The 56,554-nt window shown below is 71.6% G+C and carries 50 protein-coding genes and 2 pseudogenes (2 of these 52 running past the window's edge); 34 read left to right on the plus strand and 18 right to left on the minus strand.

What is annotated here, in order from left to right; translation table 11 throughout:
- Both ACIBJC_RS05075 and ACIBJC_RS05080 read right to left on the minus strand, forming a co-directional pair.
- Positions 1-238 carry the beginning of a carbohydrate ABC transporter permease gene (locus tag ACIBJC_RS05075; RefSeq protein ID WP_399288163.1) on the minus strand. Its footprint begins 773 nt before the window's first position, so the window shows 238 of its 1,011 coding nt (coding positions 1-238); the start codon lies at positions 236-238; the stop codon falls past the left edge of the window.
- 10 nt (positions 239-248) lie between these two features.
- Positions 249-1,535: an ABC transporter substrate-binding protein gene (locus ACIBJC_RS05080; RefSeq protein WP_399287884.1), complete on the minus strand. Its 1,287-nt coding sequence runs from the start codon at positions 1,533-1,535 to the stop codon at positions 249-251.
- Positions 1,536-2,708: 1,173 nt separating this feature from the next.
- Here ACIBJC_RS05080 and ACIBJC_RS05085 point away from each other — a divergent pair.
- Genes ACIBJC_RS05085 through ACIBJC_RS05105 form a run of 5 tightly spaced genes read left to right on the plus strand, consistent with a single transcriptional unit; the run spans position 2,709 to position 6,627 of the window.
- On the plus strand, positions 2,709-3,899 hold the full coding sequence (locus ACIBJC_RS05085) for an ATP-binding protein (protein ID WP_329828070.1): 1,191 nt from the start codon (positions 2,709-2,711) through the stop codon (positions 3,897-3,899).
- On the plus strand, positions 3,896-4,306 hold the full coding sequence (locus tag ACIBJC_RS05090; RefSeq protein ID WP_329828071.1) for a roadblock/LC7 domain-containing protein: 411 nt from the start codon (positions 3,896-3,898) through the stop codon (positions 4,304-4,306). The genes ACIBJC_RS05085 and ACIBJC_RS05090 overlap by 4 nt, the downstream gene beginning before the upstream one ends.
- Positions 4,303-4,683: a DUF742 domain-containing protein gene (locus ACIBJC_RS05095; RefSeq protein WP_329828072.1), complete on the plus strand. Its 381-nt coding sequence runs from the start codon at positions 4,303-4,305 to the stop codon at positions 4,681-4,683. Before ACIBJC_RS05090 ends, ACIBJC_RS05095 begins: the two co-directional genes overlap by 4 nt.
- Complete coding sequence (locus ACIBJC_RS05100) at positions 4,658-5,248, plus strand: ATP/GTP-binding protein (RefSeq protein WP_329828073.1); 591 nt, start codon at positions 4,658-4,660, stop codon at positions 5,246-5,248. The genes ACIBJC_RS05095 and ACIBJC_RS05100 overlap by 26 nt, the downstream gene beginning before the upstream one ends.
- A gap of 11 nt (positions 5,249-5,259) precedes the next feature.
- Positions 5,260-6,627 (plus strand): cytochrome P450, encoded by a 1,368-nt coding sequence (locus tag ACIBJC_RS05105; protein ID WP_399287888.1) that lies wholly within the window; start codon positions 5,260-5,262, stop codon positions 6,625-6,627.
- A gap of 24 nt (positions 6,628-6,651) precedes the next feature.
- Here the strand turns inward: ACIBJC_RS05105 and ACIBJC_RS05110 are convergent, their stop codons facing one another.
- Together ACIBJC_RS05110 and ACIBJC_RS05115 are read right to left on the minus strand one after the other, a co-directional pair.
- Positions 6,652-8,559: an acyl-CoA dehydrogenase gene (locus ACIBJC_RS05110; RefSeq protein WP_399287891.1), complete on the minus strand. Its 1,908-nt coding sequence runs from the start codon at positions 8,557-8,559 to the stop codon at positions 6,652-6,654.
- A 425-nt stretch (positions 8,560-8,984) separates the two neighbouring features.
- Positions 8,985-9,851: a GntR family transcriptional regulator gene (locus tag ACIBJC_RS05115; RefSeq protein ID WP_399287893.1), complete on the minus strand. Its 867-nt coding sequence runs from the start codon at positions 9,849-9,851 to the stop codon at positions 8,985-8,987.
- Between the two features lie 152 nt (positions 9,852-10,003).
- On the opposite strand from ACIBJC_RS05115, the gene ACIBJC_RS05120 reads away from it, so the two are divergent.
- Both ACIBJC_RS05120 and ACIBJC_RS05125 read left to right on the plus strand, forming a co-directional pair.
- On the plus strand, positions 10,004-10,852 hold the full coding sequence (locus ACIBJC_RS05120) for a (2Fe-2S)-binding protein (protein ID WP_399287896.1): 849 nt from the start codon (positions 10,004-10,006) through the stop codon (positions 10,850-10,852).
- Between the two features lie 211 nt (positions 10,853-11,063).
- Positions 11,064-12,119 (plus strand): DUF2637 domain-containing protein, encoded by a 1,056-nt coding sequence (locus ACIBJC_RS05125; protein WP_329828078.1) that lies wholly within the window; start codon positions 11,064-11,066, stop codon positions 12,117-12,119.
- Between the two features lie 252 nt (positions 12,120-12,371).
- On the opposite strand, the gene ACIBJC_RS05130 is transcribed toward ACIBJC_RS05125, so the two are convergent.
- Complete coding sequence (locus ACIBJC_RS05130; RefSeq protein ID WP_399287900.1) at positions 12,372-12,764, minus strand: ATP-binding protein; 393 nt, start codon at positions 12,762-12,764, stop codon at positions 12,372-12,374.
- A 221-nt stretch (positions 12,765-12,985) separates the two neighbouring features.
- Here ACIBJC_RS05130 and ACIBJC_RS05135 point away from each other — a divergent pair, with 221 nt between their 5' ends.
- Positions 12,986-16,096: an alpha-mannosidase gene (locus tag ACIBJC_RS05135; protein ID WP_399287903.1), complete on the plus strand. Its 3,111-nt coding sequence runs from the start codon at positions 12,986-12,988 to the stop codon at positions 16,094-16,096.
- Positions 16,097-16,138: 42 nt separating this feature from the next.
- On the opposite strand, the gene ACIBJC_RS05140 is transcribed toward ACIBJC_RS05135, so the two are convergent.
- Together ACIBJC_RS05140 and ACIBJC_RS05145 are read right to left on the minus strand one after the other, a co-directional pair.
- A complete protein-coding gene (locus tag ACIBJC_RS05140; protein WP_399287906.1) occupies positions 16,139-17,881 on the minus strand; it encodes a pyruvate dehydrogenase in 1,743 nt (580 codons plus the stop codon).
- Positions 17,882-18,030: 149 nt separating this feature from the next.
- Positions 18,031-19,305 (minus strand): protein phosphatase 2C domain-containing protein, encoded by a 1,275-nt coding sequence (locus tag ACIBJC_RS05145; RefSeq protein WP_399287909.1) that lies wholly within the window; start codon positions 19,303-19,305, stop codon positions 18,031-18,033.
- A 395-nt stretch (positions 19,306-19,700) separates the two neighbouring features.
- Between ACIBJC_RS05145 and ACIBJC_RS05150 the strand changes: the two genes are divergently transcribed.
- The 3 genes from ACIBJC_RS05150 (at position 19,701) to ACIBJC_RS05160 (ending at position 21,712) form a co-directional block, all read left to right on the plus strand.
- On the plus strand, positions 19,701-20,693 hold the full coding sequence (locus tag ACIBJC_RS05150; RefSeq protein ID WP_399287911.1) for a helix-turn-helix domain-containing protein: 993 nt from the start codon (positions 19,701-19,703) through the stop codon (positions 20,691-20,693).
- A 61-nt stretch (positions 20,694-20,754) separates the two neighbouring features.
- On the plus strand, positions 20,755-21,240 hold the full coding sequence (locus ACIBJC_RS05155) for a DUF456 domain-containing protein (protein ID WP_399287914.1): 486 nt from the start codon (positions 20,755-20,757) through the stop codon (positions 21,238-21,240).
- 106 nt (positions 21,241-21,346) lie between these two features.
- On the plus strand, positions 21,347-21,712 hold the full coding sequence (locus ACIBJC_RS05160) for a PPOX class F420-dependent oxidoreductase (protein ID WP_399287916.1): 366 nt from the start codon (positions 21,347-21,349) through the stop codon (positions 21,710-21,712).
- Here the strand turns inward: ACIBJC_RS05160 and ACIBJC_RS05165 are convergent.
- The 3 genes from ACIBJC_RS05165 to ACIBJC_RS05175 form a co-directional block, all read right to left on the minus strand.
- Complete coding sequence (locus ACIBJC_RS05165) at positions 21,654-23,165, minus strand: bifunctional transcriptional activator/DNA repair enzyme AdaA (RefSeq protein ID WP_399288167.1); 1,512 nt, start codon at positions 23,163-23,165, stop codon at positions 21,654-21,656. The two genes, ACIBJC_RS05160 and ACIBJC_RS05165, sit on opposite strands and share 59 nt — an antisense overlap.
- A 169-nt stretch (positions 23,166-23,334) precedes the next feature.
- Positions 23,335-24,417, minus strand: coding sequence for a ribosome small subunit-dependent GTPase A (rsgA, locus tag ACIBJC_RS05170; RefSeq protein ID WP_399288170.1), 1,083 nt, complete (start codon positions 24,415-24,417; stop codon positions 23,335-23,337).
- Positions 24,418-24,766: 349 nt separating this feature from the next.
- Positions 24,767-24,988 carry a hypothetical protein gene (locus ACIBJC_RS05175; RefSeq protein ID WP_399287919.1) on the minus strand — a complete coding sequence of 74 codons (222 nt, stop codon included), beginning with the start codon at positions 24,986-24,988 and terminating at the stop codon, positions 24,767-24,769.
- A 188-nt stretch (positions 24,989-25,176) separates the two neighbouring features.
- Between ACIBJC_RS05175 and ACIBJC_RS05180 the strand changes: the two genes are divergently transcribed.
- Positions 25,177-26,232: a zinc-dependent alcohol dehydrogenase family protein gene (locus ACIBJC_RS05180; protein WP_399287921.1), complete on the plus strand. Its 1,056-nt coding sequence runs from the start codon at positions 25,177-25,179 to the stop codon at positions 26,230-26,232.
- Between the two features lie 10 nt (positions 26,233-26,242).
- Here ACIBJC_RS05180 and ACIBJC_RS05185 read toward each other — a convergent pair whose 3' ends face one another.
- On the minus strand, positions 26,243-26,950 hold the full coding sequence (locus ACIBJC_RS05185; RefSeq protein WP_399287924.1) for a MerR family transcriptional regulator: 708 nt from the start codon (positions 26,948-26,950) through the stop codon (positions 26,243-26,245).
- A gap of 113 nt (positions 26,951-27,063) precedes the next feature.
- Between ACIBJC_RS05185 and ACIBJC_RS05190 the strand changes: the two genes are divergently transcribed.
- The 5 genes and pseudogenes from ACIBJC_RS05190 (at position 27,064) to ACIBJC_RS05210 (ending at position 32,837) form a co-directional block, all read left to right on the plus strand.
- On the plus strand, positions 27,064-28,299 hold the full coding sequence (locus tag ACIBJC_RS05190; protein ID WP_399287927.1) for an erythromycin esterase family protein: 1,236 nt from the start codon (positions 27,064-27,066) through the stop codon (positions 28,297-28,299).
- 136 nt (positions 28,300-28,435) lie between these two features.
- On the plus strand, positions 28,436-29,341 hold the full coding sequence (locus ACIBJC_RS05195; RefSeq protein ID WP_399287930.1) for a hypothetical protein: 906 nt from the start codon (positions 28,436-28,438) through the stop codon (positions 29,339-29,341).
- A 171-nt stretch (positions 29,342-29,512) separates the two neighbouring features.
- Positions 29,513-30,613 (plus strand): annotated as a pseudogene (locus tag ACIBJC_RS05200) (family 43 glycosylhydrolase); the annotation flags it as partial.
- 57 nt (positions 30,614-30,670) lie between these two features.
- Entirely contained in the window at positions 30,671-31,414 is a 744-nt protein-coding gene (locus ACIBJC_RS05205) for a glycoside hydrolase family 43 protein (RefSeq protein ID WP_399288173.1), read from the plus strand.
- 1 nt (position 31,415) lies between these two features.
- Positions 31,416-32,837: an RICIN domain-containing protein gene (locus ACIBJC_RS05210; RefSeq protein WP_399287932.1), complete on the plus strand. Its 1,422-nt coding sequence runs from the start codon at positions 31,416-31,418 to the stop codon at positions 32,835-32,837.
- Between the two features lie 7 nt (positions 32,838-32,844).
- Here ACIBJC_RS05210 and ACIBJC_RS05215 read toward each other — a convergent pair whose 3' ends face one another.
- Positions 32,845-33,483 carry a TetR/AcrR family transcriptional regulator gene (locus ACIBJC_RS05215; RefSeq protein ID WP_399287934.1) on the minus strand — a complete coding sequence of 213 codons (639 nt, stop codon included), beginning with the start codon at positions 33,481-33,483 and terminating at the stop codon, positions 32,845-32,847.
- A gap of 123 nt (positions 33,484-33,606) precedes the next feature.
- Here ACIBJC_RS05215 and ACIBJC_RS05220 point away from each other — a divergent pair, with 123 nt between their 5' ends.
- Positions 33,607-34,587 (plus strand): NAD(P)-dependent alcohol dehydrogenase, encoded by a 981-nt coding sequence (locus ACIBJC_RS05220; RefSeq protein WP_399288175.1) that lies wholly within the window; start codon positions 33,607-33,609, stop codon positions 34,585-34,587.
- Between the two features lie 32 nt (positions 34,588-34,619).
- Here the strand turns inward: ACIBJC_RS05220 and ACIBJC_RS05225 are convergent, their stop codons facing one another.
- The 3 genes from ACIBJC_RS05225 to ACIBJC_RS05235 all read right to left on the minus strand — a co-directional run bounded on the left by ACIBJC_RS05225 (position 34,620) and on the right by ACIBJC_RS05235 (position 37,152).
- Positions 34,620-36,227 (minus strand): glycoside hydrolase family 13 protein, encoded by a 1,608-nt coding sequence (locus ACIBJC_RS05225; RefSeq protein WP_399288177.1) that lies wholly within the window; start codon positions 36,225-36,227, stop codon positions 34,620-34,622.
- A 220-nt stretch (positions 36,228-36,447) separates the two neighbouring features.
- Positions 36,448-36,744, minus strand: coding sequence for a YkvA family protein (locus ACIBJC_RS05230; protein ID WP_399287938.1), 297 nt, complete (start codon positions 36,742-36,744; stop codon positions 36,448-36,450).
- 75 nt (positions 36,745-36,819) lie between these two features.
- On the minus strand, positions 36,820-37,152 hold the full coding sequence (locus tag ACIBJC_RS05235) for a hypothetical protein (protein WP_399287941.1): 333 nt from the start codon (positions 37,150-37,152) through the stop codon (positions 36,820-36,822).
- A gap of 61 nt (positions 37,153-37,213) precedes the next feature.
- On the opposite strand from ACIBJC_RS05235, the gene ACIBJC_RS05240 reads away from it, so the two are divergent.
- The 3 genes from ACIBJC_RS05240 to ACIBJC_RS05250 all read left to right on the plus strand — a co-directional run bounded on the left by ACIBJC_RS05240 (position 37,214) and on the right by ACIBJC_RS05250 (position 40,003).
- Entirely contained in the window at positions 37,214-37,747 is a 534-nt protein-coding gene (locus ACIBJC_RS05240) for a CGNR zinc finger domain-containing protein (RefSeq protein ID WP_399287944.1), read from the plus strand.
- 642 nt (positions 37,748-38,389) lie between these two features.
- Positions 38,390-39,307: a S1 family peptidase gene (locus ACIBJC_RS05245; RefSeq protein ID WP_399287947.1), complete on the plus strand. Its 918-nt coding sequence runs from the start codon at positions 38,390-38,392 to the stop codon at positions 39,305-39,307.
- 291 nt (positions 39,308-39,598) lie between these two features.
- Positions 39,599-40,003, plus strand: a complete 405-nt coding sequence (locus ACIBJC_RS05250) for a VOC family protein (protein WP_399287950.1) — start codon at positions 39,599-39,601, stop codon at positions 40,001-40,003.
- Here ACIBJC_RS05250 and ACIBJC_RS05255 read toward each other — a convergent pair.
- Together ACIBJC_RS05255 and ACIBJC_RS05260 are read right to left on the minus strand one after the other, a co-directional pair.
- Entirely contained in the window at positions 39,943-40,722 is a 780-nt protein-coding gene (locus ACIBJC_RS05255; protein WP_399287952.1) for a helix-turn-helix domain-containing protein, read from the minus strand. The two genes, ACIBJC_RS05250 and ACIBJC_RS05255, sit on opposite strands and share 61 nt — an antisense overlap.
- A gap of 32 nt (positions 40,723-40,754) precedes the next feature.
- Positions 40,755-42,017, minus strand: coding sequence for a YihY/virulence factor BrkB family protein (locus tag ACIBJC_RS05260; protein ID WP_399287954.1), 1,263 nt, complete (start codon positions 42,015-42,017; stop codon positions 40,755-40,757).
- A gap of 17 nt (positions 42,018-42,034) precedes the next feature.
- On the opposite strand from ACIBJC_RS05260, the gene ACIBJC_RS05265 reads away from it, so the two are divergent.
- The 13 genes and pseudogenes from ACIBJC_RS05265 to ACIBJC_RS05325 all read left to right on the plus strand — a co-directional run bounded on the left by ACIBJC_RS05265 (position 42,035) and on the right by ACIBJC_RS05325 (position 55,732).
- Positions 42,035-43,669 (plus strand): acyl-CoA dehydrogenase family protein, encoded by a 1,635-nt coding sequence (locus tag ACIBJC_RS05265; protein ID WP_399287957.1) that lies wholly within the window; start codon positions 42,035-42,037, stop codon positions 43,667-43,669.
- Between the two features lie 297 nt (positions 43,670-43,966).
- The gene (locus ACIBJC_RS05270) at positions 43,967-45,226 is read left to right on the plus strand and encodes a GAF domain-containing protein (protein WP_399288180.1); all 1,260 of its coding nucleotides are present in this window, start codon (positions 43,967-43,969) and stop codon (positions 45,224-45,226) included.
- A 115-nt stretch (positions 45,227-45,341) separates the two neighbouring features.
- The gene (locus ACIBJC_RS05275) at positions 45,342-45,914 is read left to right on the plus strand and encodes a GNAT family N-acetyltransferase (RefSeq protein ID WP_399287959.1); all 573 of its coding nucleotides are present in this window, start codon (positions 45,342-45,344) and stop codon (positions 45,912-45,914) included.
- A 160-nt stretch (positions 45,915-46,074) separates the two neighbouring features.
- A pseudogene (locus ACIBJC_RS05280) lies at positions 46,075-46,146 on the plus strand (putative leader peptide); the annotation flags it as partial.
- Between the two features lie 120 nt (positions 46,147-46,266).
- Positions 46,267-47,964, plus strand: a complete 1,698-nt coding sequence (locus tag ACIBJC_RS05285) for a nitrite/sulfite reductase (RefSeq protein WP_399287961.1) — start codon at positions 46,267-46,269, stop codon at positions 47,962-47,964.
- A gap of 169 nt (positions 47,965-48,133) precedes the next feature.
- Entirely contained in the window at positions 48,134-48,832 is a 699-nt protein-coding gene (locus tag ACIBJC_RS05290; protein WP_399287964.1) for a phosphoadenylyl-sulfate reductase, read from the plus strand.
- 71 nt (positions 48,833-48,903) lie between these two features.
- Positions 48,904-49,449 (plus strand): adenylyl-sulfate kinase, encoded by a 546-nt coding sequence (gene cysC, locus ACIBJC_RS05295; protein WP_399287966.1) that lies wholly within the window; start codon positions 48,904-48,906, stop codon positions 49,447-49,449.
- On the plus strand, positions 49,446-50,384 hold the full coding sequence (gene cysD, locus ACIBJC_RS05300) for a sulfate adenylyltransferase subunit CysD (protein WP_399287969.1): 939 nt from the start codon (positions 49,446-49,448) through the stop codon (positions 50,382-50,384). The genes cysC and cysD overlap by 4 nt, the downstream gene beginning before the upstream one ends.
- 2 nt (positions 50,385-50,386) lie before the next feature.
- Positions 50,387-51,763 carry a sulfate adenylyltransferase subunit 1 gene (locus tag ACIBJC_RS05305; RefSeq protein ID WP_399287972.1) on the plus strand — a complete coding sequence of 459 codons (1,377 nt, stop codon included), beginning with the start codon at positions 50,387-50,389 and terminating at the stop codon, positions 51,761-51,763.
- Positions 51,764-52,015: 252 nt separating this feature from the next.
- A complete protein-coding gene (locus ACIBJC_RS05310) occupies positions 52,016-53,128 on the plus strand; it encodes an aliphatic sulfonate ABC transporter substrate-binding protein (RefSeq protein ID WP_399287975.1) in 1,113 nt (370 codons plus the stop codon).
- A 45-nt stretch (positions 53,129-53,173) separates the two neighbouring features.
- Positions 53,174-53,974 (plus strand): ABC transporter ATP-binding protein, encoded by an 801-nt coding sequence (locus ACIBJC_RS05315; RefSeq protein ID WP_399287978.1) that lies wholly within the window; start codon positions 53,174-53,176, stop codon positions 53,972-53,974.
- Positions 53,961-54,902, plus strand: coding sequence for an ABC transporter permease (locus tag ACIBJC_RS05320; RefSeq protein WP_399287981.1), 942 nt, complete (start codon positions 53,961-53,963; stop codon positions 54,900-54,902). Before ACIBJC_RS05315 ends, ACIBJC_RS05320 begins: the two co-directional genes overlap by 14 nt.
- Before the next feature lie 5 nt (positions 54,903-54,907).
- A complete protein-coding gene (locus tag ACIBJC_RS05325; RefSeq protein WP_399287984.1) occupies positions 54,908-55,732 on the plus strand; it encodes a sirohydrochlorin chelatase in 825 nt (274 codons plus the stop codon).
- A 32-nt stretch (positions 55,733-55,764) separates the two neighbouring features.
- Here ACIBJC_RS05325 and ACIBJC_RS05330 read toward each other — a convergent pair whose 3' ends face one another.
- Positions 55,765-56,554, minus strand: the 3' portion of a protein-coding gene (locus ACIBJC_RS05330) for a ketopantoate reductase family protein (protein ID WP_399288182.1). It continues 218 nt past the right edge of the window; 790 of the gene's 1,008 nt are visible here — the last part of the coding sequence; its start codon lies beyond the right edge, outside the window; the stop codon is at positions 55,765-55,767.

Below are 56,554 nucleotides of genomic sequence, written 5' to 3' on the forward strand. Positions count from 1 at the left end.
ACTGCTGGAGCCCCACGAAGCGCATGTCCCCGATGCCGTCCCAGTCCTGGAAGGAGAGGTAGAGCGAGAAGAAGACGGGGAAGGCGCCGAACGCGGCGAAGAGCAGGTAGTACGGGGAGATGGCGAGGTACGACGGCAGATGGCGCCGCCACCGTGCGCGCGGCCCTCCGGTGCCGGTACGGCGGTTGCCCGCCCCCTTGCCGCTGTCGGCCGCGGGGGCCTTGGCCGCTTCCGTCATGCTCGCCATGTCAGCTCACCCCCCGCTGGGTCAGGGCGGTTTCGGCGGCGTTCATGGCGTCCCGCCAGGCCTTGTCGGGGTTCTTGCCGAGCGTTTCCACGTTGGTCAGCTCCTGGAAGACGGGGGTGTTGGCGGTCGCCTCGTAGGGGCTGGAGTAGATGACCGGGGCCTTCTCGGCGGCCGGGCCGAAGACGTCGACGGGGATCTGGCCGCCGAAGAAGGGGTCGGGCTTGCGCATCTCGGACGTGGTGTAGACGGCCGGGGTGGTGGGGAAGAGCGCCATCTCCTGGTAGCTCTTCAACTGGTTCTCGGGGCCGAGCATCCACTTCAGGAAGGCGAACGCCCCTTCCGGGTCCCGGCAGTAGCGGGTGATGCCCACGTAGGAGCCGCCGTAGTTGGTCGGCCCGGCCGGCATCGCGGTCAGCCGCCAGGACCCGGAGGTCTTCGGCGCCACGTTCTTGAGGCCGTTGATGCCCCACACCGCGTTGAGCAGGGAGGCGACCCTGCCGCCGCTCACGGCCGCGTTGTAGTCGGGCTGGTTGTCCAGGAACCCGGCGCTGAGCCCCTGCCGGTGTGCCTCCACGGCCACGTCCCAGGCGTGTTTGACGTGCTCCTGGTCGCCGATGAAGCGGTCGTCGGCGTCGACGAACTGTCGCGGGCTCTGGTACAGGACCATCCGGAAGATGTAGCTGATCTGGGAGACCAGGAAGGGCTTGCCGGGCGCCTTGGCCTTGAGGGTCCGGCCGGCCGAGAGGTACTTCTCCCAGGTGGAGGTGGCCTCGGCGACCTCTCCCGGCTCGGTGGGCAGTCCGGCTTTCGCGAAGAGGTCCGGACGGTAGTAGAGGGCGGTGGGGCCCGCGTCGAGCGGGAAGCCGATCAGCCGGCCGGACGGGCTGATGCCGCTCTTCCACTTCCATTCCAGGTACTGGTCCTCGATGGCCCCCGCGCCGAGGTCCCGCAGGTCCAGGAACTCCTGTTCGTCCGGGAAGAACTCCGAGATGCCGGAGTTCACGCAGGCCAGGTCCGGTACGTACGCCTGGGCGGCCATGCTGGTCCGCAGCTTCGACTTGTAGTCGCCGGCGATCGGCGAACCCTTCACCTTCAGTCCGGCCACCCCGGGCACGGACCGCGCTGAGGCGGCGAGCAGCTTCTCGCTCAGTGCTCCGTTCCAGTACCAGATGCTCAGATGGTCGGTGCCCGCTGAGGCCGAGCCGTTGCCCGCCCCGCATCCCGACAGGCCCAGCAGGGCGGCGCCCGCGCCCCCCAGGGAGGCGCCCAGCAGACGCCTGCGGGACATCGTTCGGTGTTCCATGGGCTCGCACTCGCTTTCCGGACACGGCTCGGCCAGGGCATGGCGCCGATCCGGCCCGCTGACGGGGTGAGGAAGTATGTGACGACTCGGCTCTGACAACGATGTCGGCGGTGATTCCTGGGCTCTGGCCAACAGCGTCTCGGGGTCCGTGAACGTTCACGTGAACGTTGCCGTTGAGTATCGGCGCGGCCGAAAACCAGTGTCAAGAGACGTGCAACGCCTATGTGGCCGTCATGTCGTCGGCTATGCGGTCGGCTGTGCCGTCGTCACCGCGGACCACCCGGCACGACCCCGCCGCCCCGCCTCCACCACGGCGGATCCCCGTGCCACGAGCGCCACAGGGCCGCGTACGCGCCGCCCCGAGCCCACCAGCTCGTCGTGCGTGCCCAGCTCGGCGAGACGGCCGCGCCCGTTCCGCGAGGCGCGCGGTCGCCGGGTCGAGGAGGGCGGTGGCCTCGGAGGCGGCGACGACAGCCGCGCATACCTCCGCGTCCGTGGCCCCGGTGCGGCGATCGGCGGATTGTCCCGGTCGGCGCCGCCGCCGTGCCGGTGTGTTCGGGTTCCAGCTCCAGCGTCACCGCCCCGACCACGAACAGCGCCCCGTCGGTCAGGGGTGCCGGGGCCTGTACACGTCGCCTAATCCCCGCACCCCGACGACACCTCCGTCACACACGCCCACACGCATCCGCACGACCTCCCCACGTCCTCGTCACGGCCCCCTCACGAACATGCCTCTGGCACGTGACCGACTCCGGAGCACAAGGGAGATTCCACTACAAAGGCAGGCAACACCCCCGCACCGGAGGGGATCACGACGCGCGCGTAACGATGCCCAACGGCCACAAAAGGGAAACGCTGCTGAATTCCCGTCAGATGTCAGAAACAGAACAGAACGACCTGGCCGGAGGCACATGCCCTGGTGATAAGATCACCAGGCTTGCCAAGTGGCGCCAAACCCGCTATGGCATAAAGGAAAGTCAGCGCATCGGCCCAGAAATCCGCCACCCCGGGGAGAACTATGCCATTAGCCGGGCCTTTCAAGGCAGTCCGGCAGGCGAGCGTGCGCGGCCTATTCCGTTTGTCTGTGACCGCGAGCCCTTTTCAACGCACACTCCAGACATTCAGTACCCGGTGGCCCACTCGCCCGAAGAGAGCCTTATGACGCAATACTTTCAGGATCCAGCGATTTGGGGTTTGATCGCCGGCACTCCTGTCGCCGCAACCGCGATCATTCGCGGCAGAAGGTCGATTGCCGAGCTGAGAAAGGAGAAACAGGAACTCAAGGCGCACTACGCGAACCTCGAAGAGCATTACACCGAGGCCGTCGAAGAGGCCAAGGACAGGGCGGAAGAGGACACCAAGACCGCGCTGAAGTCGGCGATGCGAACGCTTCAGGGGCTGGCGAGCGAACAGCAACTCGCGATCACCAAGCTTCAGGACAAGTACGGAGAACTCCAGATTCTCCAGGACCTCCTCGACATCGACCACATGAACTCGCAGTTCGCACGGCGCGCGCAGTCCATCGCCGTTCTCTGCGACGGCTGGCTGGGCCGGCAGCGGTCCGCCGCGTCGCTCTACGACGTGGTGCGCAGCGCCAAGGGTCGCATTCGCCACTTCACCCGTGTGGAGATCCGGGCCCAGAGTAACTTCGCCATCGTCAGCCGGGCCGTGGAGCCCGTCGCGCTCACGCTCGCCGAACTCCTCGACAACGCCACCAGTTACTCCGCGCCGGAAACGATCATCGAGATCAATATCCGGCCCGTGCCCAAGGGCGTCTGCATCGTCGTCGACGACGCCGGTGTCGGTATGAACGAGGAGGAGAAGAGCAGGGCGGCGAAGCTTCTGTCGAGTGAGCGTTCGCCCGGTGTCTCCGGTCTCGGCAATCCGCCGCAGTTCGGTTTCACCGTGATCGGCGTGCTCGCCGCTCGGTACGGCTTCACCGTGTCCGTGGATTCCACCTCGCCCTACGGCGGGGTGCGCGCGGTCGTGCTCCTCCCCGACGAGTTGCTCACCGCCATGCCGGATCCCGAGTCCAGGCCCGCTCCCCAGCCCGAGCTCAAGCCCGCGCCCCGTCCCGCGCCCCAGCCCGAGCCCAAGGAGTTCCCCACCGTGGCCGCGTCCTCCCCGATGCCGCCCGAAGAGACTCCGGCGGCCCCTTCGACCACCTTCGGCGGGCTCCCGAAACGCCGTCGCAGAGGCGCGATATCGATCGTTCCGTCAGCCGAGAGCGAAGAGGTGCCGGCTCGTGACAGCGAGCAGGCGGCTTCCGTGATGGGCGCGTTCCAGCGCGGAACGCAATCAGGCCGTCGTTTCAACAACGCAAGCAGTGAAGGGCATGAGAATCAGTGAATTACGATCTGTCATGGATGCTTGACAGTGCTCTGGAAGTGCCCGAAGCGCGTCACGCGATTCTCGTCTCCGCCGATGGTCTCCTCATGGCGCGGTCCAAGGAGGTCGGCAAGGACCACGCCGACACCGTCGCCGCCGCGATGAGCGGTATGCAGTCGCTGAGCCGCACACTGGCGGAATTCTGTGGCACCCCGCCGAACAACCGGGCGCAATGGCGTCAGACGGTGGTCGAGTTCGACCACGGCTGGGCGTTCCTCATCTCGGCCGGCGAGGGCGCCTACCTCGGTGTCTCGGCGACTCCGGAGGTGGACATGGCCGAGATCACCTTCCGCATGCAGCAGCTTGTCGGCCAACTCGGCAAGGCCTTGACCAGTCCCCCTCGCGAGATTGCTGACACGAAAGCATGACCACACCGGAAGAGCCGGATCAGGAACCAGAAGCCCCGCAATTAGTACGTCCGTATGTCATCACCAACGGCCGCAGTCTGCTCGATGACCACGAGTTCTCACTGATCACGCTGGTCACGACGGCTCAGGACGCCCCCAGAGCGGGACATCTCGATCCTGAGAAGCGCGATCTTCTGGAGTTGTGCGCGGGCGGCCACCTCTCCGTCGCCGAGATAGTCGGACACACCCAGCTTCCCGTCGGGGTCGTGAAAATCCTGCTGTCCGATCTCACGCAGGAGGGGTATCTCGTCACGCGTGCCCCCATACCTCCCGCGAAGCTGGTCGAGCGGCACATACTTGAGGAGGTGCTGAATGGCCTTCAAGCCCGTTTTGGATGACGGTGTCTATCTACGTGAGTCGGTGCAGACCGCGGCGAAGATTCTTGTCGTCGGGCATTTCGCCGTCGGCAAGACGACATTCATCGGGACCATGTCCGAGATCCCTCCGCTGCGCACCGAAGAGGTGATGACGCAGGCGGGCGAGGGGGTCGACGACCTCAAGGGCACCCCCGGCAAGACCACCACGACGGTGGCGATGGACTTCGGCCGCCTCACCCTCAGCGACCGGCTGGTCCTCTACCTGTTCGGCACGCCGGGACAGCAGCGCTTCGTCCAGGTGTGGGAGGACATGACCCGTGGCGCCCTCGGGGCCCTGGTCCTGGTCGACCCGGAGCGTCTGGAGGAGTCCTTCCCCGTGATGGACCTCGTCGAGCACTACGGGATCCCGTACGCGATCGCGGTGAACCGATTCGACGACCGCCCGAACCACGCGGACCAGGAGATACGGGAAGCCCTCGATCTGCTCCCCGAGACACCCCTGGTCAACTGTGACGCGCGTGACCAGCGTTCCTCGGCGAACGCCCTCATCAGTCTCGTCCGTTACCTTCAGTCACGTCTCAACTAGGAGTCCGGCAGATGCAATCCCCTTCGGAGTTCCCCGCACCGCCACCGGGTTGCCCAGCGCACAACAGCGGCCGGGGAGTCCCCCTGTACACGCCGGAGTTCGTGAAGGACCCGGCCACGCACTACTCGTACATGCGGAACTTCGGCCCCGCGGCGCCCGTGGAACTGGCCCCCGGCGTCGAGGCGTCACTGGTCACGGACTACGCCGCCGCGCTCCATGTGCTCCAGAACCCCGACATGTTCGTCCGGGACTCGCGGCGCTGGCGCGCCCTCAACGAGGGCCGGGTGCCACTGGACAGCCCTGTCCTGCCGATGATGGCGTACATGCCGGGCCCCCTCCTCACCGACGGAGCCCAGCACCTGAGGCTCCGTCAGGCGGCGACCGACAGTCTGGCGCGGATCGACACCCACCGGCTGACCCGCATGGTGGAGCGCACCGCCACCTATCTGATCAGCCAGTTCAGCGGCCGTGGCAAGGTCGACCTGGTCAGCGAGTACGCGCAGGTGCTGCCCCTGCTCGTCTTCAACGATCTCTTCGGCTGCCCCGGTGAGCTGGGCGACCGTATGGTGTTCGGCATCTCCGGCATCTTCGACGGGGTCGACGCGGCGAAGGCGAACGAGGTCCTCCAGGAGGCCCTGATCGAGCTGGTGATGCTGAAGCGGTCACAGCCGGGCGACGACATCACCTCGTGGCTGATGCAGCATCCGGTCAAGCTGACCGACGAGGAGATGATCCCGCAGATCCTCCAACTCATCGGCGGTGGCACGGAGCCGCTGTCGAATCTCATCTCCAACTCGCTGCGGGTCCTGCTCTCCGACGACAAGTACGCGGACGGGGAGCACTCCGGCAGTCTGCTGGTCGAGGACGCGATCAACGACATCCTGTGGAACAGCGCACCCATCGCCAACTGGGCCACGCACTTCCCCGTACAGGACGTCGATCTGTCCGGGGTCAAGCTCGACGCCTGGGACCCGGTGCTCATCAGCTTCGCGGCCGCCAACACGGACCCGAATCTCTCCATGGGCCGGCAGACGCTGAGCAAGCGCGCGCATCTCGCCTGGGGCGCCGGGCCGCACGCCTGCCCCGCCAAGGATCCCGCGCTGCTGATATCGGTGCAGGCCATCGAGAGGCTGCTCAACGGCCTGCCCGACATCGAACTGTCGGTCTCCCCGGACGACCTGGTCTACCGGCCCGGTCCGTTCCACCGGGCGCTGAGCTCGCTGCCGGCCCGCTTCACCCCCGAGCGGAAGGCGCAGTCGCGCCCCGGACCCGCCGCCCCCGCGGCCCGTATGGTCGGCGGCCCCCAGGCCCCGGTGCCGTACACCTCGCCGCAGAAGGGCAAGTTCTGGAGCGGCTTCCTGGCCTGGTGGAAGGGGTAGCACCCCGACCGGGCTGGGCGATCGTCACCGTACCGCGGCCTCGTGCCGGTCCGAGGTGCGCAGGCTCCAGGTGGACCAGGTGTCCTCTTCGTCACCGATCCCGCCACCACGGGCGATCGGGACGGCGGAGAGGAATTCCGCGGGCAGATCGAACGCGTCCACCAGCGTCATCATATGCGGCGCCAGACCGGCCACCAGGGCGTCGCCGGTCTCGTGGAACGCCCGGACATGATCGGCGGTCAGCTCGCCTTCGGCGAGCAACGTCCCTGTGTGCGGGGCGAGTTGACGGACCAGGAACAGCAGGCACACATCCTCCAGCAGATTGCGTGCCATCGGGTCGGCGGTCCGGGCCGCAGCGGCGACAAAGGCGTCGGCGGCCTGGAGGCAGGCATGCGCCGAGACCATCTCCAGAGCCGGGGTGGACGCCTCGTTCCAGCGGCCGAGCGGGTCCCCCGACGGCCCCCTGCGCAGGGCCTCGCGCGCCCGCGTCTGCGCGGCGGCCTCGACCCGGGCGAGGAGATCGCGCAGGAAGGCGAGATCGTTCAGCGATCTCTCGGCCAGCGGCGTCGCGGAGTCCTGGCGGCGCTCCGCCTGGTGGTTGAAGACCATCTCGGAGGCGGCCTTCACCCAGATGACAAGGTTGTCACCTTCCGCGGTGATGCTGCCCTCTATGTTCAGGGGCAGGTCCGACAGGCCGTTGACCGGAAAGAAGCCCTGCGCCCCACACCGTTCCCGGCACTCGATGGCGATCGCGCGGGCCTGCCAGGTGATCCACCCCTTGGCGATTGCGACCAGGCGTTCGGTGTCCGCCCGGTTCTCCGGGGTGTGCGTGATCCAGCGGTTCACCACCTCCCGGTGGAGGAAGGTCATGGCGTACGCCGTCGCGATCGCGTCCAGCAGCCTTCCGTGATGGCTGCGGTGCGCCACCAGCGGGACCCGTTCACCGAGCTTCGGCCCGCTGATGTGCCGGGAGTGGGCGTGCCGTACGGCGATGGCCAGCGCCGCCCGCGACACACCGACACTGCCTCCGCTCATGCAGAGCTTTCCGCTGGTGACGCGCCCTATCGAGTGCAGGAACCGTTTGCGGGCGCTGCCCAGGGTGCTGCGCAGGTTCCCCTCCCGGTCGAGCCGGCCGTGCTCGCCTTCGAGCAGCGCCTCACGCGGCAGCCGTACCCGGTCGAAGGAGGTGAGGCAGTGGTCGACGGGGGTGCCGGTACGGTCGGGGAGCCGCCGGACGTGTACGCCGGGCAGATGGCCGCGGTGATCGCTCAGCGAGGTCAGGAACAGGAAGATTCCCTGGTCCTCGCCGTTGACCAGCAGCCGCGCCGCCACGACGGCGCTCTTGGGGCCGCCGGTCAGGCTGGTGTTCGGCATGAACTTCTGCGCGCCCGGCGTGGGCGTGTGGAGGATGAACTCCCCGGTCTCCCGGTCGAATACGGCGGTCGTCCGGAGCGCCGAGGCGTCGTTGCCGTGGTCCACCTCGGTGCAGAGGAACGTTCCCGTACGCCGCATCGAGGTGAAGTCGGAGAGGTCGCGAGGGTCGGCGCCGCCGTCCTGTTCGAGGAGGCTGCCGAGGAACAGGTTGTAGTGGATGCCCGCCAGAGTGCCCAGACCGCTGTCCACGACACCGGTCCACTCGTGCAGCGCCGCGAGCCGGCGCGGGTCGAGGGCCAGCCCCCGGGCGTCGCCCGCGGCGTCGTTGACCAGGGCGAGCCGGGAGTAGGAGAGCTGGACGCGCTCGGCGGTGGACAGCGTGGAACAGTGCCGGAAGTCGTCCCGGGCGATCAGTTCACGCCAGGCACCGTGTACCTGAGCGCGGTCCTCTCCGTCGAAGAGGAGGTAGGTCAGCTCGCGGCTCAGCTCAGGGACGCGGCGCGCACGCTCCGGCTCAGCTCCAGGGAGGTCCTTGTCACGGAATGGCAGCATGGTCATGAATTGCTCCGCATGGACGCCTTACACCGATGGACGGAAAGTTGAAACAATTGAATACCGGCCAACGCGTCCTGTTCCAGAGCTGACATGATCTTTTTTTGAGCCGAAGATCACCGGCCGGTGGGCTTGAGAAAACACCGGGGCTCCATTACCCTCGGCTCTCACCCGACTCCACGGCGTAAACATCCGAATCGGCGGAAAACCGAGGTTACACCCCATCCGGCCTGGGAAGCCATTAGGACATTTGCCTGCCCTCAGAGCCCTGCGGGGGTGCGCCCGGTCCGGCCGACCGGACGCGAACGCCCCGGAAAGACGGAAAGAACATTCGCCCCTGATGGGAAATCACGGATATAGGGAAGACTTTTTCGCGGTGCCGGACAGTCCATCGCGGAATTACCCACATTTCCGTCCGGACAGAGTTCCGTTCAGGCGGAGTTCCGCTCCCCCGTGAAATGCGCGCGTACCAGCGACTGCACCAACGGCAGATCCCCCGCGCCCAACGCGTCCAGCAGCGCCAGATGTTCGGCCGCGTGCGCGATCAGGTCGGCGCGGCGTACGGCGGGGGCCCCGGCCGGCGGCCACTGCGAGCGCCGGTGTACGTCGTCGGCGACGGCGACCAGGTGCTGATTGCCGGAGAGGGAGAGCAGCGCGCGGTGGAAGGCGCGGTCGCACTCCGCGTAGGCCGCGCGGTCGCCGAGGGCGGCGGACGCGTGCGTCGCCTCCGCCAACGGGCGGATCTCCGCCCAGCGTTCGGCGGGGACGGTACGGGCGAGCCGCAGCATCACCGGCACTTCGAGCAGGGCCCGCACCTCGGCCAGTTCGGCGATCTCCCCGGGGGTGCGCCGGGTCACCCGGAACCCTCTGTTCGGGACGGTCTCCACCGCTCCCTCCAGCGCGAGTTGCTGCATGGCCTCGCGTACGGGGGTGGCGGAGACCCCGAAGCGTTCGGCGAGCACGGGGGCCGAGTAGACCTCGCCCGGCACCAGCTCGCCGCCGACCAGCGCGTCCCGCAGGGCGGCGAGGATCTGGCCGCGTACCGAGTGCCGCCGTACGGAGTGACCGGGGTCCCCCGTCCGGCCCCCCGCCGCGGAGCCGGAACCGGAGCCCGGGCCGGAGCCCGTCCCGGTCCGGGTCCGTCCCCGCGGCGGCGCCGGACGCTCACCGTGCGTGTGCTCCCCGCGCACCGGCTCGCACGCGTCCGTACGCGCCTGCTCCGGCACCCGAACGCCTTCGGACGCCTGCGGCGCGGGCGCCACCGGCGCGGTGGTCTCACGCGCTCTGCCCTGCTCCACCCGGGTCCTCCTCGGCCGTCCCGTCAGCCCGGCCCGCGGGAGGGCCGGGTCCTCCCTGTGCACGATAAGCCGACAGGGGCGCAGTTCAAACCTCGATCACATCGGGTAAGGTAAGGCTTACCTGCAAACGATCCCGATTCGGTGGTCCCTGCATGACCGTGCCCACTGTGCTGCCCGGCCTTCTCGCCTCTCCCGTGACGGGCGCGTACGCCCGTCTGACCGAGGTGTTTCCCGCGCTGAGCATCGATCAGCTCACGGACAGTGAGCAGCCGCCCGTGGGTGGCGGCTGGGTCGGCGCGACCGAGCTGGCGGCCGGCGGCCCTGCCCTGGACACGTTCCTCGCCTGGGACGAGGCGCAGGTGCTGCGCGACTACGGACAGCGGGCCCGGCCCGATGTGATCGCCAGCTTCGCGCTGCACCGCTACGCCTGGCCGGCCTGTCTGCTGATGACCGTGCCGTGGTTCCTGCACCGCCGGGTGCCCCGGATCCCGGTCGGGTCCGTCTCCTTCCAGCGGGCGCTGGGCCGGATGACCGTCCGTGTCCACGAGTTCGCCTGTCTGCCGGACGACCCCGCCGCCGCCCTGCCCGGCGCCCGTGTCGTACCGGACGAGGAGGCGCTGCGCGACGAGGTGCGGACGGCCGTCGCCGAGCATCTCGGGCCGGTCCTGGAGGGGTTCGCCCCGCGCATGCGGCGGGGCAGGCGGGCGCTGTGGGGCATGGCGACCGACGAGATCGTCGAGGGGCTCTGGTACGTCGCGCATCTGCTCGGCGAGGAGCGGCGTGCGATGGCGGAGCTGGAGCTGCTGCTGCCGGGGGCGACCAAGCCGTACGTCGGGGCCGCGGGCTTCCGCGAGCTGACGGGTCCCGGCGGCGAATCTTTGCCGACCCGTGACCGGGCGAGTTGCTGCCTTTTCTACACGTTGCGCCCCGCGGACACCTGCGTCACGTGTCCGCGTACCTGCGACGACGACCGGGTCAGGAAGCTCAGCGCCACCGTCTGACCCTCCGTCACCCGTGGATTCCACGCCACCCTCAGTAGTGATATTAATCGAACATGACAGCCACCTGCCGAACGGCAGCTCTAGCCGATCGTGCATATTTGTGTGCCACACCGCCTCGTTGGTGTTCTCTTGTCCCGAAACCCTCTGAGGGGCACCGCACTTCCGCCAAAATGGCGTCTCAAACGCCCTACTGCGATGCAAGGAACACCGCATGCGACTGACAGACATATCGCTGAACTGGCTGATTCCCGGCGTCGTGCTGATCGTCGGAGCCCTGGTGGCGGTGGCGGTGCTCGCCGGTGGCAAGCGCGCCAGGGAGAAGCCGGCCGTCGAGGACTCCTGGGAGCGGAGCGAGGAGCGCCGCAGGCGCAAGGAAGCCATCTACGGCATCGCGTCCTACGCGCTGCTCTTCTGCTGTGCCGCCGTGGCCGCGGCGCTCTCGTTCCACGGTCTGGTCGGCTTCGGCCAGGAGAACCTGAACCTCTCGGGCGGCTGGGAGTACCTCGTCCCGTTCGGTCTCGACGGCGCGGCGATGTTCTGCTCGGTCCTCGCGGTGCGCGAGGCCAGCCACGGTGACGCGGCCCTCGGTTCGCGTCTGCTCGTGTGGACGTTCGCCGGTGCCGCCGCCTGGTTCAACTGGGTGCACGCGCCCACGGGCCTCGGTCACGAGGGCGCCCCGCACTTCTTCGCCGGCATGTCCCTCTCGGCCGCGGTGCTCTTCGACCGCGCGCTGAAGCAGACCCGCCGGGCGGCACTGCGCGAGCAGGGGCTCGTCCCCCGTCCGCTGCCGCAGATCCGGATCGTACGGTGGCTCCGGGCACCGCGCGAGACCTTCGGTGCCTGGTCGCTGATGCTTCTCGAGAACGTGCGCACGCTGGACGAGGCCGTCGACGAGGTGCGCGAGGACCGGCGCCAGAAGGAACAGAGCCGTCACCGCAGGCGCGAGCAGGGGAAGTTGGACCGGGCGCAGATCAAGGCGCTCAACCGGCAGCACCGCGCCTCCTGGGGTCGGGGCCGCGGCGGCCGTCAGGTCGCCCTGCCCTCGGCCGGCTCGGGATCGGGTTCGCCGCCGGCCGTCGAGGCCGCAGCGGAGCCTGCTATAGGAGAGCAGCCGCAACTTCCCCAGCGTTCCCGGCTCTCCCTTCAGCCCGTGAAGGGTACTGAGCCCCGTACGGTCGACCTCACCGCCGAGGACGACACCCAGGCACTGCCGAGGCTCGACTCCCTGGAGCGCAAGCTCAAGGAGATGGAGCGGCAGTTCGGCTGAGTCCGGACGGCTCGGCGGATCGCCACCGGCGCCACCCACATCACCACGTGGACCAGCGCCATCCGTAGGGCCCGTAGTACAGGAAGTACACGCAGTACCGGCAGTACCGGTAACGCGAGCACCATGGGCAAGACCCGGGCAAGGCTGTGCAGCGGCATCCTTCGGACCGGCGTGACGGACGACCGTCGCGCCGGTCCGCTGCCGTTGTCCCCTCATCACCCGCCGTGACGGGCTCCGTTCACGCTCCACCCGCTACGCGGCCTCACCGTCCAGCTCGAACCAGACCACCTTGCCCACCGGCCTCGCCCGTATCCCCCAGTCGTCCGCGAGGCTCCTCACCAGCGCCAGCCCCCTGCCGTTCGTGGCGTCGTCGGGAACCGGCCGGTGCGGCTCCGGCGGCGCTGGCAGCGCGGCGACGAAGTCCCGTACCTCCACGCGCAGTCGCGAGTCGGCGACGGTCGCCGTGACCACCGCTCCCGTCTCCGTGTGCACCAGCGCGTTCGTCACCAGTTCGCTCATCAGCAGCTCGGCCACCGCGGCGGAGTCCCGCTCCCGCCAGTGGCCCAGCATCTCCCGTAAGGCGTGCCGCACCTCGGGGACGGCCGCCAGATCGGCGCCCCCCACTCTGCGCCGTAGCCCTCTCATCACTCGGTCCCCCCGCTCGTCACTTCCGACCCCCGTCCGGCCCCCGCCTGAAATGGCTCGTGCGCATGCGTACAAGAGGTGTATTCCCCTTGCCGGAATGGGCCACTCATGGTGTTCGTCACTGTTGGCCTCCCGTCGGCCGTACGCCACGGCCGGGTGGGTGCGCACGGCGGCTGCGGGGAAGTCCTGGGGAGAGCGATTCCGAGGAGCGAGGAGCCCCGATGCACGACGACCGCACTCAGGTGGAAGGGCGGCTGGAGCGCGCGCTGCGCCAGTTCATCCGCCCCGCGCAGTACGCGGCGCGGCAGCCGCTCACGCTCGCCGTCTGGCACGCGCCGGGCGAACCGGTACCGGTGGAGCGGGCGCTGCGCGGGGCCTACGAGCCCTTCGCGACGGGTACGGAGTGGGGTTCGCCGTGGTCGACGAGTTGGTTCCGGCTGACGGGCACCGTGCCGGAGGGCTGGGCGGGGCGCCGGGTGGAGGCGGTGATCGACCCCGGGTTCACCGGTGAGGGGCCCGGGTTCCAGGCCGAGGGGCTGGTGTACGACGCGTCGGGGGTGCCGCTCAAGGGCATCCATCCGCGCAACCGGCACATCCCGGTGGCCGCCCCTGCGGAGGGCGGCGAGTCCGTGGACCTGCTGCTGGAGGCGGCGGCCAACCCGGCCGTGCTGCGCTCCTTCGAGCCGACGCTCCTCGGCGACGTGCTGACGGCGGGCGACCGCCCCCTCTACCGGTTCGCCTCGGCCGAACTCGCCGTCCTGGACGAGGAGGTGTGGCATCTCGTCCTGGACATCGAGGTGCTCTCCGAGCTGATGGCCGAGCTGCCCACCGACCGGTCGAGGCGTCACGAGATCCTGCGCGCCCTGGAGTCGGCGCTGGACGCGCTGGACCTGCACGACGTGGCGGGCACGGCGGCCGGGGCGCGCCGGGAGCTGGCGGAGGCGCTGTCCCGGCCCGCGTCGGCGAGCGCGCACCGCGTCTCGGCGGCGGGCCACGCCCATATCGACTCGGCGTGGCTCTGGCCGCTGCGCGAGACGGTGCGGAAGGCGTCGCGGACGTTCGCCAATGTCACGGCGCTCGCGGCCGACTATCCGGAGCTGGTCTTCGCCTGTTCGCAGGCGCAGCAGTACGCGTGGGTGCGGGACCACCAGCCGCATATCTGGCAGCGCATCAAACAGGCGGTGAAGGACGGCACATGGGCGCCGGTGGGCTCGATGTGGGTGGAGTCCGACGCCAACATGCCCGGCGGTGAGGCGCTGGCCCGGCAGATCGTGCACGGCAAGCGCTTCTTCCAGGAGGAGCTGGGGGTGGAGACGGAGGAGATCTGGCTGCCGGACTCCTTCGGATACACGGCGGCGTTCCCGCAGTTGGCGCAGTTGGCGGGGGTGAAGTGGTTCCTCACGCAGAAGCTGTCCTGGAACCAGTCGAACCGGATGCCGCACCACACCTTCTGGTGGGAGGGCATCGACGGCACGCGGGTCTTCACGCACTTCCCGCCGGTGGACACGTACAACGCGCAGTTCCATGGTTCCGAACTGGCGCACGCGGAGCGGAACTTCACGGAGAAGGGCCGGGCGTCGAGCTCCCTGGTGCCGTTCGGCTGGGGGGACGGCGGGGGCGGACCCACCCGGGAGATGCTGGAGAAGGCGCGGCGGCTGAAGTCCCTGGAGGGCTCGCCCCGTGTGGAGATCGAGCACCCGGCGGCGTTCTTCGCGGCGGCGCGGGAGGAGTACGGGGAGCGGGCGCCGGTCTGGTCGGGCGAGCTGTACCTGGAGCTGCACCGGGCGACGTACACCACCCAGGCCAAGACCAAGCAGGGCAACCGGCGCAGTGAACACCTTTTGCGGGAGGCCGAGTTGTGGGCGACGGCGGCGGCGCTGCACGCGCGCGGGGGGCCGGGGGCGCGGCCGTACGCGTATCCGTACGAGGCGCTGGACCGGATCTGGAAGACGGTGCTGCTGCACCAGTTCCACGACATCCTGCCGGGTTCGTCGATCGCCTGGGTGCACCGGGAGGCGCGTGCGACGTACCGGGCGGTACGGGAGGAGTTGGAGGGGATCGTCACGGAGGCGGTGGCGGCGCTGGGCGGGGGCCGGCCCGCCGTGCTGAACGCGGCGCCGTTCGCCCGCCGTGAGCCGGTCGAGTTCGACGCGGCCGACGTGCCCGCGTCGGTGCGGGCGCAGCCGCTGGCGGGCGGCCGGGTGCTGGCCGCCGCGTTCACCCGGTCGCTGGCGTCGGGGTCGTTCACCGGCGCGCTGGACCGGTCGGGGGTCTCCGGTGTGGCCAAGGGCGGGTCGATCACGCTCCGGAACCAGGTGGTGGAGGTGGTGGTCGACGCGGACGGGCTGCTCTCCTCCGTACGCGATCTGGTGGCGCGCCGCGAGGTGCTGGCGCCCGGCGGCCGGGGCAATCTGCTCCAGCTCCACCCCGACCACCCCAACCAGTGGGACGCCTGGGACATCGACCGGCACTACCGGCACCGGCACACCGATCTCACCGCCGCCGAGTCCGTCGAGCTGGTGGAGACGGGCCCGCTGCGGGCATCGGTGCGGGTGGTACGGGAGTTCGGGGCGTCCCGGATCACGCAGGAGATCCGGCTCACGGCGGGCAGCAACCGTGTCGATGTCGTCACCGACATCGACTGGCGCGAGTCGGAGAAGGTCCTCAAGGCCGCGTTCCCGCTCGATGTGCACGCCGAACGGTCCACCGCCGAGATCCAGTTCGGTCATGTGCACCGGGCCACGCACGACAACACCGGCTGGGACGCGGCCCGGTTCGAGATCTGCGCCCACCGCTGGCTGCGGGTCGCCGAGCCCGGCTACGGGGTGGCGGTGCTCAACGACTCGACGTACGGGCACGACGTGACGCGGGCTCCTCACGCGGACGGCCTCGGCACGACCGTACGGCTGACGCTGCTGCGCGCCCCGCACAGCCCGGACCCGGAGACGGATCAGGGCACGCACCGCTTCCGCTACGCGCTGCTGCCCGGCGCCACCGTGGAGGAGACCGTGCAGGAGGGGCTGGCGCTCAATCTGCCGCTGCGGGTGGCGGCGGCCCCCGAACTGGCGCCGCTGGTCGACGTCGACAACTCCGCGGTGACCGTGGAGGCGGTCAAGCTCGCCGAGGACCGCAGCGGCGATGTGATCGTACGGCTCTACGAGTCGGCCGGCGGCCGGGCCGACGCCACGCTGCGCGTCGGCTTCCCGGTACGCGGCGCGCGGGTGACCGATCTGCTGGAACGGCCGCTGCACGACGCGGAGCCGGGCGAGGAGGGGGTACGGCTGCGGCTGCGGCCGTTCCAGATCCTGACGCTGCGGCTCACCCCGGCGTGAGCCCGCCGGCCGGACTGCCTGGCTGACGGCGGGGCGGCGGGGTCAGGGCCGGGGCATGTTCCGCAGGTTGGAGCGGGCCATCTGCACCATCCGGCCCACCCCGCCGTCCAGCACGATCTTGCTCGCGGAGAGGGCGAAGCCCGTCACCATCTCGGCGCTGACCTTCGGCGGGATGGAGAGTGCGTTCGGATCGGTGACCACGTCCACCAGCGCGGGGCCCCGGTGCTTGAAGGCGTCCTTGAGGGCGCCCGTGAGCTGCCGGGGCTTCTCGACCCGTACCCCGTAGGCACCGGCGGCGCGGGCGATCGCGGCGAAGTCGGGGTTGTGGTTGGTGGTGCCGTACGAGGGCAGCCCGGCCACCAGCATCTCCAACTCCACCATGCCCAGCGCCGAGTTGTTGAAGAGAACGACCTTCACCGGCAGGTCGTACTGGACGAGCGTGAGGAAGTCCCCCATCAGCATGGAGAATCCGCCGTCGCCGGACATCGAGACGACCTGCCGGTTCCGGTCGGTGAACTGCGCGCCGATGGCCTGCGGCAGCGCGTTGGCCATCGAGCCGTGGCTGAACGAGCCGATGACACGGCGGCGCCCGTTGGGCGTGAGATAGCGGGCCGCCCATACGTTGCACATGCCGGTGTCGACGGTGAACACGGCGTCCTCGTCGGCGAGTTCGTCCAGCACGGAGGCGACGTACTCGGGGTGGATCGGGGTGTGCTTCTCGACCTTGCGGGTGTACGCCTTGATCACGCCCTCCAGGGCGTCGGCGTGCTTCTTCAGCATCTTGTCGAGGAAGCGGCGGTCCGTCTTGGCGCGCACGCGCGGGGTCAGACAGGTCAGCGTCTCGCGGACGTCGCCCCACACGGCGAGGTCCAGCTTGGAGCGGCGGCCCAGACGCTCGGGCCTGATGTCGACCTGCACGATCTTGACATCGTCGGGGAGGAAGGCGTTGTACGGGAAGTCCGTGCCGAGGAGGATCAGCAGATCGCACTCGTGGGTGGCCTCGTAGGCGGCGCCGTAGCCGAGCAGCCCGCTCATGCCGACGTCGAAGGGATTGTTGTACTGGATCCACTCCTTGCCGCGCAGCGCGTGGCCGACCGGGGACTTGACCCGCTCGGCGAACTCCATCACCTGGGCGTGCGCGCCCGCCGTACCGCTGCCGCAGAAGAGCGTGACCCGGTCCGCCTCGTCGATCATGCGGACGAGCTTCTCGATCTCCGCGTCCCCGGGGCGTACGGAGGGCCGTGAGGTGACGAGGGCGTGCTCCACCGCCTTCTCCGGGGCGGGCGAGGAGGCGATGTCACCGGGCAGGGTGACGACGCTGACCCCGCTCTGCCCGATGGCGTGCTGGATGGCCGTCTGGAGCAGCCGGGGCATCTGCCGGGGGCTGGAGATCATCTCGTTGTAGTGGCTGCACTCGTTGAACAGCCGCTCGGGGTGGGTCTCCTGGAAGTAGCCGAGGCCGATCTCGGCGGAGGGGATGTGCGAGGCGAGGGCGAGGACGGGGGCCATGGAGCGGTGCGCGTCGTACAGGCCGTTGATGAGGTGCAGGTTGCCGGGGCCGCAGGAGCCCGCGCAGGCGGCCAGCGCGCCGGTGACCTGGGCTTCGGCACCGGCGGCGAAGGCCGCGGTCTCCTCGTGCCTGACCTGGATCCAGTCGATGGCGGGGGTCCGGCGGATCGCGTCGACGACGGGGTTGAGGCTGTCGCCCACGACTCCGTACAGCCGCTGGACGCCCGCCCTGACGAGGATGTCGACGAACTGTTCCGCCACGTTCTGCTTGGCCATGAATCCGAGCCCTCTCCGGTGACGGGCCGGGCCGCCGGCCCGCCCTGCGGTCTCCATCAACCCACGGCGGGGCCCCTCGCGCCTCCGCAGCTACGCCACCACGGCACGCGCCGGGCGGGCGCGCGGGCGGGGATCATCCATCGCGGGGATCATCCCTCCCAGACGGCGACCGCCGTACGGTCGTCGGCGTAGCCCTTCACCCTGAGCGCGGTGTCCGCGAGGAAGTCGGCCAGCCCCGGTGGTTCCTGCGCCTTCCAGCGGCCGGCCAGTTCCCCGGCGAGCGCGGGCTCCCCGCGCAGTGGCTCGGCGAACCCGGCGCTGCACATCAAGAGCGTGTCCCCCGGCCGGGCGGCCGACGCCCGGAACCGGAACGGTTCGGGCGGTGGCGGGAGCGGGCCCTCGATGTACGGGGCGTGGTCCTTGGTGATCTCCAGGTCCATGGTGGTCCGGTCGCCCTCGGGGGTCTCGGCGGGCGGGCCGGTCGCGGCGGCTGCGGCTGCGGGGGCGGCGGCGCCGGCCGGGGGCTCCAGGTCCTGCCAGCCGCCGTCCCTGAGCCGGAAGAGGCCACCGGCGCCGACCCCGAAGAACACCCGGGTCCGGCAGCCGGGATCGGCGGAGAGCAGCAGACAGCGCAGACCGGCGGTGTACTCCTCCGGCGCCAGGCCCCGTTCGGCGGCGCGGGCCCGGAGCCTGCCGAACCCCCGGTCGGTGAGCCGGTGCAGACCTGATTTGAGCGCGTCCCTGCGGTCGGCCCTGATGTCCTCGGAGAGCCTGCTGTGGCTGCGCCCGACGGCGCCGCCGATCCAGTGACACAGGTCGCCGGCGGCCCGGTGGCCGCCCTCGGCCGCGCGGGCGCCGCCGGCCACGGCGACGAGGACGAGTGCGCCGGGGCCCGCCCCGAACCGGGCGGTGAGCAGCGCGTCGCGCCGGGGCTCGCCCCGGAACCGGGCGGAGTCGCCCCGTACGGACACGGCCCGCAGGGTGTACGTCCCGTAGGAGGCGCCGTCGAGGACGGTGTCGGCGACGAGTTCGTCCAGCCGGTCGGGGTGGGCGGCGGGCAGTGCGGTGGGTTCGGGCGCGTAGGTGGGCGGCCGGTCCCCGAGATGGGTGACCCGCGTGCGATCCGGGGCGGGGGCGGGCGGGCTCTGCGGCGGCGCGGACCGCGGGTCGGGAACCGGAACCGCGGACCGCGCCGACGTCGCTGCCGCTACCGCGGCCTCAGCCGCCGAAGGCGCGACAGGAGCGGGAGCAGCGGGAGCAGGAGCCGGAACCGTCGCGCCCCCGTTCACCGCGCCCGCCGCCGAGTCGAAGCGGTCGTCGAGCGTGTCCCCGGACTTCGCGGCGGGCCCCGTGTCCGGCGCCGACGCGTCGTACAGGCGGTTCCACCAGTCGTCGGCGGTCGGTCGCTCCCCCTGCTCGCTCATGTCCCTTATTGTCGACCGCTCCCGGGGAGCGAAAACGGGCATCGCGAAAAATAGGACCGCGACGCCGCTCCGCTGTGCCGGTCGGTCTGAGTCCGCCGGGCGACCCCACCCCCCACGGGAAGGACGCCCGGCGAACGGTCACAGATCCAGCGCGGGCGGATACCCGGGCGCGTGGCCACGCGTATCGCTCTCCCGGCACACCCCGGCCGAAGAGGCGCGGAGGCATATGACCGGGACTGTTGCTGCTGTGATGGCGCCACCATGACAGAGTGCCGGGACTTACAGGGGATGATGAGCACGGCGGGTTTACGCCGTGGCCGGTATCCGCCACTGTGGGCCGGGGTGCCGACGCGTCCGAGGAGGTCGCGCGGGGTGAGCGGGGAGGGGTGGGCAGGGTGCTGGGAGCCATAGGCCTTGACGAGAGACACGAGGCCGCGTACCGGGCGCTGGTGGCGATCGGGGCCGCGGAGGTCGCTGATCTGGCGCACCGGCTCGCCCTCCCCGAACCGGACACCGAACGGGCGCTGCGCAGGCTGGAGCGGCAGGGCCTGGCCGCCCAGTCCTCCTCCCGGGCGGGCCGGTGGGTCGCCGCGCCGCCCGCCGTGGCGCTGGGCGCGCTGCTGACCCAGCACCGTCATCAGCTCGAACAGGCGGAGCTGGCGGCGGTGCTGCTCGCCGAGGAGTACCGCGCGGAGGCGGCGGAGCCCGCCGTACACGATCTGATCGAGGTGGTGACGGGCGCCAGCGCCGTGGCCCATCGCTTCCTCCAGCTCCAGCTCGGCGCCACGGAGGAGGTCTGCGCCCTGGTCACCGGGCAGCCCGTCGCCGTGACGGGGCGGGAGAACGAGGCCGAGGACGGCGCGGCGAGCCGGGGCGTCGCCTACCGGGTGGTGATCGAGCGCGAGGTGCTCGCCCAGCCCACCGGGATCACCGAACTGGCCGCGGCGCTCGGCCGGCAGGAGCGGGTCCGGGTCACCGAGCGGGTGCCGACGAAGCTGGTGGTCGCTGACCGCGCGCTGGCGATGGTGCCGCTGACGGGCCGCGGCGTCGGCCCCGCCGCGCTGGTCGTGCACGCCAGCGGGCTGCTGGAGTCGCTGATGGGGCTCTTCGAGGCGGTGTGGCGCGAAGGACTGCCGTTGCGGCTGGGTACGGACGGGGCGGTACGGGAGGACGGCCCGCCCGGCCCCGACCCCACCGACCTGGAGGTCCTGTCGCTGCTGCTCGCCGGGATGACGGACGCGAGCGTCGCCAAACAGCTCGACCTGGGGCTGCGGACCGTACAGCGCCGAGTGAAGGGGCTGATGGAGCTGAGCGGGGTGACGACCCGGCTCCAGCTCGGGTGGCACGCCTACGAGCGGGGCTGGGTGGCGCGCGGGCCCGGGGCCTGAACACGCCGCCAGCGCGCGGACGCGACCTGCGGGAACGGGCGGCGTCCTGCACAGTTGGCGGATGGAAGTGTGGCAGCTCGTGCTGGTCGCCCTGGTCATGCTGCTCGGTCTGTTCGGTGTGCTCGTCCCCGGTGTGCCGGGCCAGGCGATCGTGTGGGCCGCCGTCCTCTGGTGGGCGCTGACCGACACCACCCGCCCCGCCTGGGCCCTGCTGATCGGCGCGACGGCACTCCTGCTGCTCAACCAGGCACTCAGACCGCTGCTGCCGGCCCGCAGGCCCAGCAGGGCGGGGGTGCCGCGCCGCACCCTGCTGACCGGCGGCGTCGCGGGCATCGTGGGGTTCTTCGTGGTGCCGGTGGTGGGCGGGATCCTGGGGTTCGTCGGGGGGATCTACGGCGCGGAACGGGTACGGCTGGGCAGCCACCGGGACGGCTGGGCGTCGACCCGTACGGTCATGCGGACGGCGGGGGCGTCCCTGCTGGTGGAGCTGTTCGCGTGTCTGCTGGTGGTGGGCGGGTGGCTGGGCGTGGTCCTGACCCGGGGCTGACGGCGGGACGGGGTACGCGGAACGGGGGACGGGACCGTGGGTCGTACGACTTCTGCCGGACCGGGAACCGATGCGACGGGCCCGTCCCCCGTGTGAAGGTGGGGCCATGACCGAATTCAGCGAGGCCGAACGCGCGTATCTGCGGACCCAGCGGCTGGGCCGGATGGCGACCGTCGATCCCAGGGGGCAGCCGCAGGCCAATCCGGTCGGCTTCTTCCCGCAGGACGACGGGACCATCCTGATCGGTGGTTTCGCCCTCGGTACGACGAAGAAGTGGCGCAACCTCCAGGCCAATCCGCGGGTCGCCCTGGTCGTCGACGACATCGTCAGCACGACGCCGTGGACGGTGCGCGGGGTCGACGTCCGGGGCGAGGCGGAACTGCTGACGGGCCCTCATGACCTCGGCCCGCACTTCAGCGAGGAGCTGATCCGGATCCATCCGCACAAGATCCATAGCTGGGGTCTCGACTGAGCGGAACCGCGCCGTCCCGACCGGCCGGCGCGGCGCCGTCCCGGCGGGCGCGGGCGCGGGCCGCGCGCAGGTGTCCAGCGGCGTAGGACCGCCACGGCCGCCACGCCTCCTCGTCGCGCTCCCCCTCGGGCGCCACGTCGGGGTCGCCGAGGGCCCGCGTGCGGATCAGCGCGGCGACGGCGGGGGTGAGCCCGGGGACGGCCAGGAGCGCCTGTTCGGCCGCGTCCCGGTCGGCGCCCGCGTCGAGCCGTACGGTGCCGTCGGTGAGCGCGGTCGCGAGCGGGCCCGCCACCGGGTCCTCGCGCAGCGCCTCGGGCCCGGGGAAGAGCCGGGTGAGCCCGCCGCACGGGTGCTCCACCACCTCCCCGTACGTCCGCACGGCCCGCGCGGCGGCGTCCCCGAGGAGCGCGCGCAGCGCGTACTCCGCCGGATCCGCCGCGCCGGGCGAGCGCAGCCCGGGGCGCGCCGCGACGAGCGGGGCGAGACACGGGTCGGCGCCGAGGCGTTCGTCCACGGCGTACGGGTCGGCGTCGAGGTCGAAGAGGCGGCGCAGCCGCTGTACGGCGGTGGTGAGGTCGCGCAGCTCGGTGAGGTGGATCCGCGCCTCCAGCCAGCCGTTGGCGGACCGCCCCGCGGGGTCGCCGACCACGGGCCGTGCCTCGTCGACGGCGACGACGCCGGGGCCGTGGGGCAGCCGCAGCGTACGACGGTAGGTGCGGGCGCCGGGCTGCCCCGTCACCTCTTCGACGGACGGAAGGGCCTCCAGGGCGAGCAGGTCGAAGACGTCGGAGGCGGCGTACGGGCCCCGGTAGGCGAGCCGCAGGGGGATCCCGGCGAGGGCGGGCGCCCCGGCGGTCGTGGCGGCGGCGTGGGCGCCGCGCCTGGCGCCCGTTCCCGTACCGGATTCGGTACGGAGCGCGCTGGGCGTACGGGCGTAGATCTGCCGGATCGTGTCGTTGAACTGGCGCACGCTCGCGAACCCGGCCGCGAACGCGATCTCCGTGACCGGCAGGCCCGTCGTCTGGAGCAGGACCCGGGCCGTGTGCGCGCGCTGGGCGCGGGCGAGGGCGACGGGGCCCGCGCCCAGTTCGGCGGTGAGCTGGCGCTGGATCTGCCGGGTGCTGTAGCCGAGGCGTCCCGCCAGCCCCGGCACGCCCTCCCGGTCCACGATCCCGTCGCCGATCATGCGCATCGCGCGGCCGACGACATCGGCGCGTACGTTCCACTCCGCGGACCCGGGCACGGCGTCCGGCCTGCACCTGCGGCAGGCGCGGAAGCCGTGGCCCTGGGCGGCCGCGGCGGTCGGGTAGAAGCGGACGTTCTTGCGCTTGGGGGTGACGGCGGGGCAGCTCGGCCGGCAGTAGATGCCGGTGGTCTCGACGGCGAAGAAGAACGCGCCGTCGAACCGGGCGTCGCGGCTGGCGACCGCCTCGTACCTGGTCTCTTCGTCCATCACGAGTCCAGTGTGCGCCGGCCGGGGCGGGCGCACTCGCGGTTTTCGGACGTCACATCCGTCCCCCGCAGTTGCCCGCCCCGGCCGCCGCCCGCGCCCTTCGTCGCCCGCCCCGGCCGCCGCCCGTCCCGGCCCGTCCCCGCCCGTCCCGGTCCGTCCCCGCCGTCGCTCAGCGGACCCGGCCGCGCTTGGCCTCCATCGCGGCGCGGCCCTCCGCGCCCTTGCGCTTCCAGTCGCGCCGGATCTCGTTCCGCAGCCGGGCGTCGGTCTTGGCGACGATGCGCTGGTTCTCCCGCAGCAGCTTGCGGTAGCTGTCCAGCCGCCGTACGGACAGCGCGCCGTCCTCGACCGCGGCGAGCACGGCGCATCCGGGCTCCGCCGTATGGGCGCAGTCCTGGAAACGGCACTCCCGCGCCAGGCCCTCGATCTCCGAGAACACCTGGCCGACCCCGGTCACCGCGTCCCACAGCCCGACGCCGCGCAGTCCGGGGGTGTCGATGAGGACGCCGCCCCCGGGCAGGACGAGGAGGTTGCGGGTCGTGGTGGTGTGCCGGCCCTTCCCGTCCACGTCGCGCGTGGCCTGAACCTCCATCACATCGGCCCCGAGCAGGGCGTTGGCGAGCGTCGACTTCCCGGCGCCGGACGCGCCGAGCAGCACGCTCGTACCGCCCGACAGCACGGCGGACAGGATCTCGACCCCCTCCCCCGTCTCCGAGCTGACGGCGAGCACCTGCACCCCGGGGGCGGTGGTCTGGACGTCCTCGACGAGATGGGCCCGTACGGCGGGGTCCTCGACGAGGTCGGCCTTGGTGAGCACGATGAGCGGGAGGGCGCCGCTCTCCCACCCGAGGGCGAGGAACCGTTCGACCCGGCCCAGGTCGAGTTCGGCGGCCAGGGAGATCGCGATGATCGCGTGATCGACGTTGGCGGCGAGGACCTGCCCCTCGGACCGCTTGGACGAGGTGGACCGTACGAAGGCGGTACGGCGCGGCAGGTACTCCCGGACGAACCGGGGGTCACCGTCCGGGTCGACGACCGCCCAGTCACCGGTGCAGACGACCCGCAGCGGATCGTGCGGGGTCACGAAGGCCGTATCGGCCCGTACGACACCCTCGGCGGTGGCCACGTCGCACTGGCCGCGGTCGACCCGTACGACACGGCCGGGCAGCAGTCCCCGCTCGGCGTACGGGGCGAACGCCGTGGCCCAGCCCGCGTCCCAGCCGTACGGGGTGAGCGGGTGCGTGACGGACAGAACCCCTGAAGAGCCGGAAGAAACAGAGGAGTTGGAGGAGTTCGAGGAGTTGGAGGAAGCGAGCGGGAAAGACAAGGGAGACCCTTCGAAGGGTGGCCCCGGCACGCCCGCACGGGCGTGGAAAGAGAAGGAGAGTCAGCCGGAGACCACAGGGGTGAGAATGATGATCTTCTGAACCTGGGCAACGCCCAGCGCCGTGACAGTCATCAATGTCCTCACCTCCCGGTCGCTTCCCGTGCGCTCGCGCACTGCGCGCTCAACGGCTGACGCGGTCACTCTAACCGGCCCCCGGGCACGGCGCGAGGTATTTTCCGCGCCGTGCCCCGGGTCTCTTCGGCCGTGCGGAACGCTACGTGGCGGAGGAGTCGAGCGTCGCCAGCGCCTGCGCCCAGCGGGCGTACTTCAGGTTGGCCAGATCTGCCACCGTCTTGACGCCGAACGCCTCGTCAAGAAGCTTGCCCTGGCGGTCCGAGACCCCCTTCAGCGCGGAGACCGGCGCGTCGAGCACGGCGGGCAGGTCCTTGTCCGCCCACGCCTTGTCCAACACCTTGTCGAGGTCGATCTGGGCCACTGCTGCCTCCTGGAGTACGGGGTGCCCCGCCGCTGCGGCGGGCGGCCATGTGTACGGCCTCAGGCTGAACGGCCGTGCAAGGTAAAGGGGTTCCCAAGAAGCGGGCCGTACGGTCACTTCCGGCCATCAGCCGCACACCCAGGGTGGCGGCGTTTGCCGGTGGCGAGCGTCGGACGCACGCTGAGAACATGGCTGGTTCCGTTCCCGCGAAGGACGGGGCGAAGGACGAGCCGGGCGCGCTCCTCGGCGGCTGGGCCGTGGGGACACCCGGCCCGGTCCGCACCGGTCCGCTGGTACGGGTCCGCCGCCCGGCGCCGGTGCCGGGCCCGGGTGAGCTGCTGCTGCGCGTCGAGGCGTGCGGAGTGTGCCGTACGGATCTGCATCTCGCCGAGGGCGATCTGACCCCGCACCGCCCGGCCACCGTGCCGGGGCACGAGATCGTCGGCCGGGTGGTGGCCGTGGGCGACGGGGTCGACCTGTTCCGTACCGGCGACCGGGCCGGTGGGGCGTGGCTGCGCTCGACCTGCGGGGAGTGCCGGTGGTGCCGCTCCGAGCGGGAGAACCTCTGCCCCCGGTCCCGCTACACGGGGTGGGACGCGGACGGCGGCTTCGCCGATGTCGCGATCGTCCCCGCCGCGTTCGCGTACCGGCTGCCGGAGGACCGTGACGCGGCCTCGCTGGCGCCGCTGCTCTGCGCGGGGATCATCGGCTACCGGTCGCTGCGCCGCAGCGCGCTCCCGCCGGGCGGGCGGCTGGGGATCTACGGTTTCGGCGCCTCCGCGCATCTGGCCGCGCAGGTCGCGCTGGCCGAGGGTGCCACCGTCCATGTGCTGACCCGGTCGCCGCAGGCGCGTGCGCTCGCCCTGGATCTCGGCGCTTCCTCCGCCGGCGGTGCCGACGATCCGCCCCCGGAGCCGCTGGACTCGGCGGTGCTCTTCGCCCCGGTGGGCGATCTGGTGCCGGTGGCGCTGGCGGCGCTGGACCGGGCGGGCACGCTCGCCGTCGCCGGGATCCATCTCTCCGACATCCCCGTGCTGAACTATCAGCGCCATCTCTTCCAGGAGCGCGAACTGCGCAGCGTCACCTCCAACACCCGGCGGGACGGCCGTGACTTCCTGGCGGTCGCCGACCGGATCGGCATCCGCGTCACGGTCACCCCGTACCCCCTGGACCACGCGGACCGGGCGCTCGCCGATCTCGCGGCCGACCGGGTGACCGGCGCCGCCGTGCTCGTACCGGACTGACGGCCGGCTCTCAGTTCCGGTCGGCGTACCTGCCGCGCTCCTGGAGGTAGTGACCGGTCTCGGCGGACGCGTGGAGCATGGCGAGGGCGCGGGCATGGAGGCGGTCCCGGCGGGCGGCGATAGCGGACGCCGCCGAGGCGGGTGAGGTGGCGTCGCGCAACTCCCCCAGGAGCGGCGCGATCTGGGTGAGGAGGTACCCGCCGCGGCGTAACTGGTGAACGATGTGGGCGTCCCGGACGTCGGCCGGGGTGTAGGTCCGGTAGCCGGTGGCGGGATCCCGGCTCGGGTGCAGCAGACCGGCCCGTTCCCACCGCCGCAGGGTGGCCGGGCGGAGCCGGAGCCGGTGGGCGAGGGCTCCGACGGTGGTGGGGCCGTGGGCCGGCCGCTCGTCGGGTACGTGCGCCAGTTCCGTGAGCGCCTGTTCGATGGCGTCCAACGTCTGCCGGTCGGTGAGCAGTTCGGCGTGGCTCCGGTCGATGACGGTGAGCGCCTCGCCGGTTCGGCCGGCGTTGAGCAGTGTCATGACCGACCGGGCCGCGGCGTGGCCGTGGGCGGGGATCAGGGCGAGGAAGGTCCGCAGCGCGGCGGCGTGCTCGCCGGTGTAGCGCCGGTAGCCGGAGGGGGTGCGCTCGGCGGCGGGCAGGATGCCGGCGGCCTCGTAGTTGCGGACCGCCTGGCCGGACAGTCCGTGCGGGCGTGCCAGGTCCACGGGCCTCATGCGTTCTCCTCCAGGTGTCGCTCCGTTTGAAGGTTGTCGCCGTTGATTCCGGTGTTCTTCGGCGATTTTTCGGCCCAACCTTCAACCGAAACATCAACGATACCGTCGAAGCCATGACGACAGACGAGTTGATGTACACGGCCGTCGAGCGGTTCCTGGGTACGCGGGCTCGGCGGCCCCGCCTGCTGGCCCTGGGCGAGGCACTGCACGGCGACGACACCTTCCCGCGCCTGCGCAACAGCCTCCTCCGGGGGCTCGTCGCACAGGGGAGCTGCCGCTCTGTGACGCTGGAGTCGGACTGCCTCGCGGGGCGGCTGGTCGACGACCATGTCCGTGGCGGCGACGGGCGTCTCGACCGGGTGATGGCCGACGGCTTCAGCCACGGGTTCGGGGCCCTCCCCGCCAACCGCGCGCTGGTCGAGTGGATCGCCGCGCACAACCGCACCCAACTCCCGGCCGATCAGGTGCGTTTCGCCGGGTTCGACGCGCCGATGGAGAACAGCGAGGAGAGCGGGGCGTACAGCCCCCGCGCGGCCCTGCGCCTGCTGCACACCTTCCTCACCGCGAGCGGCGCGACGGTGCCGCACCCGTGGAGCCGCATCGAGGCGCTGCTCGGCGACGACAGCCGATGGTCCGATCCCCGCGCCACGATGGACCCCTCGCACTCCATCGGTGACACGGCGGAGGCCCGCGAACTGCGCGTGATCACCGACGATCTCGCCTGGCTGCTCACGTCCGGCGCACCTCACCTCACCGTGGACGGCTCTGCGGAGGCGCTGCGCGACGCCGAACTCGGCGCCCGCGCCGCCGCCGGGCTGCTCGCCTACCACGCGGTCCTGGCCCGGACCGATCCCCTGGAGCGGCTGACGCGGTGCACAGGAATCCGCGACGCGATGATGGCGGCCAACCTGGACGCGCTCACCGCCCGCGAACAGGGGCGCGGACCTGTCCTGGCCTTCGCCCACAACCTGCATCTGCGACGCAACGCGACGCGGACCCGGTTCGGCGCCATGGACGTGGTGTGGAGCCCGGCCGGCGCCCATCTCGCCCGTACGTACGGCCCTGACTACGCGGTCGTCGCCACGGCGGTCGGCTCCGCACCGCACCTGGGCATCGGCGCGCCACCGGCGGACACCCTGGAGGGTCTGCTGGCCGCGACCGCGTCGGCGCCGCACCTCGTGACCGCAGCCGAACTGGCCGAACTGGTCTCGCAGGCAGGTGAGTTGACCACGCGCGCGAGCGAGTACCCCAGCTACTTCCCGCTCGATCCCGGCACGCTCGACGACTTCGACGCCGTCCTGTTCCTGCCCCGCCTCGATCCGCCGGGAGCGGCGGCCGAAGCGGCGTAGCGACCGCTGACCCGCGCGCGTTCCCGGGGAACGGCCCGGCCGTCCGAGCGACGGCAACCTTTCGGCGCCCGGCGGAGACCTGGGGGTGTGGGCGACCGTGCTCACACCCCCACCCCCCCACCCGGGAAGAGTCGTGATGTCCTTGCACCCGCTCCGTACCGCCGTGATCTCCCTCGCGGCCGGCGCCCTGACCGTCCTCGGTCTTGTCACACCCGCCGGCGCCGCGCCCGTCGTCAGCGCGCCCGTCGTCACCGCGCCCGTCGTCACCGCCGACACCGCGCCGACCGCCGCGACCGCCGCGGCCTGGAACCCGCCCGCCCAGCTCGTCCGGCCGCTGGACGAGGTCTGGCGGCACGTCGAATCCACGTACCCGGACCTGTACGGCTTCCGGAACTACGGCTGGGACCAGGTGATGGCCAACAAGGGCCGGATCTCCTACTGCGTCCGCTGGGAGTCCGACCAGCCGGTCAGCGCGCAGTTGCGCGACGAGATCCACACCGCGCTCAAGCGCCAGTCGAAGAAGTGGACGGACACCGTCGCGGGCTTCGAGGGCTTCCCGTACCAGAACGTCCCGGTCGACATCGTCGGCTGGGCCGTCAAGAACCGCTCGACGCTCCAGTGGACCGACAACTCCGTCGACATCTACACCAACGTCCTGGACGGGGGCGGCGCGCCGCAGTGCGCGCCCGACTGCGGGCGCTTCTTCCACCAGAACGGCGACTACTCCAAGTGTCCCGGCGGAGCGGCCCGCCACTACGACCAGTCGCTCTGGCTGACCAAGGGGTTCCAGGGCGGCGCGGGCGGTGACTGGGGCCAGCGGATCGGCAGCGAGTACATGGTCGGTGCGCGGGGCCAGGAGGACATCCACATCCTGGAGCACGAGATCGGGCACACCTACGGTCTCGACGACTTCTACGACTGGACCCCGACCGGTGTCGGCGGCTTCATCATGAAGGCGGGCAGCGCCACTCGCATCACGGAGTTCGACCAGTGGATGTACCGGGACTTCTGGCGTCACATGAAGAGCCGTTACGGGCTCTGAGACACCCGGCGGGCGGGCCGGGCGGGGCGAGGTTCGTCCCGTCCGGCCCGTTGACCTCCCTGTAACACGCCCTTACGGTTTCGGCGTTCGGAATCACAGATGGCGTTCGACACCTCGAACGCACCTTCTGTCCCGGAACTGTTCCGGAACCGTCCCGGAAAGGGAGACTGCATGAGCCGCAGTGATGTCCCCGGCCGCCGCCTGCTGTTGAAAGGGGCGCTCGGCGCGGGCGCCCTCGCCGCCGTACCCGGCCTCGCCCACGCCGCCGCGCCCGGCGCCCCCCACGCCGCGGGCGCCGGTGCGGACCGTACGCCCGCGGCGGGACCCGCGTACCGCAACCCGCTGGTGGAGCGGCGGGCCGATCCGTACATCCACCGGCACACCGACGGCCGTTACTACTTCACGGCGACGGCGCCCGAGTACGACCGCATCATCCTGCGCCGTTCCCGCACCCTGCGCGGGCTGTCGACCGCCGAGGAGTCGGTGATCTGGCGCAGACACACGAGCGGAGACATGGGCGCGCACATCTGGGCGCCGGAGATCCACCACATCGACGGGAAATGGTACATCTACTTCGCCGCGGGACGCGCCGACGACGTGTGGAAGATCCGGATCTGGGTGCTGGAGAACGAGCATCCGGACCCGTTCCGGGGCACGTGGAAGGAGAAGGGGCGGATCACCACCGCCTGGGACACCTTCTCGCTCGACGCGACCACCTTCACCCACCGCGGCACCCGCTATCTCGCCTGGGCGCAGCAGGAGCCGGGACTCGACAACAACAGCGGGCTCTTCCTCTCCGCGATGGCCAACCCGTGGACCCTCAAGGGCCCGCAGATCAGGCTCACCACACCGGAGTTCGCGTGGGAGACCGTCGGGTACAGGGTCAACGAGGGGCCGGCCGTCATCCAGCGCAACGGCCGCGTCTTCCTCTCGTACTCGGCGAGCGCCACCGACCACCACTACTGCATGGGGCTGCTCACCGCCGACACCGACAGCGATCTGCTCGCGCCCGCGTCCTGGTCGAAGTCGCCCACGCCGGTCTTCGTCAGCAGTGAGGCGAACGGGCAGTACGGTCCGGGCCACAACTCGTTCACCGTCGCCGAGGACGGCCGTACGGACGTGCTCGTCTACCACGCGCGGCAGTACAAGGAGATCACCGGCGATCCGCTCAACGACCCGAACCGGCACACCAGGATCCAGGGTCTCGGCTGGAAGGCGGACGGCACACCGGACTTCGGGGTGCCGGTGGCCGACGCGCCGGTCCCGGACACCTCGGCGGCGGTGACGCGGTACACGATGACGGCGTTCACCAACTCCAGCGAGTCCAACATGTACGTGTACGAGTCGGCGGACGCGCTGGGGTACACCCTGTTGAAGGGGCCCGCGTACACCCCGCCCTCGGGGCTGATCCGCGACCCGAGCCTGATCAAACACACCGACGGCTACTACTACATCGCGCACACCACCGACTGGACCGGGAACACGATCGGGATCGCCCGCAGCAGGGACCGTACGAACTGGCAGTTCTACGCCCGCCACACCCTGCCGGTGGCCGGGCTCGCGCGCACCTGGGCGCCCGAGTGGTTCGTGGACGCCGACGGCCGTACGCATCTGATCGTCTCGCTCGACACGACGAACACCTACACCTTCCGGCCGCATCTGCTCACCGCGACGGACGCGTCGCTGCGCACCTGGACCACACCGAGGCCGCTGGCCGGTCTCGACCGGTCGAACTACATCGACACGTTCGTCGTGCGGCACGACGGCAAGTACCACGCGATCACCAAGCAGGAGACGACGAAGTATCTGGAGCACGCCGTCGCCGACCGGCTCGAAGGGCCGTACACGTTCACGGGTACCGGCGACTGGGCGGGCTGGGGCAGTTGGCGCGAGGGGCCGGCGCTCGTCCAACTGGACAACGGCGGCTGGCGGATCTACTTCGACGGCTACGCGGAGCAGAAGTACTACTACAGCGACAGTCTGGACGGGCTGCGCACCTGGACGCCGATCCGCCAACTGCCCGGACTCTCGGGCTTCGCACGGCACTTCACCGTACTGAGGGAGCGTGTCTGAGATGAGTCGCGTGCGTACGTTCCTGCTCGCGCTCTGTGTCGCGGTGGCGGGGCTCTTCCTGCCCCAGGCCGCCGCGCAGGGCGCCGAGGCCGGTCCGGTGTCCGTCGCCAACGGCGGCCAGTTCACCGACACCAGCGGCCAGTTGCTGCACGCCCACGGGGGCGGGGTCATCAAGGTGGGCTCCTGGTACTACTGGTTCGGCGAGAACCGCAACGCGGACAACACCTTCCGGTACGTCTCGGCGTACCGCTCCGCCGACCTGAAGACCTGGGAGTTCCGCAGGCATGTGCTGACCCAGGCCAGCGACCCTGAACTGGCCGCCGCCAACATCGAGCGGCCGAAGGTCGTCTACAACGCGGCGACCGGCCGGTTCGTGATGTGGATGCACAAGGAGAGCGCCACGGACTACAGCCAGGCGCGGGCCGCCGTGGCCACGTCCGCCACGATCGACGGCGACTACGCCTGGAAGGGCAGCTTCCGGCCGCTCGACACCCATATGTCGCGCGACATCACCCTCTTCACGGACACCGACGGCACCGGCTACATGGTGTCGGCGGCCCGCGAGAACTACGACCTCCAGATCTACCGGCTCACCGCCGACTACACGGGCGTCGCGAGCCTGGTCGCCAACCCGTGGCCGGGCGGCCACCGCGAGGCACCGGCGCTCTTCAAGCGCGGCGGTGTGTACTTCATGCTGACGTCCGGCGCCACCGGCTGGAGCCCCAACCAGCAGCAGTACGCCACCGCGACCTCGCTCGCCGGGCCGTGGAGCGCGATGCGGAACGTGGGCGACCCGACGGCGTACAACTCCCAGACCGCGTACGTCCTGCCCGTCCAGGGCACGTCGGGGACCTCGTACCTCTACATGGGCGACCGGTGGGGCAACTCGTTCGGCCAGAAGGTCAACGACTCGCGGTACGTGTGGCTGCCGCTCGCCTTCCCGACCAGCACCTCGATGACCATGGACTGGTACCCCGAGCTGACCGTCGACACGGCGGCGGGCACCGTGACCGGTTCCGGCGGGCCGTACGAGACGCTGACCGCGCGGCACAGCGGCAAGTGCGCCGACATACCGAACCAGTCGATCGTGGACGATGTCGCCCTCACCCAGTACACCTGCAACGGCGGCGGCAATCAGCGCTTCTGGTTCAGGAACACCGGTGACGGCTATGTGCAGTTGGTGGCCCGGCACAGCTCGCTCTGTCTGACCGAGACCGCCGCCGACGTCCAGCAGCGCGCGTGCGGCAGCGCACCCGAGCAGCAGTGGCGGGTGACGGTGAACGCGAGCGGCTACACCACGCTGACCGCCCGCGCGAGCGGCGAATGCCTCGACGTCACCTCGGCGTCCACGGAGAACTCCGCCAAGCTCATCACGTACACCTGCACGGGCTCCACCAACCAGCAGTGGCAGCGGGCCGCCTGACGCCCCGTCAGTCGGGTGCAGGGCAGTACATACGGTCCAGGCCGAGCGGCGCCGGGGGCGGCAGGCGCGCGGCGCCCTCGGCCCGGAACGACTGGAGCAGAAAGCCCACGAGCCGGCGGGAGGCGATCGGACCGACACCGCCCGCCCCGGCGGCGACGCCGCCGTTGGCCAGCAGGACGAGGGTGAGGTCCTCCAGGACGAAGTCGGCGCGCAGCCGTCCGGCGTCCTGGGCCCGCCGGATCAGCCCGGCGAACGCCTCCTCGGCGCGCTCGCGCTCCCGCTCGAAGGCGAGCGCGCCGGGGAACGCGGTGAGGAACGCGGCGGTGAACCCCTGGTCGACGGCGTGCAGGGCGCACACCTTCTCGATGACCGCGCAGAAGCCGCGCCACGGGTCGGGGTCGGCGACGGCGTCGTCCACGACCGTGACACACTCCGCGAGCTGGTCCGTGAAGACCTCGGTGACCAGCGACTCCTTGGTGGGGAAACGCCGGTAGAGCGTGGCGGCGCCGACGCCGGAGCGCCGGGCGATCTCGGACATCGGTACGTCGAGCCCGAGTTCGGCGAAGACCTCGCGGGCGGCCTCGACGATACGCAACCGGTTGTTGAGCGCGTCGGCGCGGAGTATCCGAGAGGGCTTGGCAGGCATGTCTCTCACTTTAGCCCAAGTGGAAGAGGTCGTTCATTTAGCGTGTTAGCGTGACGTTTAAGTGAAAGACCTCTTCCACTTAACCCTGTCCGCTCCCCACTTCTTCTCCTGATGGGCAAGGCATTGAGCGAGATGCGCGCAGCGCTGTACGACCGTTACGGCCCCCCGGACGTGCTCTACGAGGGCACGGCGCCCACGCCCGTCGCCGGCCCCGGCGAACTGCTGGTACGGGTGCACGGCACCAGTGTGAACGGCGGCGAACTCGCCATGCGTGCCGGTAAGTTGCGAGCCCTGGGCGGCCGGACCTTCCCCCGGCGCACCGGCATCGACTTCGCCGGTGAGGTCGCGGCCCTCGGCCCCGGCGTCACCGGCCCGGCGGTGGGCGCCCGGGTGTGGGGCATGCTGCCCCGTGGCGAGGTTCCGCGTGGGCGGGTCGGCAGCGCCGCCGAGTATGTGACCGTACGCCCCCGGCAGGTGGCCCTCGCCCCCGCCGGACTCGATCCGGTGGAGGCCGCCGCGCTGCCCGCCGGTACGACGGCGATCACCGCCCTGCGCGACAAGGCCCGCATCCGGCCCGGCGAGCGGCTGCTCGTCCGCGGTGCGAGCGGCGGGATCGGCAATGTCGCCGTCCAGCTCGGGCGGGCATACGGCGCGCATGTCACCGCGCTCGCGAGCGGCAAGAACCTCGACCTCGTGCGGGAACTCGGTGCCGACGAGGCGTTCGACTACCGCGAGACCGGTCCCGGCGACCTGCGGGACCTCGGCGCGTTCGACGTCGTGTTCGACAGTGTGGGCAGCGAGGCGGGTTCCTACCGGCGGCTCCTCGCGCCCGGCGGGCGCATGATGGGGCTCGCCTTCGACACCAGCAGGATCGGCGCCTCGGTCACGTACACGCTCGCGTCCGTCGTGTACGGCTCCCGGCGGGTCCGGTTCTTCAGCGGCAACCCCCTGCACCAGGACTTCGCGGACCTGACCGGCTATGTGGAGAGCGGGGCGCTGCGGCCGGTCGTGGACACGGTGCACCCGCTCGCGGAGATCGCGGCGGCCCACCGCGCGCTGGAGGCCGGAGGGGTACGGGGCAAGCACGTCGTCCGCGTGATCTGACCCCTGTACTCCCCCGCGCGTCAGGGCGCCGGTTACCCCCGTACGTCCAGCCAGACCGCCGTGTCCGGCGCCAGCAGCGGCGCGCCCGTCGCCTCGTCCTTCGTCAACTCCTCGCTGCCCAGCAGCGGGACCGCCCCCGCGGGCAGCGGCAGCGGAGCGTCGGAGAAGTTGACGCGGCACTCCAGCCCCGCGCCCTTCCTGAAGGCCAACTCGCCCTCGGCGGACGGCAGCCACGCGAAACCCTCGTCGCCGCGGAAGCCCCGGCGCAGCCTCAGCGCCGTACGGTACAGCTCCAGGAACGAGCCGGGGCGGTCCGTCTGCGCCTCGACGGAGTACGCGCCCCAGCCGGCCGGCTGGGGCAGCCAGCTTCCGCCGGGGCCGAAGCCGTGGCTGGAGCCGGACGCCGTCCACGGCATCGGCACCCGGCAGCCGTCCCGGCCCTTGACCGTCCGGCCGGTGCGCTCCCACATCGGGTCGCGCAGCGCGTCGGCGGGCAGGTCGGCGACCTCAGGAAGGCCCAGCTCCTCGCCCTGGTAGAGGTAGGTCGTGCCGGGCAGGGCGAGGGTCAGCAGCGCGGCGGCGCGGGCCCGCCGTCGGCCGCGCGCCTCGTCGGGCGGGGGCGTGGGGCCCTCGCTCATCAGCCAGGCGCGCAGGTCGGTCGCCTCGGGCAGGGCGTAGCGGGTGAGGTGGCGGACCACGTCGTGGTTGGAGAGCACCCAGGTCGGCAGGGAGCCGACGGACGCGGCGCCGGTGAGGGACAGGTCGATGGTGTCCCGGAAGGCCTCGGCGCCCCAAGGACAGCGCAGATGGAAGAAGTTGAAGGCCTGGTGGAGTTCGTCGGACCGGGTGTAGAGGGGCAGTCGTGCCGCGCTGACACCCGCCTCCGCGACCATGATCCGGGCCGGGGCGTACGAGTCGGTGATCTTGCGCCAGGTGCGGTAGATGTCATGGACCTCGTCGCGGTCCCAGAAGGGGTGGTCCTCGCCGCTGGGCGGCGCGTTCAGGGGCGCGGTGTCGCCGCCGCGGGTGTCGCGCAGCGGCGGGGTGAGGTCCTTGCGCAGGCCGTGCGCCACGTCGATCCGGAAACCGTCGACGCCGAGGTCCAGCCAGAAGCGCAGGGTGCGCTCGAAATCGGCGATGACGTCGGAGTTCTCCCAGTTCAGATCGGGCTGCTCGGCGGCGAAGATATGCATGTACCACTGGCCGTCGGGGACCCGGGTCCAGGCCGCGCCGCCGAACTTGGACTGCCAGTCCGCGGGCGGCTCCGCCCCGTCCGGGCCCCTGCCGTCCCGGAAGACGAACCGGTCCCGGGCCGCGGACCCCGGCGGGGAGGCGAGGGCCTCCACGAACCAGGGGTGCCGGTCGGAGCAGTGGTTGGGCACGATGTCGACGATGGTACGGAGCTGAAGCGCCCGGGCCCGTGCCAGCAGCGCGCGGAAGTCGTCCAGCGTGCCGTGGCGCGGGTCGACGTCCCGGTGGTCGGCGACGTCGTAGCCGCCGTCGGCCAGCGGGGAGGGGTAGAACGGCGTGAGCCAGACGGCGTCCGCGCCCAGCTCCGCGACATGGCCGAGGCGGTCGGTGATCCCGCGGAGGTCGCCCATGCCGTCGCCGTCGGCGTCGGCGAAGCTCGGGACGTACACCTGGTAGACGACGGACTCCCGCCACCAGTCGCGGCTCCCCCAGCCCCCGCCGTTCCCCCTGCCCCCGCTGTTCCCCCTGTCACTGCCGCCGCTACCGCTCGGGCCGCCGCTTCCACCTCCGCTTCCGTCGCCGACGCTGCCGTCCGGAATCGCGTACTGAGTCACTGGTACCTCTCGTGCCGGGATGGAACCGGTCTGAAACTCTAGTGGCGCGGTGCGATCATCCCTTCACCGCACCGGCCCGCTTCTCCCGCTCCGGGTGGTCCGCGTGCAGCGAGCGCAGCGCCATCAGGAGCACCCCGATGTCGTCGAGGTACACGGGGTCGGGCAGCAGATCGACCGGCAGGACCAGATAGCCGAGGGCCGCCCAGAACAGCCACTTCTTCGTCGGCGGCACGCCCGCCTTGCGCAGCACGCCGCGGGCCCGGACGAGCCGGACGGCCAGGACGATCGCGACGCCCAGGGTGAGGGCCACCAGTACGACGGCCACGGCGACGAGGATCTGGAGTTCGCTCACGGCGCTCTCCCCTTCGGCTAGGTCTCCGGGGCGTATGAGGCTCCCCGCCTGTCCGGATACCCGCCCGGCGCCGCGTCAACGGTTGCGCTCACCCGTACGGCCCGGGGCGCGGCCGGGGAGGATCTTCGCGAATCCGCCGTCGACCAGGACCACCACGCCACCGCAGCGGCAGGCGCAGTACTCCACCACCCCTTGCGAGCTCGCGTGGCGGGAGAGCAGGGACCAGCGCGCGTCGTCCGCCGCGCCCGCCCGGCCGCAGACGGCGCACCGGTCCTCGCCCGGACCGTCACCCGCGCCTCCGCCGGGGGCCCCGCCGGGGCCGCCGCCCCGATCGGCCTGCCGGTCCGCGCCCCGATCCGCGCACCGGTTCCCCTCGGGACATCCGCCCTCACCGCACCGTATTCGCATACGACCAGACTGCTGTCATGACCTAGATACGTTCAACCATTACATTCGCTACGCTGGGGCGATGCAGTTCACCCACTACGGCGGCGAGGCCGCCCTGCTCGCCGTGGACCTGGTCAACGCCACGGCCGACGGCGCCCCGTTCACCCCCGAGACCCTGGAGCCACTGCTCGCCGCGCGCGGCACCACCCGGCGCTCCCTGACCGCCGGGGAGGCGGCCGAGGTCGAGGCGTGGAGCCACCGGCTGGCGCCCTGTTTCGGGCCGCGGGATCCGGAGGTACGCCGCGAGGCCGTCAACGGCCTGCTGACCGAGGCCGCCAGCAAGCCGTACATCACCGTCCACGACGGCCACGCCCCCCACCTCCACTACGCCGACCCGGCCCTGGGCCCGGTCGCCCACATCCGCGCCGTGACGGCCGCCGCCCTCGCCCATGTCATCTGCTTCGCCGGCCACACCCGCCTGGGCCGCTGCGCCCGCGCCCGGTGCGGCCTGGCCTTCGTCGACACGTCACGCAACGGCAGGCGCGCCTACTGCTCCGTACGGTGCGCCAACAACGACGCCGTGGCCCGGCACCGGCGGCGGGACGCGTCCTCCTGACGATCGCGTCCCGCCGGCGGCACACGTCACCGGCGAAAGCAAGAGCGCCCCTCCGGCCGAATCCGCGCGCGGTCCGGCCCGGTTCCGTACCCACGCCCGCAACGGATCGAAAAGATTCAGCCATGATCATCGCGAGAGCATTTCGTGGTACGCCGCCGCCAAACGGACGTTCTACGCGCAGAGATTCACGCCATTCGACCGCAACCCCGCGGCGGCGGTGAACCGTTACGTCACCCCTCCGACACCCACGGTGAACCATGTGTGTTTGTGACGGCCCACCGCGTGGCCGAATGGCATCAGCGGAAGATTGCCCCGCTCAGCACGGGTGCTGACGGACTGTCATCAGTTCCGGCGCCCCGCGTCACGGGCTTTGCAGGAGTTCATTCACGGGAGCCCGGCGGGACGGCCGGGCGGGACGGCCCGAGCGGCCGACGAGGGGTCAGGGGACCGGGTTCCGGGGCGTCGGGGCAGGTCCGTGCCGCCGGTCCAGAAGTCGGTCTTGCCCGATGCGCGGACGGACCCAAGGATTCAGAACGTGCGATTGACAGGTTCACGGCCAAAACCGAATGGCGGTGGACGGTCGTACGCCAGCGGTCCGCTTACCCGACGGCCGCGAAGCTCCCCCACTCAATGGAGGATGTTGTGACCATCAAGCGCCTTTCCCCCCTCAACGCGGTGTCCAGACGAGCCCGGCTCCTCGCCGTCGCCTCGGGTCTGGTGACCGCGGTCGCGCTTGCGGCCCCGAGTGCCGTCGCCGCCCCGGCGCCGGCCCCCGCTCCTTCCGCGGCGCAGCTCGCCGCCGCCAGCAGCGCCATCGGCGAGGCGGACATCGCCGGTACGTCCTGGTACACGGACAAGGCGTCCGGCAAGGTCGTCGTCACCGTCGACAGCCGGGTCTCCGACGCGCAGATCGCCGAGATCAAGAACTCCGTGGCGGACACCGCCGCGGGCGTCACGATCAAGCACACCGAGGGCAAGTTCAGCAAGCTGATCGCGGGCGGCGAGGCCATCTACGCCGGCGGCGGCCGCTGCTCCCTCGGCTTCAACGTCCGCAGCGGCTCGACGTACTACGCCGTGACCGCCGGACACTGCACCAACATCGGCAGCGCCTGGTACACCAACTCCGCCGGCACCGCCTCGCTGGGCACCCGCGCCGGGACGAGCTTCCCGACCAACGACTACGGCCTCATCCGCCACTCCAACACGGCGGCGGCCGACGGCCGGGTCTACCTGTACAACGGCTCGTACCAGGACATCACCAGCGCGGCCAACCCCACGGTCGGCCAGAGCGTGCGGCGCAGCGGCTCCACCACCGGCGTGCGCTCCGGTACGGTCACCGCGCTCAACGCGACCGTCAACTACGGCGGCGGCGACGTCGTCTACGGCATGATCCAGACCAACGTCTGCGCCGAGCCCGGCGACAGCGGCGGCTCGCTCTTCGCCGGCACCACGGCGCTGGGCCTGACCTCGGGCGGCAGCGGCAACTGCACCTCCGGCGGCACCACGTTCTTCCAGCCGGTCGTGGAGGCCCTGAACGCCTACGGCGTCAGCGTCTTCTAGCCGACACCCCGGCCCTTCCGCACGGCCGAACCACTGACCTCCCGGTGAACGGCCGTACGGAAGCGTCACCGCACGACCGCACAACCGTATGACCCGCACGGGCTCCCCCACACCCGTGCCCGCTCCACCGACGACCGGCGGGCCGCGCAGAGGATGCGCGGCCCGCCGTGTTCGTTCCGCCCGTGCCTGTCGCGTCCGTGCCCGTTCCGTCCGTGCCCAGCTCCCCCGGCCGAGGCGATCGCGTCCGATTCGTTCAAGACCGGCCGGCAGCCGCGCTCCTACGGTGGCCCCATGACGACACCACCTGTCCCACGACTCGACGCGATCGGCCTGGTCGTCTCCGACATGGCCGCCTCCCTCGCCTTCTACCGCCTGCTCGGCCTCGATCCGCCCGCCGGGGCGGACACGGCGCCGCACGCCGAGGCGACCCTGCCGAGCGGACCGCGCGTTCTCTGGGACACGGAGGAGACCGTGCGCTCGTACGATCCGGACTGGACCAGGCCCGCGGGCGGCGAGCGGATCGGGCTCGCCTTTCTCTGCGACAGCCCCGCGGCGGTCGACGCCACGTACGCCGCGCTGACCGCGGCCGGGCACCGCGGCCACCTCGAACCGTGGGACGCGGTGTGGGGGCAGCGTTACGCGGTCGTCCTCGACCCGGGCGGCTGCGGGGTCTCGCTGTTCGCCGACGCCGCGTAGGCGCGCTCGTAGGCGCGGAGGGTGAGCCCGGCCAGCGCGCGGGTCTCCCTGGCGAGATGCGCCTGGTCGGCGCAGCCCGCGGCGAGCGCGGCGTCGGCGTACGGCACCCCGCGCCGTACCAGCTCCAGCGCGCGCTGGAGCCGCAGCACCCGGGCGAGGGTCTTGGGGCCGTAGCCGAAGGCGTCCAGGGAGCGGCGGTGGAGCTGCCGGGCGCCGAGGCCGACGGCGTCGGCGGTCGCGGCGACCGTACGGCCCGCGTTCAGCCCGGTGACGACGGCCCGCGGCAGGGGGTCGGGCGGTCCGGAGGCGGCGGCGCAGCGGAGTGCCGCCGCCTCCAGACCGGTGGCCGGATCGGCCCGGGACGTGACGCGGGCGACGAGTCCGGTGAGGGCGCGCGCCTTCGCCGGTGACCAGAGGTCGGCCAACGCGACCCGCCGGTCGCGCAGTTCGTGCGCCGGTACACCGAGGAAGACGGGCGCGCTCCCGGGCGCGAAGCGCACCCCGGCGATGCGCTCCCCTTCCGCGGACCCGATGCCCTCGGGCACGTACGCGCGGGTGTCGGGCCCCGCGACGAGCAGTCGGCCGCCGATCCACAGCAGGTCCATGCAGCCGTCGGGAAGTACGGGATAAGGGTCGGGCCCTGTCACCGTCGTCGCCGGTGCCGTCGTCCCGGTCCAGACGATCGCGCCGTCCAGCCGTGACGCCCGTTCCTGGTACATGGGACTCAGGCTAAGCCCGGCACCCGGCGCGGCTAACCGTCCGTCCCCGGCCCCGGTCCCTGCCCCGTACCGTTCGTCTTCCCGCTCCCGCTCCCAGCCCCACCCCCGCTCCCGCTCCCGCTCCCGCTCCCGTCTCCGTGCCCGCCGCCCCCGGCCGGCCCCTTCGAACGGTGCCACCCCCCGTGCAGCCGCGCCGTCATCCGTGACTTGACGTCGTCCGGCGGCAGGAACTTGGACCAGCGCTCCGGGAACTCCGAGGGCATGTCCGGGTCGGTCACGTCGTCGTCCTGCGGTCCCTCCGCGGACGCCGCCGCGCGGGCCACCAGCTCCGCCACCTGCGCCACGCGCAGCCGTTCGTTGGCCGCGCGGGCCGCCGCCGTGGAGACCGAGGGCCAGACCCGGTCGATCGCCGCGTTGACCGCGGCGCCCACCAGCACCGCGAACGCGGAGACGCCGATCCACAGGAGTACGGCGATGGGCGCGGCCAGCGAGCCGTAGATCGTGGGGCCCTCGACCGTGTTGGTGAGGTAGATACGGAGCAGGAAGCTGCCCAGGACCCACATGCCGAGTGCGACCAGGGCGCCCGGCATGTCCTCTATCCAGCGGGACCTGACCGGTACGGAGACGTGGTAGAGCGTGGTGAGGAAGGCGATGGAGAGGATGCTCACCACGGGCCAGTACAGGACGGCGACGACCTCCGTGCCCCAGGGGATGAACTCGACCACCCGGTCGGGTCCGACCACCGCCAGCGGCAGCACCACCGCGCCGATCACGATCGCCACGACGTAGAGCAGGAAGGCGAGCAGCCGGGTGGCGACGATGCCGCGCCGCCCGTCGAGTCCGTACATGACCGTGATCGTGTCGACGAAGACGTTGACCGCCCGGGAGCCCGACCAGAGCGCGATCGCGAAACCGATGGAGATGACGTCGGGCCTGCCGCCCTGGGTGAGGTCCGCCAGCAGGGGTTCGGCGATCTCGTCCACACCGCGCGGTGAGAGGACCGTACCGGCGGCGCTGAGGATGTTCCGCTCGATGGAGGCGACGGTGGTCGTGCTGGTCCAGTCGTCCACGTAGCCGAGCAGGCCGATCAGTCCGAGGAGCAGCGGCGGCAGCGAGAGCAGCGTGAAGAACGCCGCTTCGGCCGCGAGCCCCAGGATCCGGTACTCGATGCACGAGTTGACGGTGTCTTTCAGCAGCAACCAGGCCATCTTCCGCTTGGATACGTTGCGGTAGAGGACTCGGGCCCGGTGGAGTCGGCCAGTCGGCCGCTCAGGTGTTTCTTTTGCTGCCTGCACCTCCTTACCGTATCGGCATGGCAGCCAGCACCCATACAGTGACCAACCAGGTTCCGCCCCTGGTGGGGTACGACGTCTTCCGCGCCGACCGGGTCCTCTCAGAGGCCGTCGAGCGGCACAGCGCGCCCGGTCTGCTCGACGGGACCCGCGCGGAGCTGACGGCGCTCGGCCGCGCCGCCGGGTCCGCCGAGGTCCAGGAGTGGGGGGCCGGGGCCAACGACCATCCCCCGGTCCTGCGCACCCACGACCGGTACGGGAACCGGATCGACGAGGTCGACTTCCACCCGGACTGGCACCATCTGCTCGGGCGGGCGGTCTCCTCGGGGCTGACCGACGCCTGGGGCCGACCGGACGGCCATCTGCGGCGCGCGGCCGGTTTCCTGGTGTGGAGCCAGGCGGAGGCGGGGCACCTGTGCCCGGTGTCGATGACGCACGCGGCGGTGCCCGCGCTGCGGGCGGATCCGGCGCTCGCGGCGGAGTGGGAGCCGCGGCTGACGGCGCACGCGTACGAGCCGGGCCTGCGGCCCGCCGCGGGCAAGACCGGCGCGCTCTTCGGCATGGGCATGACGGAGAAGCAGGGCGGCAGCGACGTACGGACGAACACGACGGCCGCGCTCCCCCTGGACGCGTCCGGGGAGTACGTCCTGACCGGGCACAAGTGGTTCTGTTCCGCGCCGATGAGCGACGGGTTCCTGGTGCTCGCGCAGGCGCCGGGCGGGCTGACCTGCTTTCTCGTCCCCCGGGTGCTGCCCGACGGGACGCGCAACGTGTTCCGCCTCCAGCGCCTCAAGGACAAGCTGGGCAACCGGTCCAACGCGTCGGGCGAGGTCGAGTTCGACGGGACGTGGGCGCGCCGGGTCGGCGAGGAGGGGCGCGGGGTCCCCACGATCATCGGGATGGTCGCGGCGACCCGGCTGGACTGTGTGCTGGGGTCGGCGGCGCTGATGCGGCAGTCCGTGGCGCAGGCGGTGCACCACGCCACGTACCGGGCCGCGTTCGGCGGTGAGCTGATCGACAAGCCGCTGATGCGCAACGTACTGGCCGATCTGGCGCTGGAGTCGGAGGCGGCGACGACGCTCGCGCTGCGGCTCGCGGCGGCGTACGACGCGGACACGGACGAGGAGCGGGCCTTCCTGCGGCTCGCGGTGCCGACCGCGAAGTACTGGGTGACCAAGCGGGGTACGCCGCTGGCCGCGGAGGCCCTCGAATGCCTGGGCGGCAACGGATACGTGGAGGAGTCGGGGATGCCCCGGCTGCTGCGCGAGTCGCCGCTCAACTCGATCTGGGAGGGCGCGGGCAATGTGCAGGCGCTGGACGTGCTGCGGGCGCTCCAGCGGGAGCCCGCGGCGCTGAACGCGTTCCTCCAGGAGGTCGGGCGGGCCCGGGGCGCCGATCACCGGCTGGACCGCGCGATCAAGGACCTGCTGACCGAGCTGGCGGACCTGGCCGGGATCGAGGCGAGGGCGCGGCGGCTGGTGGAGCGGATGGCGCTGGTGCTCCAGGGGTCGCTGCTGGTGCGGTGGGCACCGCCGGAGGTGGCGGACGCGTTCTGCGCGTCGCGGCTCGGCGGGGACTGGGGCACGGCCTTCGGCACCCTGCCGCACACCCTCGACCTGGCGTCGGTCGTGGAGCGGGCTCGGCCCGTCGTCTGACCGGGCGCGGCCCGTCGTCCGACCGGGCGCGTACGTCAGAGGTGGTGCCGCGCCGACACGGCACCACCTTTGACTGATAGTCACTTTCACGCACCGGTCAGCGATGCGCCAGGGTTGCAGGCCGTTGCAGAGGAATCGATACGGCGCCTTGAGACTCGACACAGCGCCCTGGGTGGCCGGGAGAACCCGATGAAGAACGGTCCGCTGAAGGACACACCGCAGAAGGACCCCCCACTGAAGGACCTACCACTGAAGAACCTGCCGCTGAAGGACCTGCCGATCGATCTGACCCGGCTCATGGCCATGGACGGCGACCGCGCGGGGCGGCTGCTCCAGCGGGTACGGGACGCCGCCCTGGCCGGGGAACGGCCCCCGGTGGCGCCCCGGCCGGTGATCGGCGCGTCCTGGTCGCGGGTGCTCGGCACGGGTCTGGACCCCGGCCGTCCGGCCGGCGGCGGCGCGTTACTCGGCCGGGACGAGCTGGAGCACCGGCGGCGGACCTCGGCGCTGGGCGACGTGCTGCGGTCGCTCGACGAGGCGCTCGGCGGCCTGGTGAACGCCTCGGCCCAGGTCATGGTGGTCGGCGACGCCGAGGGCCGGGTGCTGTGGCGCGAGGGGAGCCTCGGGGCGCTGCGCCGGGCCGGCGCCATCTGTCTGGAGGAGGGCGCGAACTGGTCGGAGCGGGACACCGGGACCAATGCCATCGGTACGGCGCTGGCGCTGCGCCGGCCGGTGCAGGTCCACTCGGCCGAGCACTTCGCGCACGCCCTGCACTCCTTGACCTGCGCGGCGGCCCCGGTGCGCGACCCGCGTGACGGGCGGCTGCTCGGCGTGATCGATGTGAGCGGCCCCGCCGCGGGCTTCCATCCGACGACGCTGGCGCTGGTCACCTCGGTCGCCCGGCTCGCCGAGTGCGAGCTGCGCGAACGCCACGGGCGGAGCGTCGACCGGCTGCGCTCGGTGGCGGCGCCGATCATGTGCCGGCTGGGCGGGCGGGCCCTGGCGGTCGATGTCCACGGCTGGACGGCGGCGGTCACGGGCATGGCGCCGGTGGACCGGCTGCCGCTGCCGAAGTCGCTCAGGGCGGGCCGGATCTGGCAGCCGTCGCTGGGCATGTGCACGGTCGAGCCGCTGCCCGGCGGCTGGCTGTTCCGGGTGGACGAGGAGCCCCGCGCGGAGGCGGCGCCGGGCCGGGTGGTGCTGGATCTGAGCCGGCCCGGGCGCCGGCGGGTCACCGTGTCGGGCCCGGCGGGAAGCTGGACGCAGGAGCTGACCCCGCGCCACGCCGAGCTGCTCTACGCCCTGGCCGCGCACCGGGCGGGCCGCAGCGCGGCGGAGCTGGCCGCCGATGTCTTCGGGGACCCCACCCGTACGGTGACGGTCCGGGCCGAGATGTCGCGGGTACGGCGCCATCTCTCGGGGGTGCTGGCGCACCGGCCGTACCGCTTCAGCGAGGAGGTCGAGGTGGAGGTGATCGCCCCGGAGCGCCCGGCGGATCTGCTGCCGCACTCGACGGCCCCCGCGGTGGTGAGCGCGCGGGACCTGCCAGGACCGTGAGAGGCGGCCCGCCCCTCCCGTGGGGGTCGGGCGGTGGGCAGCGGCGGCCCGCGTGCCCGGGGGACGGACGGGGGCGCCGCTCCGGCCGTTCCCGCCCCGTGTTCTCCTGGCCCGTATGAGCATCACCGTGACCACCTGGTCCCTGGAGCAGACCTCGCCCGCCGATCTGCGGCCCGCCGCGCAGGCCCCCGCCGGGGTGCGGATCGTACGCGCCGAGGTCCCGTCGCCCGAGTTCAGCCGGTTCCTGTACACGGCCGTCGGCGGGGACGTCCGGTGGACGGACCGGCTGCCGTGGTCGTACGCCCGGTGGTCGGAGTATCTGGCGCGGCCCGGTGTGGAGACCTGGGTGGCGTACGAGAACGGCACCCCGGCCGGGTACATCGAGCTGGAGGCGCAGGAGGGCGCGGCGGTCGAGATCGCGTACTTCGGGCTGATCCCCGCCTTCCGTGGCCGCCGGATCGGCGGGCAGCTCCTGTCGTACGGGGTGGCGCGCGCCTGGGACCTGTCCGAGCGGTGGCCCGGGACCGGGCCGGTGGAGCGGGTCTGGGTGCACACCTGCTCCAAGGACGGCGAGCACGCCATGGACAACTATCTGCGGCGTGGCTTCCGGCTCTTCGGGACGAAGACGGAGGAGGAGCCCAAGGTGGCGGTCCCCGGCCCGTGGCCCGGCGCGCACACGGCGGCCTGACCCGGCCGCACGCTCCGCACGACCCGGATCAGGGCTTAAACGCCGACACCCCGTGACAGACAACACACCGTCTCACATAGCGGTACGTTATGGTCCACATGATGGATAACGGTGGACTGGCCGGAGATCCGCGTGACACGCTTCCGTCATGTCCAGCTCTGGAATCGCCTTGGTGAGTCGACGGCACGTCGATCTCTGCCGCATGTCCAGCGCCATCTGTCCGGCGGGCTGAGAGTCCCAGCACCGCCGCGTTCACCCTTCTTTGTCCCCTGATGCTGCGCACCCTCGCGTCTCCGCGTGTGTGTGCAGCTCAGAGCAGCCCTCCCGCATGTCTCGAATGGACGTAACCGCCATGGCCGCCACGCCGGAACAGCCGTCCCCCGCCACGCCACGCCGCAAGGTGAGCCGTCACCGCGGCGAGGGCCAGTGGGCCCGGGGTCACTTCACTCCGCTCAACGGCAATGAGCAGTTCAAGAAGGACGACGACGGTCTCAATGTGCGGACACGCATCGAGACGATCTACTCCAAGGCCGGGTTCGACTCGATCGACCCCAACGATCTGCGCGGCCGGATGCGCTGGTGGGGTCTGTACACCCAGCGCAAGCCCGGGATCGACGGCGGCAAGACCGCGATCCTGGAGCCGGAGGAGCTGGACGACGAGTACTTCATGCTGCGGGTACGGATCGACGGCGGCCGGCTCACCACGGAGCAGCTCCGGGTCATCGGCGAGATCTCGCAGGAGTTCGCGCGCGGCACGGCGGACATCACGGACCGGCAGAACGTCCAGTACCACTGGATCCGGATCGAGGACGTCCCGGAGATCTGGCGGCGCCTCGAAGAGGTCGGGCTCTCCACCACCGAGGCCTGCGGTGACACGCCCCGCGTGATCCTCGGTTCGCCGGTCGCCGGGATCGCCGAGGACGAGATCATCGACGGCACGCCCGCGATCGACGAGATCCAGCGCCGCATCATCGGCAACCCCGACTTCTCGAACCTGCCGCGCAAGTTCAAGTCGGCGATCTCCGGATCGCCGTCGCTGGACGTGGCCCACGAGATCAACGACATCGCGTTCGTGGGCGTGGACCACCCCGAGCACGGACCCGGCTTCGACGTGTGGGTCGGCGGCGGGCTCTCCACCAACCCCAAGATCGGCCAGCGGCTCGGCGCCTGGGTGCCCCTCGACGAGGTCCCCGACGTCTACACCGGGGTCATCTCGATCTTCCGTGACTACGGCTACCGCCGGCTGCGCACCCGCGCCCGGCTGAAGTTCCTGCTCGCCGACTGGGGCGCGGAGAAGTTCCGCCAGATCCTGGAGGACGAGTACCTGGAGCGGAAGCTGATCGACGGGCCCGCCCCCGAGCAGCCGCTCCAGCGGTGGCGCGACCACGTCGGTGTGCACCGCCAGCGTGACGGCCGTTTCTACGTCGGGTTCGCGCCGCGCGTCGGCCGGGTGGACGGTGTGAAACTGGCGGAGATCGCCGCGCTGGCCGAGGCGCACGGGTCGGGCCGGCTCCGTACCACCGCCGAGCAGAAGATGATCGTCCTCGATGTGACCGAGGACCGGGTCGACTCCCTGGTCGCCGGTCTGGAGGCGCTGGACCTGCGGGTCAAGCCCTCACCGTTCCGGCGCGGCACGATGGCCTGCACCGGCATCGAGTTCTGCAAGCTGGCCATCGTCGAGACCAAGGAGCGCGGCGCCACGCTCATCGACGAGCTGGAGCGCCGTATCCCGGACTTCGACGAGCCGATCACCATCAACATCAACGGCTGCCCCAACGCCTGCGCCCGTATCCAGACCGCGGACATCGGTCTCAAGGGCCAGCTCATGCTGGACCAGGACGGCAACCAGGTCGAGGGCTTCCAGGTGCACCTGGGCGGCGCGCTGGGCCTGGAGGCCGGGTTCGGCCGCAAGGTCCGGGGGCTGAAGGTCACCTCGCAGGAGCTGCCCGACTACGTCGAGCGGGTCCTCGGGCGCTTCGAGAAGGAGCGCGAGGACGGCGAGCGCTTCGCCACCTGGGCCGCCAGGGCCGACGAGGAGGCCCTGTCATGAGCGAGCGCGCGGCGCCCTTCTACTGCCCCTACTGCGGCGACGAGGACCTGCGTCCCAACGAGCAGGGTCACGGCGCCTGGGAATGCGGAGCATGCAATCGAGCCTTCCAGTTGAAGTTCCTCGGGCTGCTAGCGCGAGGGCTCCAGCGGAGTGACGGAGGGGAAGAGACATGACGGCACTGATGGAGACCGACGATCCCAGGGCCTTCGCCGAAGAGGCGGGGCGCGCCCTGGAGAACGCGTCGGCCCTGGAGATCCTGACCTGGGCGACGGACACCTTCGGCGCCCGGTTCTGTGTGACCTCCTCGATGGAGGACGCGGTGGTCGCCCACCTCGCCGCCCGGGTACGGCCCGGCGTGGACGTGGTCTTCCTGGACACCGGCTACCACTTCCCCGAGACCATCGGGACCCGGGACGCGGTGGACGCCGTGATGGACGTGAACGTCATCACGCTCACCCCGCGGCAGAGCGTCGCGGAGCAGGACGCCGAGTACGGCCCGAAGCTGCACGACCGCGACCCGGACCTGTGCTGCGCGCTGCGCAAGATCGCCCCGCTCGAAGAGGGTCTGACCGGATACGACGCGTGGGCCACCGGGCTGCGCCGCGACGAGTCCCCGACCCGCGCGAACACCCCGGTCGTCGGCTGGGACGAGAAGCGCCGCAAGGTGAAGGTCTCGCCGATCGCGCGCTGGACGCAGGACGACGTGGACGCGTACGTCCAGGAGCACGGCGTGCTCACCAACCCCCTGCTGATGGACGGGTACGCCTCCGTCGGCTGCGGCCCGTGCACCCGCCGGGTCCTGGCGGGCGAGGACGCGCGGGCCGGCCGCTGGGCGGGCCGGTCCAAGACCGAATGCGGGCTGCACTGATGACGGTCCGCCAGAAAGACGATGTCCTTCGGGAAGACGATGTCCGCCAGGAACACGATGTGGAGAAACGGTTGAGCGCGACGGAGCAGGGCGCCACGGTCTGGCTCACCGGCCTGCCGAGCGCCGGCAAGACCACCATCGCGACCGCGCTGGCCGAGCGGCTGCGCGGCGAGGGCCACCGGGTCGAGGTCCTCGACGGCGACGAGATCCGGGAGTTCCTCTCCGCGGGCCTCGGCTTCAGCCGCGCGGACCGGCACACCAACGTGCAGCGCATCGGCTTCGTCGCCGAACTGCTCGCGGCGAACGGCGTCAAGGCGCTGGTGCCGGTGATCGCGCCGTACGCGAACAGCCGGGAGGCGGTACGGGGGCGCCACCGGGCCGAGGGCACCGGGTATCTGGAGGTGCACGTGGCCACCCCGGTCGAGGTGTGCTCCGTACGCGATGTGAAGGGCCTGTACGCCAAGCAGGCGGCCGGCGAGCTGACCGGGCTGACCGGGGTGGACGACCCCTACGAGGCCCCCGAGGCGCCGGACCTGCGGATCGAGTCGCACACCCAGTCCGTCGAGGAGTCCGCCGCCGCGCTCCACGCGCTGCTCACCGAGAGGGGTCTCGCGTGACCACCACCGTCGCAGCCGTCACCGAGGGCACGGACGCCCCGTACGCGCTGAGCCACCTGGACTCCCTGGAGTCCGAGGCGGTCCACATCTTCCGCGAGGTCGCGGGCGAGTTCGAGCGGCCGGTGATCCTCTTCTCCGGCGGCAAGGACTCCATCGTCATGCTGCACCTGGCGCTGAAGGCGTTCGCGCCGGCGGCGGTGCCTTTCTCGCTGCTGCACGTCGACACCGGGCACAACTTCCCCGAGGTCCTCGACTACCGCGACCGCACCGTGGACCGGCACGGGCTGCGGCTGCACGTCGCCTCCGTACAGGAGTACATCGACGCCGGGAAGCTGCGCGAGCGGCCCGACGGCACCCGCAACCCGCTGCAGACCGTGCCGCTCACGGAGAAGATCCAGGCCGAGCGGTTCGACGCGGTCTTCGGCGGCGGGCGGCGCGACGAGGAGAAGGCGCGCGCCAAGGAGCGGGTGTTCTCGCTGCGGGACGAGTTCTCGCAGTGGGACCCGCGCCGCCAGCGCCCCGAGCTGTGGCAGCTCTACAACGGCCGGCACGCCCCGGGCGAGCACGTACGTGTCTTCCCGCTCTCCAACTGGACCGAGCTGGACGTCTGGCAGTACATCGCCCGCGAGGGGATCGAGCTGCCGGAGATCTACTTCGCGCACGAGCGCGAGGTGTTCAGCCGCAGCGGGATGTGGCTGACAGCCGGTGACTGGGGCGGCCCCAAGGAGTCCGAGACCGTCGAGACGCGCCTCGTGCGCTACCGCACGGTCGGCGACATGTCCTGCACGGGCGCCGTCGACTCCGACGCCACCACGCTCGACGCGGTGATCACCGAGATCGCCGCCTCCCGGCTGACCGAGCGCGGCGCGACCCGCGCCGACGACAAGATGTCCGAGGCCGCGATGGAAGACCGCAAACGCGAGGGGTACTTCTAGCCATGCCGAGCACGCACACGCACACCACCGATCCGCTCGGCGGGCCGCTCGCGGCGACCACGCTGCTGCGCTTCGCCACCGCGGGCTCCGTCGACGACGGCAAGTCCACCCTGGTGGGCCGGCTGCTGCACGACTCCAAGTCGGTCCTGACCGACCAGTTGGAGGCCGTCGAGCGGGTCTCGCTCGGCCGCGGCCAGGAGGCGCCCGACCTGGCGCTGCTGACCGACGGGCTGCGCGCCGAGCGCGAGCAGGGCATCACCATCGATGTCGCCTACCGCTACTTCGCCACGCCCCGGCGGCGGTTCATCCTCGCCGACACCCCGGGCCATGTGCAGTACACCCGCAACATGGTGACCGGCGCCTCCACGGCCGAGCTGGCCGTGGTCCTGGTGGACGCCCGCAACGGGGTGGTCGAGCAGACCCGCCGGCACGCCGCGGTGGCGGCGCTGCTGCGCGTCCCGCACGTCGTCCTCGCCGTCAACAAGATGGACCTGGTGGAGTACGCGGAGCCCGTCTTCGCCGAGATCGCCAAGGAGTTCACGGCGTACGCGGCGTCCCTCGGCGTCCCGGAGATCACCGCGATCCCGATCTCGGCGCTGGCCGGGGACAATGTGGTGGAGCCGTCCGCGCACATGGACTGGTACGGCGGCCCGACGGTGCTGGAGCACTTGGAGACCGTCCCGGTCAGCCACGACCTGACCGGCTGCCACGCGCGGCTGCCCGTGCAGTACGTGATCCGGCCGCAGAGCGCCGAACACCCGGACTACCGGGGGTACGCGGGCCAGATCGCCGCGGGCACCTTCCGGACCGGCGAGGACGTGACCGTCCTGCCGTCGGGCCGTACGTCGAAGATCGCCGGGATCGACCTGCTGGGCGAGGCGGTGGACATCGCCTGGACGCCGCAGTCGGTCACGCTGCTGCTGGAGGACGACATCGACGTCTCGCGCGGCGATCTGATCGTGCCCACCGGCGACGCGCCCGCCACGACACAGGACATCGAGGCGACCGTCTGCCATGTGGCCGACCAGCCGCTCGGGGTGGGCCAGCGGGTGCTGCTGAAGCACACCACCCGTACGGTCAAGGCGATCGTGAAGGACATCCCGTCCCGGCTGACGCTGGACGACCTCTCCCAGCACCCGGCGCCGGGGCAGCTCGTCGCCAATGACATCGGGCGGGTCGTGGTCCGTACGGCCGAACCGCTGGCGCTGGACTCGTACGCGGACTCGCGGCGTACAGGATCGTTCCTGCTGATCGACCCCGCCGACGGTACGACGCTGAGCGCCGGCATGGCGGGCGAGGCATTCACCAACGGCACCTCCGGCGCCGCCGCCGAGAACGCCGCCGCCGCGGCGGCCGACGACGAGGGCTGGGACTTCTGATGGCGGGCGCGGCGCGCGACGTCTACGCGACGTTCGCGAAGGAGGGCGGCCGGGTGGGCAGCGGCGCCCTCGGCGCGGGGACGGGCGGGGTGGCGCGATGTGCGCGATGACGTACGCGCACCGCTCGCGCGCCCGTATGCCTCACCAGCCGCACCCGTACCACGCGTATCGACGAAGATCTGCCGACCTCCCGGCCGCGCCCCCGTATCCGTCCAGGGCGTGAGCACCGGGCCAACGAGAGGAACCCCTCCCGTGCCTGCCTCCCGCACCGTCACGCGCCGCCGACTGGCCGCCGTCGCCGCACTGCCCCTGCTCGCCGTCGTGCTCTCCGCATGCGGTTACGGCTCAGCCGCCGACTCCTCCTCCGAGGAGTCGGGACCCGCGCCCACCGGCAAGGCGCTGTCGGCCGACACCGTGCGCGTCGGTTACTTCCCCAACCTCACGCACGCCACGGCGCTGGTCGGCATCGGGAAGGGCATCCTCCAGAAGGAGCTGGGCGGCACGAAGGTGTCGGCCACGACGTTCAACGCGGGCCCCTCCGAGATCGAGGCGCTCAACGCGCGCTCCATCGACATCGGCTTCATCGGCCCCTCCCCCGCCATCAACGGCTACACCCAGACCGCCGGCAAGGGGCTGCGCATCATCGGCGGCTCCGCCTCGGGCGGGGTGAAGCTCGTCGTCAACCCCGAGAAGATCAAGTCCCTGGCCGACATCAAGGGCAAGAAGATCGCCACCCCACAGCTCGGCAACACACAGGACGTGGCGTTCCTCCACTGGATCTCCGAGCAGGGGTGGAAGGTCGACGCGCAGTCCGGCAAGGGCGACGTCTCCGTCGTCCGTACGGACAACAAGATCACCCCGGACGCCTACAAGTCCGGGGACATCGACGGCGCGTGGGTGCCGGAACCGACCGCCTCCAAGCTGGTCGCCGAGGGCGCCAAGGAGATCCTGGACGAGTCGACGCTCTGGCCGGACAAGCAGTTCGTGATCACCAACATCATCGTGTCGCAGACGTTCCTGAAGGAGCACCCGGACGTCGTCGAGGCGTTCCTGCGCGGCACGGTGAAGACGAACAAGTGGATCAACGCCAACGACGCCCAGGCGAAGACCGCGGCCAACGAGGCGCTGAAGAAGCTCTCCGGCAAGGCGCTGCCCGCCGATGTCCTGGACCCGGCGTGGAAGTCCATCAAGATCACCGACGACCCGCTGGCCTCGACGCTCCGGTCGGAGGCCGACCACGCGGTCAAGGCCGGGCTGCTGAAGAAGCCCGACCTGAACGGGATCTACGACGTGAAGCCGCTCAACAAGGTGCTGAAGGCCGAGGGCGAGCCCGAGGTCACCGACGCGGGCCTCGGCGCCAAGTAGCCCCGTCGTGCCCCGAAATCCCTGCATCCACACCGTTCCCAGGAGGTGACGACCGTGGCATCAACCCTTGCCAAGGCCGCCGAAAGCACCCCGGCGGTGGACCACGCCGCCCGTATCGCGCACGTCTCGAAGTCCTTCGCGACGCCCGCGGGGCAGCAGCTCGTGCTGGACGACATCACGCTCGACGTCGCGCCCGGCGAGTTCGTCACCCTCCTGGGAGCCTCGGGATGCGGTAAGTCCACCCTGCTCAATCTGGTCGCCGGGCTCGACCGGCCGTCCGCCGGGGCGATCGAGACGCCCGGCGGCCGGCCCGCCCTGATGTTCCAGGAGCACGCGCTGTTCCCGTGGCTCACCGCGGGCAAGAACATCGAACTGGCGCTGCGGCTGCGCGGCGTGGCCAAGCAGGAGCGGCGCGGCGAGGCGGAGCGGCTGCTCGGGCTCGTCCGGCTCGAAGGCGCGTACGGCAAGCGGGTGCACGAGCTGTCCGGCGGGATGCGCCAGCGTGTCGCGCTGGCCAGGGCGCTCGCCCAGGACAGCCAACTGCTGCTGATGGACGAGCCGTTCGCGGCGCTGGACGCCATCACCCGGGACGTGCTGCACGACGAGCTGACCCGGATCTGGCGGGAGACCGACCTGTCGGTGCTGTTCGTCACGCACAACGTCCGTGAGGCGGTACGGCTCGCGCAGCGCGTGGTCCTGCTGTCGTCGCGGCCCGGCCGGGTGGCCCGCGAGTGGCGGGTGGACATCCCGCAGCCGCGCCGTATCGAGGACACCGCGGTCGCGGAGCTGTCCGTCGAGATCACCGAAGAACTGCGTGGGGAGATCCGCCGCCATGGCCAGCACTGAGACGACGTCCGGACAGGGGACGCCGCACGACGCGGCGCAGCGGGGCGCGGCAGGGCGTGGCGTGGCGCCGGGCACCGATCTGGCCGGTCTGGGGGCCGGGCTCGACGCGCTGGACACCGTACAGACCAGGCGTACGCCGCTGCGCCAGACCCTGGTCGCGAAGGTGCTGCCGCCGGTGATCGCCGTCGCGGTGGTGCTGGTGGTGTGGCAGGTACTGGTGTGGGCGAAGGTGACCGACAGCTACAAGCTGCCGTCGCCGGGCGCGGTGTGGGGCGAGGTCTCCGACGCGTGGATGCAGGGCACCCTGCTCGGCTACATCTGGACCAGTGTCTCGCGCGGCCTGCTGGGCTTCCTGCTGGCGCTGCTGATCGGCACCCCGCTGGGGCTGCTGGTGGCCCGGGTGAAGTTCGTCCGCGCGGCCATCGGCCCGATCCTCTCCGGGCTCCAGTCGCTGCCGTCGGTGGCCTGGGTGCCGCCGGCCGTGATCTGGCTCGGCCTGAACGACTCGATGATGTACGCGGTGATCCTGCTCGGCGCGGTCCCCTCGATCGCCAACGGGCTGGTCTCCGGTGTCGACCAGGTGCCGCCGCTCTTCCTGCGCGCCGGGCGCACGCTCGGCGCGACCGGGCTGCGGGGCACCTGGCACATCGTGATGCCGGCCGCGCTGCCCGGCTATCTGGCCGGGCTCAAGCAGGGCTGGGCGTTCTCGTGGCGTTCGCTGATGGCCGCGGAGATCATCGCGTCGTCGCCGGATCTCGGTGTGGGGCTCGGGCAGTTGCTGGAGAACGGCCGTACGGTCGGCAGCATGCCGATGGTGTTCCTCGCCATCTTCCTCATCCTGATCGTCGGGATCGCCATCGACCTGCTGATCTTCAGCCCGCTGGAGCGGCGCGTGCTGCGCGGGCGCGGCCTGCTGGTGAAGAGCTGATGCGCATGCCAGGACCGGGACGCGGCCTTCTGACGTACCGCGCCGCGCGGCCCGTGCTGCTGGTCGTCGCGCACGGCAGCCGCGACCCGCGGCACGCGGCGACCGTGCGCGCCCTGACCCGGCGGCTGCGCGCGCTGCGGCCGGGGCTGCGGGTGGAGGCCGGGTTCCTGGACTTCGACACCCCGTCCGTGGAGAGCGTGCTGGACCGGCTCGCGCGGGAGGACGTACGGGACGTGGTCGCCCAGCCCCTGCTGCTGACCCGCGCCTTCCACGCCAAGTCCGACATCCCGGCGGTGCTGCGCGCGGCGGCGGAGCGCGGCCCGCGCCTGCGGATCCGGCAGGCCGCGGTGCTCGGCCCGTCGCCGCTGCTGGGCGCAGCGCTGGAGCGGCGGCTGTACGAGGCGGGCCTGACGGCCGCCGACAGGAGCTCGACCGGGGTCGTCCTGGCCTCGGCGGGCTCATCGGACCCGGAGGCGATCGCAGTGATCGCTGAAATCGCGCGGGAGTGGCGGCACACCGGTTGGTGCGCCGTGCGGCCTGCGTTCGCCTCCGCATCCCTGCCCCGCACCGCGGACGCGATCCGCGCGCTGCGCGCGGAGGGCGTCCGGCGGGTGGCGGTGGCTCCGTATGTCATCGCCCCCGGCCGGCTGCCCGACCGCATCGCGGCGGGCGCGCGGGAGGCGGGCGCGGACGTGCTGGCCGAGGTGCTGGGGGCGGCGCCGGAGGTGGCCTCACTGCTCCTGCATCGCTATGACGCGGCCGGCACTGCCGGTGCGGCCACCGGCGCGGCGACCGCTCCGGTCATCAGGGAGCTCGCCGGCCGCCCGTGACCGGACCGCCGGGGTACGTCATCGGTCGGTCGTCACCGGTCGGTCGTCGCCGCGTCGATCAGTGCCGTCAGTTCGGCGACGCTCATCGAGCCCGCCGCGCGGCGCTCCCGCGCGAAGGTGTTGGCCGTCCGCCGGAGCGTGTCGTTGACCGGGGTGGCGACCCCGTGGAGCCGGCCCAGCAGGGCGATCTCACCGTTGAGGTAGTCCGCCTCGATCGTGCCCGTGCCCCGGCTGAGGCTCTGCCAGGACGAGCCGTGGCCGCGCTCGACGCCGCTTGCCGGGTCGAAGGTGATGTGGTCGCCACGCTTCTCGGCCTGCTCCTCCGGGCCCACGTACGCGATGCCCGCGGCGTCGAGAACAGTCGCGCCCTCCGCCGTGGCGCGCCGGACCAGCTCCCAGGTCTCCTCGCCGATCACTCCGGTGACGGCCTCGATCGCGTTGGCGAGGTTGGCCAGCAGCTTGGCGTACTTCCAGCGCATCGCGTCCGGCACGACCGGCGCGAGGAGTCTGCCCTTCTCCAACCCCGCGGCGATCGCGGTGGCCGTCGCGTCCGTACCGGAGGGGTACCGGCCGAGGTGCAGCATGCCGGTGTACGGGGCGCCTCCGGCGCTCACCACGCCCGGTTCGACATAGGTCGCGGGCAGCCAGACGCACATCGCGTACACGTGCCGGAAGCGCCGCAGGGCGAGCCGTTCGCTCTCCACCCCGTTCTGCGCGCAGACCAGCGGCAGCAGCTCGCCCGCCGTACCACCGCCCGCGACGGGCCGGGCCGACCAGGCGTCCAGCGCCGCCGTGCTGTCCTGGGTCTTCACGCAGAGCAGC

The organism is Streptomyces sp. NPDC050509 (assembly GCF_044457965.1).
GTDB lineage: Bacteria > Actinomycetota > Actinomycetes > Streptomycetales > Streptomycetaceae > Streptomyces.

Excerpts from the sequence above, each read along its gene's own strand:
- ACIBJC_RS05080 (WP_399287884.1), bottom strand. The coding sequence starts at position 1,535 with ATGTCCCGCAGGCGTCTGCTGGGCGCCTCCCTGGGGGGCGCGGGCGCC.
- ACIBJC_RS05085 (WP_329828070.1), top strand. The coding sequence starts at position 2,709 with ATGACGCAATACTTTCAGGATCCAGCGATTTGGGGTTTGATCGCCGGC.
- ACIBJC_RS05095 (WP_329828072.1), top strand. The coding sequence starts at position 4,303 with ATGACCACACCGGAAGAGCCGGATCAGGAACCAGAAGCCCCGCAATTA.
- ACIBJC_RS05100 (WP_329828073.1), top strand. The coding sequence starts at position 4,658 with ATGGCCTTCAAGCCCGTTTTGGATGACGGTGTCTATCTACGTGAGTCG.
- ACIBJC_RS05105 (WP_399287888.1), top strand. The coding sequence starts at position 5,260 with ATGCAATCCCCTTCGGAGTTCCCCGCACCGCCACCGGGTTGCCCAGCG.
- ACIBJC_RS05110 (WP_399287891.1), bottom strand. The coding sequence starts at position 8,559 with ATGACCATGCTGCCATTCCGTGACAAGGACCTCCCTGGAGCTGAGCCG.
- ACIBJC_RS05120 (WP_399287896.1), top strand. The coding sequence starts at position 10,004 with ATGACCGTGCCCACTGTGCTGCCCGGCCTTCTCGCCTCTCCCGTGACG.
- ACIBJC_RS05125 (WP_329828078.1), top strand. The coding sequence starts at position 11,064 with ATGCGACTGACAGACATATCGCTGAACTGGCTGATTCCCGGCGTCGTG.
- ACIBJC_RS05130 (WP_399287900.1), bottom strand. The coding sequence starts at position 12,764 with ATGAGAGGGCTACGGCGCAGAGTGGGGGGCGCCGATCTGGCGGCCGTC.
- ACIBJC_RS05135 (WP_399287903.1), top strand. The coding sequence starts at position 12,986 with ATGCACGACGACCGCACTCAGGTGGAAGGGCGGCTGGAGCGCGCGCTG.
- ACIBJC_RS05140 (WP_399287906.1), bottom strand. The coding sequence starts at position 17,881 with ATGGCCAAGCAGAACGTGGCGGAACAGTTCGTCGACATCCTCGTCAGG.
- ACIBJC_RS05145 (WP_399287909.1), bottom strand. The coding sequence starts at position 19,305 with ATGAGCGAGCAGGGGGAGCGACCGACCGCCGACGACTGGTGGAACCGC.
- ACIBJC_RS05155 (WP_399287914.1), top strand. The coding sequence starts at position 20,755 with ATGGAAGTGTGGCAGCTCGTGCTGGTCGCCCTGGTCATGCTGCTCGGT.
- ACIBJC_RS05160 (WP_399287916.1), top strand. The coding sequence starts at position 21,347 with ATGACCGAATTCAGCGAGGCCGAACGCGCGTATCTGCGGACCCAGCGG.
- ACIBJC_RS05165 (WP_399288167.1), bottom strand. The coding sequence starts at position 23,165 with ATGGACGAAGAGACCAGGTACGAGGCGGTCGCCAGCCGCGACGCCCGG.
- ACIBJC_RS05180 (WP_399287921.1), top strand. The coding sequence starts at position 25,177 with ATGGCTGGTTCCGTTCCCGCGAAGGACGGGGCGAAGGACGAGCCGGGC.
- ACIBJC_RS05185 (WP_399287924.1), bottom strand. The coding sequence starts at position 26,950 with ATGAGGCCCGTGGACCTGGCACGCCCGCACGGACTGTCCGGCCAGGCG.
- ACIBJC_RS05190 (WP_399287927.1), top strand. The coding sequence starts at position 27,064 with ATGACGACAGACGAGTTGATGTACACGGCCGTCGAGCGGTTCCTGGGT.
- ACIBJC_RS05195 (WP_399287930.1), top strand. The coding sequence starts at position 28,436 with ATGTCCTTGCACCCGCTCCGTACCGCCGTGATCTCCCTCGCGGCCGGC.
- ACIBJC_RS05205 (WP_399288173.1), top strand. The coding sequence starts at position 30,671 with ATGTACGTGTACGAGTCGGCGGACGCGCTGGGGTACACCCTGTTGAAG.
- ACIBJC_RS05210 (WP_399287932.1), top strand. The coding sequence starts at position 31,416 with ATGAGTCGCGTGCGTACGTTCCTGCTCGCGCTCTGTGTCGCGGTGGCG.
- ACIBJC_RS05215 (WP_399287934.1), bottom strand. The coding sequence starts at position 33,483 with ATGCCTGCCAAGCCCTCTCGGATACTCCGCGCCGACGCGCTCAACAAC.
- ACIBJC_RS05235 (WP_399287941.1), bottom strand. The coding sequence starts at position 37,152 with ATGCGAATACGGTGCGGTGAGGGCGGATGTCCCGAGGGGAACCGGTGC.
- ACIBJC_RS05240 (WP_399287944.1), top strand. The coding sequence starts at position 37,214 with ATGCAGTTCACCCACTACGGCGGCGAGGCCGCCCTGCTCGCCGTGGAC.
- ACIBJC_RS05250 (WP_399287950.1), top strand. The coding sequence starts at position 39,599 with ATGACGACACCACCTGTCCCACGACTCGACGCGATCGGCCTGGTCGTC.
- ACIBJC_RS05255 (WP_399287952.1), bottom strand. The coding sequence starts at position 40,722 with ATGTACCAGGAACGGGCGTCACGGCTGGACGGCGCGATCGTCTGGACC.
- ACIBJC_RS05265 (WP_399287957.1), top strand. The coding sequence starts at position 42,035 with ATGGCAGCCAGCACCCATACAGTGACCAACCAGGTTCCGCCCCTGGTG.
- ACIBJC_RS05270 (WP_399288180.1), top strand. The coding sequence starts at position 43,967 with ATGGCCATGGACGGCGACCGCGCGGGGCGGCTGCTCCAGCGGGTACGG.
- ACIBJC_RS05275 (WP_399287959.1), top strand. The coding sequence starts at position 45,342 with ATGAGCATCACCGTGACCACCTGGTCCCTGGAGCAGACCTCGCCCGCC.
- ACIBJC_RS05285 (WP_399287961.1), top strand. The coding sequence starts at position 46,267 with ATGGCCGCCACGCCGGAACAGCCGTCCCCCGCCACGCCACGCCGCAAG.
- ACIBJC_RS05290 (WP_399287964.1), top strand. The coding sequence starts at position 48,134 with ATGACGGCACTGATGGAGACCGACGATCCCAGGGCCTTCGCCGAAGAG.
- ACIBJC_RS05305 (WP_399287972.1), top strand. The coding sequence starts at position 50,387 with ATGCCGAGCACGCACACGCACACCACCGATCCGCTCGGCGGGCCGCTC.
- ACIBJC_RS05320 (WP_399287981.1), top strand. The coding sequence starts at position 53,961 with ATGGCCAGCACTGAGACGACGTCCGGACAGGGGACGCCGCACGACGCG.
- ACIBJC_RS05325 (WP_399287984.1), top strand. The coding sequence starts at position 54,908 with ATGCCAGGACCGGGACGCGGCCTTCTGACGTACCGCGCCGCGCGGCCC.